The 57292-nt window shown below is 54.9% G+C and carries 52 protein-coding genes, 1 tRNA gene and 1 other annotated feature (1 of these 54 only partly in view); of the genes, 23 read left to right on the forward strand and 30 right to left on the reverse strand.

Going from position 1 to position 57292, the window contains the following annotated elements:
- The 3 genes from ACR8BF_RS07005 to gndA all read left to right on the forward strand — a co-directional run.
- Positions 1 to 815: the 3' end of a methyltransferase domain-containing protein gene (locus tag ACR8BF_RS07005; RefSeq protein ID WP_179895330.1), read on the forward strand. 1204 nt of this gene lie to the left of the window's left edge; only the last 815 of its 2019 coding nucleotides appear in the window; its start codon lies off the left edge, out of view; the stop codon is at positions 813 to 815.
- Positions 816 to 849: 34 nt separating this feature from the next.
- Positions 850 to 2997: a glycoside hydrolase family 99-like domain-containing protein gene (locus tag ACR8BF_RS07010; RefSeq protein WP_179895331.1), complete on the forward strand. Its 2148-nt coding sequence runs from the start codon at positions 850 to 852 to the stop codon at positions 2995 to 2997.
- 253 nt (positions 2998 to 3250) lie between these two features.
- Complete coding sequence (gene gndA / locus ACR8BF_RS07015) at positions 3251 to 4660, forward strand: NADP-dependent phosphogluconate dehydrogenase (RefSeq protein ID WP_039659816.1); 1410 nt, start codon at positions 3251 to 3253, stop codon at positions 4658 to 4660.
- 35 nt (positions 4661 to 4695) lie between these two features.
- Here the strand turns inward: gndA and ACR8BF_RS07020 are convergent, their stop codons facing one another.
- The 12 genes from ACR8BF_RS07020 to hisL form a co-directional block, all read right to left on the reverse strand.
- Positions 4696 to 5994 (reverse strand): succinylglutamate desuccinylase/aspartoacylase family protein, encoded by a 1299-nt coding sequence (locus ACR8BF_RS07020; protein ID WP_434745768.1) that lies wholly within the window; start codon positions 5992 to 5994, stop codon positions 4696 to 4698.
- 106 nt (positions 5995 to 6100) lie between these two features.
- Positions 6101 to 6892: an ABC transporter substrate-binding protein gene (locus ACR8BF_RS07025; protein ID WP_179895334.1), complete on the reverse strand. Its 792-nt coding sequence runs from the start codon at positions 6890 to 6892 to the stop codon at positions 6101 to 6103.
- Between the two features lie 66 nt (positions 6893 to 6958).
- Positions 6959 to 7435: a YbaK/prolyl-tRNA synthetase associated domain-containing protein gene (locus ACR8BF_RS07030; RefSeq protein WP_434745769.1), complete on the reverse strand. Its 477-nt coding sequence runs from the start codon at positions 7433 to 7435 to the stop codon at positions 6959 to 6961.
- Between the two features lie 114 nt (positions 7436 to 7549).
- Positions 7550 to 8161, reverse strand: a complete 612-nt coding sequence (gene hisIE / locus ACR8BF_RS07035) for a bifunctional phosphoribosyl-AMP cyclohydrolase/phosphoribosyl-ATP diphosphatase HisIE (protein WP_434745770.1) — start codon at positions 8159 to 8161, stop codon at positions 7550 to 7552.
- A complete protein-coding gene (gene hisF, locus ACR8BF_RS07040; protein ID WP_004571310.1) occupies positions 8155 to 8931 on the reverse strand; it encodes an imidazole glycerol phosphate synthase subunit HisF in 777 nt (258 codons plus the stop codon). Before hisF ends, hisIE begins: the two co-directional genes overlap by 7 nt.
- Positions 8913 to 9650 carry a 1-(5-phosphoribosyl)-5-[(5-phosphoribosylamino)methylideneamino]imidazole-4-carboxamide isomerase gene (gene hisA, locus ACR8BF_RS07045; RefSeq protein WP_434745771.1) on the reverse strand — a complete coding sequence of 246 codons (738 nt, stop codon included), beginning with the start codon at positions 9648 to 9650 and terminating at the stop codon, positions 8913 to 8915. The genes hisF and hisA overlap by 19 nt, the downstream gene beginning before the upstream one ends.
- Positions 9650 to 10240: an imidazole glycerol phosphate synthase subunit HisH gene (hisH, locus tag ACR8BF_RS07050; RefSeq protein WP_008926061.1), complete on the reverse strand. Its 591-nt coding sequence runs from the start codon at positions 10238 to 10240 to the stop codon at positions 9650 to 9652. Before hisH ends, hisA begins: the two co-directional genes overlap by 1 nt.
- Entirely contained in the window at positions 10240 to 11307 is a 1068-nt protein-coding gene (gene hisB / locus ACR8BF_RS07055; protein WP_434745772.1) for a bifunctional histidinol-phosphatase/imidazoleglycerol-phosphate dehydratase HisB, read from the reverse strand. Before hisB ends, hisH begins: the two co-directional genes overlap by 1 nt.
- On the reverse strand, positions 11304 to 12380 hold the full coding sequence (hisC, locus tag ACR8BF_RS07060) for a histidinol-phosphate transaminase (RefSeq protein WP_434745773.1): 1077 nt from the start codon (positions 12378 to 12380) through the stop codon (positions 11304 to 11306). The genes hisB and hisC overlap by 4 nt, the downstream gene beginning before the upstream one ends.
- Entirely contained in the window at positions 12377 to 13681 is a 1305-nt protein-coding gene (gene hisD, locus ACR8BF_RS07065) for a histidinol dehydrogenase (protein WP_434745774.1), read from the reverse strand. Before hisD ends, hisC begins: the two co-directional genes overlap by 4 nt.
- A gap of 3 nt (positions 13682 to 13684) precedes the next feature.
- Positions 13685 to 14584: an ATP phosphoribosyltransferase gene (gene hisG / locus ACR8BF_RS07070; protein WP_179895341.1), complete on the reverse strand. Its 900-nt coding sequence runs from the start codon at positions 14582 to 14584 to the stop codon at positions 13685 to 13687.
- 48 nt (positions 14585 to 14632) lie between these two features.
- Positions 14633 to 14753 (reverse strand) — a sequence feature (His leader region).
- Positions 14729 to 14776: a his operon leader peptide gene (hisL, locus tag ACR8BF_RS07075; protein WP_434745925.1), complete on the reverse strand. Its 48-nt coding sequence runs from the start codon at positions 14774 to 14776 to the stop codon at positions 14729 to 14731. (Overlaps the previous feature by 25 nt.)
- A 179-nt stretch (positions 14777 to 14955) precedes the next feature.
- On the opposite strand from hisL, the gene ACR8BF_RS07080 reads away from it, so the two are divergent.
- Positions 14956 to 15783: an SDR family oxidoreductase gene (locus ACR8BF_RS07080; RefSeq protein ID WP_179895342.1), complete on the forward strand. Its 828-nt coding sequence runs from the start codon at positions 14956 to 14958 to the stop codon at positions 15781 to 15783.
- A 168-nt stretch (positions 15784 to 15951) separates the two neighbouring features.
- Here the strand turns inward: ACR8BF_RS07080 and ACR8BF_RS07085 are convergent, their stop codons facing one another.
- Genes ACR8BF_RS07085 through puuD form a run of 3 tightly spaced genes read right to left on the reverse strand, consistent with a single transcriptional unit; the run spans position 15952 to position 18566 of the window.
- Positions 15952 to 17229: an NAD(P)/FAD-dependent oxidoreductase gene (locus ACR8BF_RS07085; RefSeq protein WP_434745775.1), complete on the reverse strand. Its 1278-nt coding sequence runs from the start codon at positions 17227 to 17229 to the stop codon at positions 15952 to 15954.
- 19 nt (positions 17230 to 17248) lie between these two features.
- Positions 17249 to 17806, reverse strand: a complete 558-nt coding sequence (gene puuR, locus ACR8BF_RS07090) for an HTH-type transcriptional regulator PuuR (protein WP_179895344.1) — start codon at positions 17804 to 17806, stop codon at positions 17249 to 17251.
- Positions 17799 to 18566 carry a gamma-glutamyl-gamma-aminobutyrate hydrolase gene (gene puuD / locus ACR8BF_RS07095; protein WP_179895345.1) on the reverse strand — a complete coding sequence of 256 codons (768 nt, stop codon included), beginning with the start codon at positions 18564 to 18566 and terminating at the stop codon, positions 17799 to 17801. Before puuD ends, puuR begins: the two co-directional genes overlap by 8 nt.
- A gap of 204 nt (positions 18567 to 18770) precedes the next feature.
- Between puuD and ACR8BF_RS07100 the strand changes: the two genes are divergently transcribed.
- Both ACR8BF_RS07100 and ACR8BF_RS07105 read left to right on the forward strand, forming a co-directional pair.
- Positions 18771 to 20186: a glutamine synthetase family protein gene (locus ACR8BF_RS07100; RefSeq protein ID WP_434745776.1), complete on the forward strand. Its 1416-nt coding sequence runs from the start codon at positions 18771 to 18773 to the stop codon at positions 20184 to 20186.
- Between the two features lie 402 nt (positions 20187 to 20588).
- A complete protein-coding gene (locus tag ACR8BF_RS07105; RefSeq protein ID WP_010248042.1) occupies positions 20589 to 21947 on the forward strand; it encodes an APC family permease in 1359 nt (452 codons plus the stop codon).
- A gap of 49 nt (positions 21948 to 21996) precedes the next feature.
- Here ACR8BF_RS07105 and ygbI read toward each other — a convergent pair whose 3' ends face one another.
- On the reverse strand, positions 21997 to 22758 hold the full coding sequence (gene ygbI, locus ACR8BF_RS07110; protein ID WP_434745777.1) for a DNA-binding transcriptional repressor YgbI: 762 nt from the start codon (positions 22756 to 22758) through the stop codon (positions 21997 to 21999).
- 267 nt (positions 22759 to 23025) lie between these two features.
- Between ygbI and ltnD the strand changes: the two genes are divergently transcribed.
- The 5 genes from ltnD to ACR8BF_RS07135 all read left to right on the forward strand — a co-directional run bounded on the left by ltnD (position 23026) and on the right by ACR8BF_RS07135 (position 28095).
- Entirely contained in the window at positions 23026 to 23931 is a 906-nt protein-coding gene (gene ltnD / locus ACR8BF_RS07115; protein WP_434745778.1) for an L-threonate dehydrogenase, read from the forward strand.
- The gene (gene otnK / locus ACR8BF_RS07120) at positions 23931 to 25193 is read left to right on the forward strand and encodes a 3-oxo-tetronate kinase (protein WP_434745779.1); all 1263 of its coding nucleotides are present in this window, start codon (positions 23931 to 23933) and stop codon (positions 25191 to 25193) included. The genes ltnD and otnK overlap by 1 nt, the downstream gene beginning before the upstream one ends.
- Complete coding sequence (locus tag ACR8BF_RS07125) at positions 25186 to 25830, forward strand: 3-oxo-tetronate 4-phosphate decarboxylase (protein ID WP_179895350.1); 645 nt, start codon at positions 25186 to 25188, stop codon at positions 25828 to 25830. Before otnK ends, ACR8BF_RS07125 begins: the two co-directional genes overlap by 8 nt.
- Positions 25830 to 26615 (forward strand): HPr family phosphocarrier protein, encoded by a 786-nt coding sequence (locus ACR8BF_RS07130; protein ID WP_434745780.1) that lies wholly within the window; start codon positions 25830 to 25832, stop codon positions 26613 to 26615. Before ACR8BF_RS07125 ends, ACR8BF_RS07130 begins: the two co-directional genes overlap by 1 nt.
- Before the next feature lie 124 nt (positions 26616 to 26739).
- Positions 26740 to 28095 (forward strand): GntP family transporter, encoded by a 1356-nt coding sequence (locus ACR8BF_RS07135; protein ID WP_292992200.1) that lies wholly within the window; start codon positions 26740 to 26742, stop codon positions 28093 to 28095.
- Between the two features lie 60 nt (positions 28096 to 28155).
- Here the strand turns inward: ACR8BF_RS07135 and sbcB are convergent, their stop codons facing one another.
- Positions 28156 to 29583 (reverse strand): exodeoxyribonuclease I, encoded by a 1428-nt coding sequence (sbcB, locus tag ACR8BF_RS07140; protein WP_179895353.1) that lies wholly within the window; start codon positions 29581 to 29583, stop codon positions 28156 to 28158.
- Between the two features lie 577 nt (positions 29584 to 30160).
- Here sbcB and dacD point away from each other — a divergent pair.
- From dacD to tmaR, 3 genes are all read left to right on the forward strand, one after another.
- Positions 30161 to 31324, forward strand: coding sequence for a serine-type D-Ala-D-Ala carboxypeptidase DacD (gene dacD / locus ACR8BF_RS07145; protein WP_313700530.1), 1164 nt, complete (start codon positions 30161 to 30163; stop codon positions 31322 to 31324).
- Positions 31325 to 31582: 258 nt separating this feature from the next.
- Positions 31583 to 32641 (forward strand): FUSC family protein, encoded by a 1059-nt coding sequence (locus ACR8BF_RS07150; protein ID WP_179895355.1) that lies wholly within the window; start codon positions 31583 to 31585, stop codon positions 32639 to 32641.
- A 160-nt stretch (positions 32642 to 32801) separates the two neighbouring features.
- Positions 32802 to 33125 carry a PTS system regulator TmaR gene (tmaR, locus tag ACR8BF_RS07155; RefSeq protein ID WP_179895356.1) on the forward strand — a complete coding sequence of 108 codons (324 nt, stop codon included), beginning with the start codon at positions 32802 to 32804 and terminating at the stop codon, positions 33123 to 33125.
- 88 nt (positions 33126 to 33213) lie between these two features.
- Here tmaR and ACR8BF_RS07160 read toward each other — a convergent pair whose 3' ends face one another.
- From ACR8BF_RS07160 to ACR8BF_RS07170, 3 genes are all read right to left on the reverse strand, one after another.
- Positions 33214 to 34275 (reverse strand): LacI family DNA-binding transcriptional regulator, encoded by a 1062-nt coding sequence (locus tag ACR8BF_RS07160; RefSeq protein ID WP_434745781.1) that lies wholly within the window; start codon positions 34273 to 34275, stop codon positions 33214 to 33216.
- Positions 34276 to 34402: 127 nt separating this feature from the next.
- Complete coding sequence (locus ACR8BF_RS07165) at positions 34403 to 35317, reverse strand: ketopantoate reductase family protein (RefSeq protein WP_434745782.1); 915 nt, start codon at positions 35315 to 35317, stop codon at positions 34403 to 34405.
- 126 nt (positions 35318 to 35443) lie between these two features.
- Positions 35444 to 36217 carry a phosphate/phosphite/phosphonate ABC transporter substrate-binding protein gene (locus ACR8BF_RS07170; RefSeq protein WP_434745783.1) on the reverse strand — a complete coding sequence of 258 codons (774 nt, stop codon included), beginning with the start codon at positions 36215 to 36217 and terminating at the stop codon, positions 35444 to 35446.
- A gap of 295 nt (positions 36218 to 36512) precedes the next feature.
- Here ACR8BF_RS07170 and ACR8BF_RS07175 point away from each other — a divergent pair, with 295 nt between their 5' ends.
- Together ACR8BF_RS07175 and katG are read left to right on the forward strand one after the other, a co-directional pair.
- On the forward strand, positions 36513 to 37535 hold the full coding sequence (locus tag ACR8BF_RS07175) for an LLM class flavin-dependent oxidoreductase (RefSeq protein WP_179895360.1): 1023 nt from the start codon (positions 36513 to 36515) through the stop codon (positions 37533 to 37535).
- A 473-nt stretch (positions 37536 to 38008) separates the two neighbouring features.
- Positions 38009 to 40228 carry a catalase/peroxidase HPI gene (katG, locus tag ACR8BF_RS07180; RefSeq protein WP_434745784.1) on the forward strand — a complete coding sequence of 740 codons (2220 nt, stop codon included), beginning with the start codon at positions 38009 to 38011 and terminating at the stop codon, positions 40226 to 40228.
- An 81-nt stretch (positions 40229 to 40309) separates the two neighbouring features.
- Here katG and ACR8BF_RS07185 read toward each other — a convergent pair whose 3' ends face one another.
- From ACR8BF_RS07185 to ACR8BF_RS07200, 4 genes are all read right to left on the reverse strand, one after another.
- Complete coding sequence (locus tag ACR8BF_RS07185; protein ID WP_434745785.1) at positions 40310 to 41332, reverse strand: type II toxin-antitoxin system HipA family toxin; 1023 nt, start codon at positions 41330 to 41332, stop codon at positions 40310 to 40312.
- Complete coding sequence (locus ACR8BF_RS07190) at positions 41329 to 41640, reverse strand: HipA N-terminal domain-containing protein (RefSeq protein WP_179895362.1); 312 nt, start codon at positions 41638 to 41640, stop codon at positions 41329 to 41331. The genes ACR8BF_RS07185 and ACR8BF_RS07190 overlap by 4 nt, the downstream gene beginning before the upstream one ends.
- A complete protein-coding gene (locus ACR8BF_RS07195; protein WP_179895363.1) occupies positions 41625 to 41969 on the reverse strand; it encodes an XRE family transcriptional regulator in 345 nt (114 codons plus the stop codon). The genes ACR8BF_RS07190 and ACR8BF_RS07195 overlap by 16 nt, the downstream gene beginning before the upstream one ends.
- Before the next feature lie 365 nt (positions 41970 to 42334).
- Positions 42335 to 42410: transfer RNA gene (locus ACR8BF_RS07200), tRNA-Asn, on the reverse strand.
- A gap of 333 nt (positions 42411 to 42743) precedes the next feature.
- Here ACR8BF_RS07200 and ACR8BF_RS07205 point away from each other — a divergent pair.
- Entirely contained in the window at positions 42744 to 43865 is a 1122-nt protein-coding gene (locus ACR8BF_RS07205) for a Gfo/Idh/MocA family protein (protein ID WP_434745786.1), read from the forward strand.
- Between the two features lie 87 nt (positions 43866 to 43952).
- On the opposite strand, the gene ACR8BF_RS07210 is transcribed toward ACR8BF_RS07205, so the two are convergent.
- The 3 genes from ACR8BF_RS07210 to ACR8BF_RS07220 form a co-directional block, all read right to left on the reverse strand.
- Positions 43953 to 44783 (reverse strand): glycosyltransferase family 8 protein, encoded by an 831-nt coding sequence (locus ACR8BF_RS07210; RefSeq protein WP_434745787.1) that lies wholly within the window; start codon positions 44781 to 44783, stop codon positions 43953 to 43955.
- Between the two features lie 12 nt (positions 44784 to 44795).
- Positions 44796 to 46178 carry a D-arabinono-1,4-lactone oxidase gene (locus tag ACR8BF_RS07215; protein ID WP_292992209.1) on the reverse strand — a complete coding sequence of 461 codons (1383 nt, stop codon included), beginning with the start codon at positions 46176 to 46178 and terminating at the stop codon, positions 44796 to 44798.
- Between the two features lie 83 nt (positions 46179 to 46261).
- Positions 46262 to 46894: a TetR family transcriptional regulator gene (locus tag ACR8BF_RS07220; RefSeq protein WP_292992210.1), complete on the reverse strand. Its 633-nt coding sequence runs from the start codon at positions 46892 to 46894 to the stop codon at positions 46262 to 46264.
- 151 nt (positions 46895 to 47045) lie between these two features.
- On the opposite strand from ACR8BF_RS07220, the gene ACR8BF_RS07225 reads away from it, so the two are divergent.
- Positions 47046 to 47585 (forward strand): DUF2058 domain-containing protein, encoded by a 540-nt coding sequence (locus ACR8BF_RS07225; RefSeq protein ID WP_179895368.1) that lies wholly within the window; start codon positions 47046 to 47048, stop codon positions 47583 to 47585.
- A 16-nt stretch (positions 47586 to 47601) separates the two neighbouring features.
- On the opposite strand, the gene ACR8BF_RS07230 is transcribed toward ACR8BF_RS07225, so the two are convergent.
- Both ACR8BF_RS07230 and ACR8BF_RS07235 read right to left on the reverse strand, forming a co-directional pair.
- Positions 47602 to 48300 (reverse strand): RluA family pseudouridine synthase, encoded by a 699-nt coding sequence (locus tag ACR8BF_RS07230; RefSeq protein ID WP_292992212.1) that lies wholly within the window; start codon positions 48298 to 48300, stop codon positions 47602 to 47604.
- A gap of 72 nt (positions 48301 to 48372) precedes the next feature.
- Entirely contained in the window at positions 48373 to 48507 is a 135-nt protein-coding gene (locus tag ACR8BF_RS07235; protein ID WP_313700552.1) for a hypothetical protein, read from the reverse strand.
- A gap of 199 nt (positions 48508 to 48706) precedes the next feature.
- Here ACR8BF_RS07235 and ACR8BF_RS07240 point away from each other — a divergent pair, with 199 nt between their 5' ends.
- From ACR8BF_RS07240 to ACR8BF_RS07250, 3 genes are all read left to right on the forward strand, one after another.
- The gene (locus tag ACR8BF_RS07240; protein WP_179895370.1) at positions 48707 to 48973 is read left to right on the forward strand and encodes a hypothetical protein; all 267 of its coding nucleotides are present in this window, start codon (positions 48707 to 48709) and stop codon (positions 48971 to 48973) included.
- Positions 48974 to 49589: 616 nt separating this feature from the next.
- Positions 49590 to 50705 carry an efflux RND transporter periplasmic adaptor subunit gene (locus ACR8BF_RS07245; RefSeq protein WP_434745788.1) on the forward strand — a complete coding sequence of 372 codons (1116 nt, stop codon included), beginning with the start codon at positions 49590 to 49592 and terminating at the stop codon, positions 50703 to 50705.
- Positions 50702 to 53800, forward strand: coding sequence for an efflux RND transporter permease subunit (locus tag ACR8BF_RS07250; protein WP_434745789.1), 3099 nt, complete (start codon positions 50702 to 50704; stop codon positions 53798 to 53800). Before ACR8BF_RS07245 ends, ACR8BF_RS07250 begins: the two co-directional genes overlap by 4 nt.
- A 125-nt stretch (positions 53801 to 53925) precedes the next feature.
- On the opposite strand, the gene ACR8BF_RS07255 is transcribed toward ACR8BF_RS07250, so the two are convergent.
- Positions 53926 to 55839: a methyl-accepting chemotaxis protein gene (locus ACR8BF_RS07255; RefSeq protein WP_434745790.1), complete on the reverse strand. Its 1914-nt coding sequence runs from the start codon at positions 55837 to 55839 to the stop codon at positions 53926 to 53928.
- Between the two features lie 477 nt (positions 55840 to 56316).
- Between ACR8BF_RS07255 and ACR8BF_RS07260 the strand changes: the two genes are divergently transcribed.
- Together ACR8BF_RS07260 and ACR8BF_RS07265 are read left to right on the forward strand one after the other, a co-directional pair.
- Positions 56317 to 56589 carry a hypothetical protein gene (locus ACR8BF_RS07260; protein ID WP_434745791.1) on the forward strand — a complete coding sequence of 91 codons (273 nt, stop codon included), beginning with the start codon at positions 56317 to 56319 and terminating at the stop codon, positions 56587 to 56589.
- Positions 56590 to 56698: 109 nt separating this feature from the next.
- Positions 56699 to 57100, forward strand: a complete 402-nt coding sequence (locus tag ACR8BF_RS07265) for a cell envelope integrity TolA C-terminal domain-containing protein (protein ID WP_434745792.1) — start codon at positions 56699 to 56701, stop codon at positions 57098 to 57100.
- The last annotated feature ends 192 nt before the right edge of the window (positions 57101 to 57292 follow it).

Consider the following 57292-nt stretch of genomic DNA (forward strand, 5'->3'; position numbering starts at 1 on the left):
TTGTTGAATGGGCCAAACTCTGGATTAGTAAAGCACTGATTACTGGAAATGATTCGGATTCCTGGACATGGAACACTGAGCTTCCTCCTGAATATCTGGACGCAACTCCGTTTAATATTATTAAAACGGAGCAAGGTTACAAAATATTTGATTTGGAATTAAGCTCTGATACGCCATTGATGCTTTCATATTTGGTTTTCAGAGGCGTGTTCAACTCATTATTACGAGTGACATCCATCGCTCCTACAAAAGATTTGTCAGATTCTAATGTATTTACCACCACAAAGTTTATAGTAACGCAAATTTTCCCAGAGCTAACCGAAGAGCATTTTAATGAATACTTAAAACAAGAGGTTGCTCTGGTTTCGAAAGTAGTAAACGTTGACAATAATGATCTTTTTGAGCGCTATAAAAATTCGTTTTTCGTTGTCCGTGATTTCTTGAATGATTATAAAAGCGAACTCGCCAGAGTCTATAATTCTAATCAGGATCTCTCATCAACTGTAACCAATGTTGAAAATCAAATTAAGGATGTCGAAAAGCAGATTAAGGAGAAAGGCGAAGAGATATTTGGTAAGAATACTTTATTGGATGTAAAAGAGAAAGAGTTGATAGATGCACAAGAATCCTGTTCGCGGTTGCAGGCGCAAATTGACAATCTTCTTAGCGTTGCCGCTGAGCAAAAATCCAGAGAAGAAAAACTTACGGAAGAGATTAAAGTAAAGACGGATAAATTACAGAAAATCACTTCATCAAGAGCATGGAAATTAGCTTCATTTTTCAGTCGGTCTGCTAAATCGCTGAATAAATATTAAACTGGCAATCTGAAATCAGATAAGGGTGTTGACGTTGAAAATCTATCGTTTTGCAAGAAAGATGTTATCCTCTGGAGATCGCGATCTTTTAAAATATCGTATTAAACTGGTCTCGAAGCTTTATAGGGAAGAAGGAGTTAAAGCTGTCTATAGCAGACTACAGTCAGCCTATAAGAATAATAACCCTGGCATTTATGCTTATAATCCTAATTCTGCAAATACCTTTGATGAAACGTCTATCAACGATAGGTCTTCGCTAATTGAGGCTTGGTTAAAAACTGATTTCAAAAAAGCTTCATTGAAAGTTAACGAACAAAGCCATTATGTACCTAAGGCGCTTGATAGTCTCGAAGGTATTGATTTACCCGTAAAGGTTATTGCCTACTATCTCCCGCAATTTCATCCATTCAAAGAAAATAACGAGTGGTGGGGTGAAGGTTTTACTGAATGGACAAATGTGACTAAAGCAAGGCCGCAATATCTTGGGCATCAGCAGCCACGCTTACCTGGCGAACTCGGATTTTATGATTTACGTCTACCCCAGGTCATGCGCCAGCAAATTGATCTTGCTAAGCAGTATGGGGTCAACGGTTTTTGCTTCCATCATTACTGGTTTGGTGGAAAGCGTCTGATGGAAACGCCTGTACAAAATTTTCTTAAGGATAAATCGCTCGATATTGATTTTTGTTTATGTTGGGCTAATGAGAACTGGACACGTCGTTGGGACGGCCTTGAAAATGATGTTTTGATTTCTCAAAATCATTCTCCAGAAGATGATATTGCCTTTTTAGATGATATCATGCCTGCACTTAAGGATGAGCGTTATATTAGAGTGGATGGTAAGCCGCTGCTTATTCTTTATCGTGCGAGCTCACTTCCTGATGCCAAGGAGACGGGTAAACGCTGGCGTGAGCATGCCATTAAAAATGGATTACCCGGTCTTTACCTGGTTGTCGTCAATGCCTTTGATGTCTCAAGTCCGCAACCTTATGACTTTGATGCTATTGTTGAATTCCCACCTCATCAAATTGGCGCAAAAGATATTACGGATAGCATCACGCCATTAAATAAGAACTTTTCTGGTCGGGTTTATGACTATGAAGAGTTGGCGTTGCGAGCAGGTAAGATTGATAATGAGAATTTCACCTGTTTCAAAGCAGTAATGCCATCATGGGATAATGAAGCCAGAAAGCCTACTCAAGGTTTCTCTTTCTATAATGCTAAACCTGAGCTCTATGCTAAGTGGCTTGATAGTGCTATTAAAACCACAATGAAACGCAAACCTGAAGAACGCCTTGTGTTTGTCAACGCCTGGAATGAATGGGCTGAAGGTGCACATCTTGAGCCTGATCGTCATAATGGCTATGCATATTTACATGCTACAGCAAATATTTTGCGTAATTCACTCTTGAAATATGATTGCGATAATCAACTTATTGCAGATATTAATCAGGAATTTAAACCCCGCTTCAAATCTGCTGTTATCCTGCATGCTTATTATGAAGATTTGGCTTGCGAATTGGTCGAAAAATATATTGCTCAGTATCAAGATAAGCTTGACCTCATTATTACCATGCGAAGTGATGTTAAATTAAGCACTCTTGAGAAAATAAAAGCATCATTTGCTAATGTGTTTTTTGTGATGGTGGATAATCGGGGACGCGATATTCGACCTTTCATAAAGGCGCTCAAGGTCGCTGATGGTTTCGGTTATAAATATATTTGTAAAGTTCATACTAAAAAATCACCTCATCGGGTTGATGGCCAGCAATGGCGTGAAAGTCTTTTCGCAGATCTTCTTGGATCTCGCGAACATGTCTCCAAAATCATCAACCATTTTGAGCTTCATGATGATATAGGAATAATTGCACCAAGAAATTCCATTACTGATCTTTCCATTCCTGAAATAAATTTGGGCAACAGATATTGGCTCGAAAAGCTCTTTACAAGAATGGATTCACCAGAATTGTTTAAAACATTTAAAACCAGCTTCCCGGCTGGTTCAATGTTCTGGTTCAGGAAAGATGCTCTCGATCCTTTAGCCAGCAATTTATTGGATGAAGAAGAGTTTGAACTTGAGGCGGGTCAGCTAGATGGCACTCTTGCTCACAGTGTCGAAAGGGTCACTGGTGCAGTAGCTAATGCACAAGGTTTTAAAGTGGTTGATATTACCTCACTTTAACTGTTCGTCAGGCATCAATGCTCATTAAGGTTGATGCCTGCTGGCTAACATTGTTTTTTAACTTTTTATGCCTTTTGAACTGATAAACCGCGTTTAGTATCACTAACCTATTAGGTTGATTTTTCTTAACATAATTTCATCACGCGACCGCACCATTCATTACCTTTAATCCGCTATCCTGAGTTAACATACTGATCACTTACAAAGTGGTGTTACGGGTAACACCATGCGAGACCACAGACAGGAGTATGTAATGTCCAAGCAACAGATCGGCGTTGTAGGTATGGCAGTGATGGGCCGTAATCTGGCTCTTAACATTGAGAGCCGCGGTTACACTGTTTCAATCTTCAACCGTTCACGCGAAAAGACTGATGAAGTCATCGCCGAGAACCAGGGCAAGAAGCTTGCTCCTTTCTATACCGTTGAAGAGTTTGTCGAATCGCTGGAAAAACCTCGTCGTATCCTGCTGATGGTTCAGGCGGGTGAAGCGACTGACAAGACTATCGCCTCGCTGACTCCACATCTGGATAAAGGCGATATCCTGATCGACGGCGGTAACACCTTCTATAAAGACACCATCCGTCGTAACAAAGAGCTGTCTGACCAGGGCTTTAACTTCATCGGCACCGGTGTTTCCGGTGGTGAAGAGGGCGCACTGAAAGGCCCATCCATCATGCCTGGCGGCCAGAAAGAAGCCTACGAGCTGGTTGCACCGATTCTGGATAAGATTGCAGCACGTGCAGAAGATGGCGAAGCCTGTGTGGCTTACATCGGTCCGGACGGCGCGGGTCACTACGTGAAGATGGTTCACAACGGCATCGAGTATGGCGACATGCAGCTGATCGCAGAAGCGTATGCTCTGCTGAAAGGCGCACTGGGCCTGAACAACGAAGAGCTGGCTGAAACCTTCACCGAGTGGAACAACGGCGAGCTGAGCAGCTACCTGATCGACATCACCAAAGATATCTTCACCAAGAAAGACGAAGAAGGTAAATACCTGGTTGATGTAATTCTGGATGAAGCCGCTAACAAAGGCACCGGTAAATGGACCAGCCAGAGCTCACTTGATCTTGGTGAACCTCTGTCACTGATTACTGAGTCCGTCTTTGCTCGTTATCTCTCCTCACTGAAAACGCAGCGTGTGGCAGCCTCTAAAGTACTGAGCGGGCCACAGGCTAAAGCGTTCACCGGTGACAAAGCAGAGTTCATCGAGAAAGTTCGTCGTGCACTTTACCTGGGTAAAATCGTCTCTTATGCGCAGGGCTTCTCACAGCTGCGCGCAGCGTCAGAAGAGAACAACTGGGATCTGCACTACGGTGAAATCGCTAAAATCTTCCGCGCTGGCTGCATCATCCGTGCCCAGTTCCTGCAGAAGATTACTGATGCTTATGAAGCAGATGCAGGCATCGCTAACCTGTTGCTGGCGCCATATTTCAAAGATATCGCGGATCAGTATCAGCAGGCGCTGCGTGATGTGGTTTCTTACGCGATTCAGAACGGCATCCCGACCCCAACCTTCTCTGCGGCGATTGCTTACTACGACAGCTACCGTTCAGAAGTGCTGCCTGCTAACCTGATTCAGGCGCAGCGTGACTACTTCGGTGCGCATACTTATAAGCGCATTGATAAAGACGGTGTGTTCCACACCGAGTGGTTAGATTAATCACTAAAAAGGGCTTCCCTCGGGAAGCCCTTTTTTTATCCTATCAGCAAATCCCCGCTCCGAATCTCCTTCTCACCCGCCAGCCGCACCACCAGCATGCCTGCCGTTGCAAACCTCACCCAGTGTCTCGCATAGAGAATACCGCCATATTCTGCCACCAGAGGCGTGATCTGGTCGGTCACCGGATCGACAATCTCAGCCACCACTTCTCCCGGACGAATCAGTGCGCCCAGTGGCTTACGATGCAGAATCAGACCTGATACCGGCGAATGAATGTATTCACAGCCCGCTAACGGCGTAGGTGGATTTTTCAGGGCAGGGGAAGCCGCCGCCGAGCCTTCGCTGTGACGCTCTTTGATTACGCCCGTTTCCCCGGGTGCTTCAGCCAGGTCGGGTACATTTAATCCAATCGGCCCGTCATTGATTGCCACGATATCGTCACCGCCCGCGCTCGCCGGGACCAGCTCATCACCGCCAATAACGGGTGCGGCCACTTCCACTGAAATCGACGGTTCGCTGTAGCCGATATAACCGCCTTCCTGCAGTGCTGAAATAATGGCCTCCGCATCTTTCTCCGCCTGTTCAGGCGAAACATCACGCACACCACGTAGCTCCAGCGTCACCGGCAGCAATCCACGCGGCATCGGGTAATCTTTGCCAAACCGCTCTGCCAGCGTCAGCCAGGGTTCACAGCAGGCCTCATCAAACGGCTCACCGCCAGAGATCTGCGCCAGCAGCTGGACTTCACTGCCCAGCCAGCGCGCCAGCGGCTCAATGTCCGGCCAGGCATGGGGCGTGGTGTAGAGATGCGGTACGGCTTCCCAGTCACAGTGCAGGTCAATCATCAGATCCGCCTGACTGGCCATCCGCATCAGCGTGTAGCGCTGCGCATCCAGCTCAGTTTTCGGCACCGTATCGCGGTAATGACGATCAATTGCCTCACGAATCAGGCTCTTATTCTGCGTCTCACTCTGCGTGAGACTCTCAGCCAGCCCAGCGGCCAGTGTGGTGCCCAGTGACGGGAAACGACGGTTAAAGTCCTGACCAGAGAGCGTATGGAAGCGACCCAGATGCGTGCCATGCCAGTGCTGTCCCAGCGCCAGAGGATTCGCAACCGGAACCAGCGTAAACGCGGCTTTGAGCTGTCCGGCGGACTCCAGTGCCTGCAGTCGCTGTTTCAGAAACCACGCCACCGCCATACCGGGCAGTTCGTCGCCATGCAACGCAGCCTGGATATACACCTGACGCTCGTTGTCCGGAGCAAAATGGAAACTGATGATTTCACGCTGGGTGCCTAAAGAGGCGCTTAACAGTGGATGATGTTGTTGATGCATACCGTGTTAATGTCCTTTAATCGGCAAAGGACGGCAGCGCGCCGTCCTGAAAAAGTTAAAGTATAGTGCTGGATCGCGTTGAGGACGAAAAAGGGCGATCGCGAGGTTACTGCTGGATAGAGATATCCGTAGCGAAGTAGCGCTTTTGAATCTGGTCAAACGTGCCGTTCTTTTTGATTTCGGTGAAGGCGTTATCCAGCGCGGTTTTCAGTTCAGCATCACCTTTGCGCAGGCCAATTGCCGTCCCGGGCCCAATAATCGGATCCTGAATAATCGGGCCAGCCAGTTCAAAATCTTTGCCCTGCGGATGCTTCAGGAAGCCAATGGCCGCCTGTGCCGCATCAGTGAAGACAGCATCCAGCCGGCCTGAAACCAGATCGCTTTCCACCTGTGCCTGATCGCCATAAGGCACAACGTTCACACCATGGGGCTGCCATTTCGCCAGTGCATAGCGCTCCTGTACCGTTCCCTGCTCCACGCCGACTGTTTTGCCTTTCAGGGACTCAACCGTTGGCAGTATGCCTGCGCCTTTACGGGCGATCAGCTGGGTGTGGGTGTCATAGAGCGGCACGGTAAAATCGATTTGCTTCAGGCGCTCTTCGGTAATGCCCATGTCGGACAGAATGGCATCAAATTTCCGCGCCTTCAGTGCCGGGATCATGCCGTCGAACTGGCTTTCGACCCAGACACATTTCGCCTGCATCTGGGTACAGAGCGCATTGCCCAGATCGATATCAAAACCCACCAGCTTACCCTGCGGCGTTTTCGATTCAAACGGCGGATAGGTTGGATCGACCGCAAAACGCACCTGCTCGATTTTCGCCTGCGCGCCAAAAGCGCAGCCTGTCATAACGGCCACAGCCAGCGTCTGACGCAGGCGTTGAGTGAAAATGTTCATGATTTTGCTCTTATTCTGTCGTGATGAGTGATGATGCAGAGTATCGCCGGCCTGCCGGGATGGCAATTACTGCGTTATCTTCACCACGTCAGCCGCGCAGAGCGAGCGGTAATCTTCGGTGTTCAGAATCACTGAGCGCTCCAGCAGACCCGCGTTAAACGCGATCTCCGGATAACGTTCAAACAGCGCGGGGTCAACCACCAGTCTGAGGTCGGGATGAAAGCTGAACGGCGGGATCGCCCCGAATACGCAGCCGGTCAGTAGATCGGTCTCCGCCGGACTGGCGAGTGAGGCGCGTCGTCCACCGACCGCTGCCGCGACTTTGCCCAGATCGGCCTGCTGATCGGCTGGTAAAACTGCCAGCACATGCTGTTTCACGCCATTGCCTTTCACATGACAGACCAGCGCTTTCGCACCCTGGCCGATTTCGGTGCCGCGTATTGCCGCAACGGCTTCACATTTACCGGTCGCCTCATGCTCCATCAGACGATAGCGAGCCTGGTACTGGTCGAGCAGGGCAATTAATTTTTCATGGGTGGTCACGGTTCTCTCCCTGAGGTTTGAGTCGCCGTTATTGTGCGGGATGGGGGTGAGGATTGAGAAGGATTCTGCTCAGAATCCGTATAAAAACGAAATTCTGAGCAGGTTATTGCACCGTTACTTATGGCGGGCGCGCAGGTTGTTGATCACGGCACTGAAGTCCAGATCCTGATCCTGCAACAACACCATCAGGTGATAAACCAGGTCTGACGCTTCATTGGTCAGCTCATCCCGATCGTTGACGGTAGCCGCCAGCGCGGTCTCAACGCCTTCTTCGCCCACTTTCTGCGCGATGCGCTTGGTGCCGCTGGCGTAAAGCCGTGCGGTGTAGGAGCTTTCAGGGTCGGCCGTTTTGCGCGACGCCAGCAGCTCTTCCAGCTGATAGAGGAAGGTCCATTCCGGTACGGCCGGTGAAAAGCAGCTGGTGGTGCCCAGATGGCAGGTCGGGCCAATCGGGTTCGCCAGCACCAGCAGCGTGTCGTTGTCGCAGTCAGGCGTAATGCTCACCACCTGCAAAAAGTTGCCCGAGGTCTCGCCTTTGGTCCACAGACGGTTTTTGGTGCGGGAGAAAAAGGTGACATTGCCTTCTGCCAGCGTTTTTTCCAGCGCCTCTGGGTTCATGTAGCCATGCATCAGCACTTCGCCTGAGACGCTGTGCTGAACGATGACCGGCATCATGCCCTGTATTTTGTCCCAATCGAGAAGAGCCTGTTGTTGTTCAGTTAGCACGCGCGAATCTCCACTCCGTTGTCGATCAGAAAGCTCTTCAGCTCACCAATATTAATAATCTGCTTATGGAATACTGAGGCGGCTAAAGCACCATCCACATTTGCCTCAGTAAACGCGTCAAGGAAGTGCTGCATCGTGCCTGCGCCGCCAGAGGCGATCAGCGGGACGTTGCAGACTTCACGCATTTTCTTCAGTTGCACCAGGTCATAGCCGTTACGCACGCCATCCTGATTCATCATGTTCAGTACGATCTCGCCGGCGCCCAGCTTCTGCACTTCCTGCACCCACTCCAGCGTTTCCCACTGTGTCACGCGGGTACGCGCTTCGTCACCGGTGTACTGATTCACCTGATACTTGCCGCTGGCTTCGTCAAACCAGGTATCGATGCCGACCACAATACACTGCACGCCAAAACGATCCGCGAGGCGGGTGATAAGTGAGGGATCGGCCAGCGCTGGTGAGTTAATCGAAATCTTATCCGCACCAAACTCCAGAATGCGCGCCGCGTCTTCCGGCGTTTTAATACCGCCTGCCACGCAGAACGGAATATCGATCACTTCCGCAACGCGTGACACCCAGCTTTTATCGACGACGCGGCCATCAGATGAGGCGGTAATGTCATAGAACACCAGTTCGTCAGCACCTTCGGCAGCATAGCGCTGCGCCAGCGGCACGATGTCGCCGATGATCTCGTGATTGCGAAACTGTACGCCTTTAACCACCTGGCCGTCACGTACGTCCAGGCAGGGAATTATCCGTTTTGCCAGCATGCGATCGCCTCCGAAACTGTGAATTTATCTTCCAGCAGCGCACGTCCGACAATTACGCCCTGAACGCCGCTGCCGCGCAGGGCGGCGATATCATTGAGATCGCCAATGCCCCCCGAGGACTGGAAAGCAATTGCCGGGAAGCGCGCCGTGACTTCCTGATAGAGTGAAACATTGGAGCCGCTGAGGGTGCCGTCGCGCGAAATGTCGGTGCACAGCACGTGCTTCAGACCCACCTGCTGAAAATCAGTAATCACTTCTTCCAGCGTTACGCCCGCCGCTTCCTGCCAGCCACTGATCGCTATTTCCTTGCGGTTGCTGGCATCAATGCGCACGTCCAGCGCGAGCACAATCGCCTCTGCGCCAAACTCCGCAAACCACTGCTTTACCTCTTCAGGCTGTTTCACCGCGGTGGAACCAACCATCACACGACTTGCGCCGGCTTCCAGCAGCGCGTGAACATCGTCCCGGCTGCGAATGCCACCACCGACCTGTACCGTGACATCAACGCCGTTGAGCAGGGTTTTCAGCAGCGCAATCTGGCGTTTCGCCGGATCTTTCGCGCCGGTTAAATCCACCAGATGCAGCACGGTCGCGCCCTGGCTTACATAATCCTGCAGACGGGGCAGCGGATCGCTGCCGTAATCGCGCTGCTGACCATAATCGCCCTGATGCAGACGAACAACTTTGCCGTCAATTAAATCTAACGCGGGGATAATCATTACATCTCCAGGAAGTTTTTCAGCAGCTGTGCGCCCGCTTTGCCCGAGCGTTCCGGATGGAACTGGACGCCGAAGAAGTTATCTTTCTGCACCGCTGCCGTGAAGGCTTCACCGTAGTGACACTGGGCGATGGTGCTGGCGTTGACCGGCATTGCGTAGCTGTGGACGAAGTAAAAGTAGCAACCTTCATCGATGCCACGGAACAGATGATTGCCCGCCTGCGCGGTAATCTGGTTCCAGCCCATGTGCGGCAGCGGCAGTCCGTGGGTGTCCATTAATGACACCGGCTCATCGATAATGCCCAGCGTCGGCACGCCACCGTTTTCATCGCTGCCGCGTCCCAGCAGCTGCATACCCAGGCAAATCCCCAGCACCGGCTGGGTGCAGGCTTTCACCAGATCGATCAGGTCACGCTCTTCCAGCTGATTCATTGCCGCCTGTGCGGTGCCCACGCCTGGCAGGAACAGTTTGTCGGCGCGCAGCACCACATCAGGATCGCGGCTCACTTCCGGGGTATAGCCCAGACGTTCAATCGCCCATTTCACCGAGGAGAGGTTGGCACAACCGGTATCCATGATCACCACGTTCATCACAGCACTCCCTTCGAGCTCGGCAGGGTATTGCCTTCAACGCGGATCGCCTGGCGTAGCGTACGACCAAAGGCTTTAAACAAACTTTCGACGCGGTGATGGTCGTTCTTGCCTTTGGTTTTCAGATGCAGGGTGCTCATCATGGCGTAAGAGAGCGAGCTGAAGAAGTGCTCGACCATCTCGGTGCTGAGGTCGCCCACGCGCTGATAGTTGAACTCCGCCTTAAACTCGATGTGCGGACGGCCGGAGATATCCAGCGCACAGCGCGCCAGACATTCATCCATCGGCAGCACAAAACCAAAACGGCCGATGCCGCGTTTGTCGCCCAGCGCTTTCAGCAGCGCTTCGCCCAGCGCCAGACCGGTATCTTCCACCGTGTGGTGATCGTCAATGTAGAGATCGCCTTTCACTTCGATATTCATGCGGAAGCCGCCGTGCACTGCAATCTGGTCCAGCATGTGGTCGAAGAAACCCACGCCGGTATTAATTTTGCTGCCGCCTTCGCGGTCCAGCCACAGTTCAACCCGCACCTGGGTTTCTTTGGTGTTGCGTTGCACCAGCGCATGGCGATCGCGCTGGGTCAGACGCTGCTGGATGGTCTGCCAGCTCTGGCCATCAGCGCCGTAGCGGATAGCCTGAATGCCCATGTTCTCCGCCAGCTGCACATCGGTCAGACGATCGCCAATCACATAGCTGCTGGCAGTATCCAGCGCACCTTCAGCCAGCCAGGCTTCCACCATTTTGGTTTTCGGCTTGCGGCAGTCGCAGTGATCATCCGGCATATGCGGGCAGATCAGCACATCATCAAACGCGATGCCCTGCGAGGTCAGAACCTGCATCATCAGATTGTGCGGGCCCTCGAAATCGGCCTGCGGGAAGCTGGGGGTGCCAAGACCATCCTGGTTAGTGATCATCACCAGACGATAACCGGCGGCCTGCAGCGCCAGCAGCGCCGGGATAACGTCTGGCTCAAAGGCCAGCTTATCCAGACGATCCACCTGAAAATTTTCAGGCGGCTCAGAGATTAATGTACCGTCACGGTCAATAAAAAGGGTCTTCTGGCTCATGCTTGCTCCACAGAAAAGGCTTGCAGCGCGGCGATCACTCGTTCGCACTCTTCACGCGTGCCGATGGAGATGCGCAGGCATCCCGACAGGCCCGGATTTTTGTTCTGATCACGCAGGATAATGCCCTGATCCCATAAGGTTTTGAAGACTTTTGGTGAATCGGTAAAGCGCGCCAGCACATAGTTGGTCTCGCTGGGGAAAACCTGCTCAACGCAGGCCAGCTGAGGCAGTTCGGACAGAAGCCAGCTGCGGTTTGCATTCAGCTCCGCAACATGTTCACGCATTAACGCAATACCCTGTTCACTCAGTGCCTGACCGGCCACATCGGCCACCGGCGTGGCCAGTGGGTAGGGCGCGATCACCTTCATCAGCAGGTCAATCACAGGTTTATTCGCCAGCGCAAAGCCGCAACGCAGGCCCGCCAGCGCAAAGGCTTTTGAAAGGGTACGCAGGATCACCAGATGCGGATAATCTTTCAGCCAGCCGGTCAGGGTCGCCTGCGGGCAGAACTCAATATAGGCCTCATCGGCCACCACCAGCGCTTTACCGGCGGTCATCGCCAGCAACTGACGAATATCATCCTGATTGATCAGATTGCCGGTCGGGTTGTTCGGGCTGCAGAGATAAACGACTTTGACGCCATCCAGCTGTTCCGCGATAGCGGGCAGGTTCAGCTGCCAGTCGCCCAGCGCAGGAACGGTACGGTATTCAATGCCGATGGTTTCGGCGCTGACGCTGTACATGCCATAGGTCGGTGGGCAGAACAGAATCGCATCCTGCCCCGGCTCACAAAAGGCGCGCATGATCAGTTCGATGGCTTCATCTGCGCCACGGCTGACCAGCACCTGCTCCGGCGTTAAACCTGCGTAAGCGGCATAGCGCTCAATCACTATTTTCGGCTGACATTCCGGATAGCGGTTCAGCGTCTGCTGCGACAGCTCAAACGGCACCGGCAGCGGAAACTCGTTGGCATTGAGCCAGACATCGCCGTTACCCCCCAGACGACGCGCCGACATATAGGGCGTCAGAGCGCGCACATTGGCGCGCGCCAGCTGCTCAATATTCTGACTCATGCTTGCTCCTTCAGTGCGGCAACGCGCAGGGTGACGGCATTTTTGTGGGCATCCAGCTGCTCGGCGGCGGCCAGTGTTTCAATCGTGGCGGCCAGATTCAGGAAGCCCTGCGGCGTCAGCTCCTGCACCGTCATGCGTTTCTGGAAATCGGCCAGGCCCAGGCTGGAACAGGTCGAGGTATAACCGTAGGTCGGTAACACGTGGTTGGTGCCCGAAGCGTAGTCGCCTGCGGACTCCGGCGACCAGTCGCCTAAGAATACCGAACCGGCGCTGGTGATTGACTCCACCAGTTCGCGCGGCTGGCGGGTCTGCAGAATCAGGTGTTCCGGGCCGTAAAGATTAGAGATGGCGACACACTGCTCAAGGTCGCGGGCCACAATCAGGCGGCTGCTCTCCAGCGCCTGACGCGCCGTGGCCGCACGCGGCAACTGCGCCAGCTGTTGCTCAACCGCCACCGCGACCGCGTCGGCCAGCTTTAACGACGGCGTCAGCAGAATCACCTGCGAGTCGGGGCCATGTTCGGCCTGTGAGAGCAGATCAGACGCGACAAACGCGGGTGTGGCACCTTCATCAGCAATCACCAGCACTTCTGACGGACCGGCGGGCATGTCAATCGCCGCGCCATCAAGACGCTGACTCACCTGACGTTTCGCTTCGGTCACCCAGGCATTGCCCGGACCAAAAATCTTGTCGACGCGCGGCACGGTTTCAGTGCCGAAGGCCAGCGCGGCGATAGCCTGCGCGCCACCCACCTGGAATACCTCTTCTACACCACACAGTTGGGCGGCATAGAGGATTTCATCGGCAATCGGCGGGGGTGAACAGAGCACGACACGGCCACAATCGGCGATGCGGGCAGGTGTCGCCAGCATCAGCACAGTAGAGAAGAGCGGAGCGGAGCCACCAGGAATATAGAGTCCGACTGATTTCACCGGGCGGGTGATCTGCTGGCAGCGTACGCCAGGCTGCGTTTCCACATCCACCGGCGGCAGAATCTGCGCATTGTGGAACGTTTCGATATTCCCCACCGCGACAGCCATCGCCTGCTTCAGCTCGTCACTCAGGCGAGCGCTGGCTTCTGCGATTAGCTGCGGCGTCACGCGCAGGTTTTCCACCTGCGCGTTGTCGAAGCGGGCGCTAAACTCGCGCAGGGCGTCATCACCGTTCAGCTTTACCTGCTCCAGCACATTCCGCACTGTCAGTGTGACGTTTTCAGACGCTGCGATGGCAGGACGTAACAGCAGCGCCTGCTGCTGTTCGGGGGTGCACTGCTGCCACTCAATCGGGGTAGAAAAGGCCATGGCTTACTCCATCATCTTCTCAATAGGCAGCACCAGAATTGAACTGGCACCCAGCGCTTTCAGTTTTTCCATGGTTTCCCAGAACAGAGTTTCGCTGCTGACCATGTGCATGGCCACGCGGCTGACATCGCCTGCCAGCGGCAGGACGGTCGGGCGCTCAGCGCCAGGCAGCAGGCTGATCACTTCCTCCAGGCGCTCACTCGGCGCGTGCAGCATGATGTACTTCGATTCACGCGCTTTAATCACGCCCTGAATACGCGTCATCATCTTGTCGATCAACTCCTGCTTGGCGGCAGGCATCTCGCCGTCACGCTGAATCAACACCGCTTTTGAACGGTAGATCACTTCTACTTCGCGCAGGCCATTGGCTTCCAGCGTGGCACCGGTGGAGACCAGATCGCAGATGGCGTCTGCCAGACCGGCGCGGGTCGCCACTTCTACAGAGCCGTTCAGTAAACAGGTTTTGAAGCTGACGTTTTTCTTGTCGAGGTACTGTTTGAGCAGGTGCGGATAAGAGGTGGCGATACGGGATTTATCGAGGCATTCCGGGCCGGTGTATTCGGCGTCTGTCGCCATCGCCAGCGACAGACGGCAGCCGCCGAAGTCCAGGCGGCGCAGCGTAAAGTAACGCGGATCGTCACCCTGGGCACGGCGCGAAAGCAGCTCTTCTTCCAGCACGTTCTCACCGATGATGCCTAAATCCACTACGCCATCCATCACAAGGCCAGGGATATCGTCATCACGCACACGCAGGATGTCGATCGGCATGTTCTCCGCAAACGCAATCAGGCGCTGTTGCTGAAGGTTGATTTTAACGCCGCAGCGCGCCAGCAGTTCGCGTGAATCATCACTTAAACGGCCGGATTTCTGCATAGCTATGCGTAAACGGGTGTTATCTAACATGGTTCCTGTCCTCTTAATCCTGTCCTGAATGTGTGGTTACGTCAGCCCATAAAAAAACCCCCGGAAGACGATCTTCCGGGGGTTCTCTTGCGTTCACACCACTGGAAGATCTTGAAAGTCTTCCAGCACCAACCGCCTGAAAGACTAGTCAGGATGATGGTGGTGATGATGGTTGAACTGAAGGCGTGTCATAATAATCTCGTCGATGAATGAGTATTCATTTGTGGGGTTTAACCTAGCGAAGATGGCTGCGCTTGGCAACACTTTTTTAAACAGGCGGTTCGGAAAGCGCTGAAACAGGTTGTTCTGGTTTGCAATCCGGGGGCAAACTACGGTGAAGTCAGGGTTGATGTTTCACGTCAGGAGTCAAAATGAAGAAGGTCGCGATTGTGGGACTGGGCTGGTTGGGTATGCCGCTGGCCACGGCGTTAACCGCGCGAGGCTGGCAGGTCACCGGCAGCAAAACCACGCCAGATGGTGTTGAAGCCGCACGCCGCTGCGGCATTGAGGCGTTCCAGCTGGAACTGACGCCGGAACTGCTGTGTGATGCCGCCGATATTGAGCCGCTGTTCGATGTAGATGCGCTGATCGTCACGCTGCCCGCCAGCCGGACCGCAGAAGGTGGCGAGGCCTATCTGCAGGCGGTGCAGAATGTGGTCGACACCGCGCTGGTGTATAAAGTGCCGCGCATCATCTTTACCAGCTCAACGTCAGTTTATGGCGGCAGCTCCGGCGTTAAGCGGGAAAACAGCCCGCTGATGGCAGAAACGGTGGCGGGAAAGACGCTGGTTAAACTGGAGAACTGGCTGCACGATCTGCCTGGGACCAGCGTAGATATTCTGCGTCTGTCCGGTCTGGTGGGGCCAAAACGCCATCCGGGCCGCTTCCTGGCGGGTAAGCAGGATGTGGCAAATGGCTCGCAGGGCGTGAATCTGGTGCATCTGGATGATGTGGTCGAGGCGATTACGCTGCTGCTGCAGTCGCCGAAAGGAGGGCGGGTTTACAACCTTAGTGCGCCAAAACACCCGACGCGTGACACCTTCTATCCTGCGGTTACGCGCCAGCTTGGCCTGCAACCGCCACAGTTCGCGCCAGAAGCCGTCAAAGACAGTGGCAAGCTGATTGATGGTTCGCGAATCTGTAGCGAACTCGGTTTTGAGTACCGCTATGACGATCCGGTGAAGATGCCGCTGGAATAACAAGCGGCAAGGATTGTTGCGGGGGCGGGGCGCCCCCGCTGGATTATCGCCGCCTTTAAATTGCCTTCGTAGTTACAACATACTTTAAAGCGTCATCTGCAGAGCAGAATGTGCCCCGCAGCCAGACCGGTATTCACCGGGCCAGACAGCAAAGTCTGGCCCTCAGTCTCACACCCCTAATCGATCCCTTAGCGCATACCACACTGCGCCCATCGCCGTCAGCGGCACTTTAAAGCGCCGTCCGCCAGGAAACGGCAGGTGAGGCAGGCGGGCGAAGGCATCAAACCGTTCGGCGTCGCCGCGTAACACTTCACTGATCAGCTTGCCGGAGAGATGCGTGCTGGTCACGCCGTGGCCGCTGTCGCCCTGCATAAAATAGACATTGTTCTCCAGCCGGCCAAACTGCGGCATACGCGACAAAGTCAGCAGGAAATTGCCGCTCCAGCTGAAGTCCAGCTTCACGTTCTGTAACTGCGGGAAAGTGCGGAGCAGCTTGGGTCGTATTAACGCTTCAATATCCGCTGGTTCGCGCGCGCCATAGACGACGCCACCGCCATAGAGCAGCCGGTTGTCGGCGGTCAGACGGAAGTAATCCAGCAGGTAGTTGCAATCCTCCACACAGTAGTTGTTCGGCATCAGCGACAACGCCTGGTCAGGCGTCAGCGGCTCGGTTGCCACAATCTGCGAACCGCACGGCATGCTTTTTCTGCTGAGGCGAGGCTCCAGTTGTGGTGACAGATAGGCGTTACCGGCGAAGATGACAAATTGCGCGCTGACCTCACCCTGGGCGGTTTTCACCCGGTTAGGCGTGCCATAAACCACCTCTGTCGCGGCGGACTGCTCATAGATGCGTCCACCATGACGCCGGATGGCCTCTGCTTCACCCAGTGCCAGGTTCAGCGGATGCAGATGACCGCCACGCCGATCCAGCAGTCCACCGACGTAGCGTTCGGTGGCGACTTCGCGGCGAATGCCGCGTTCGTCCAGCAATTCCAGATCGTAATTTCCATACTGTTGCCACAACGCTTTCTGTTTCTGCAGATGCGCCATCTGACGCGCATTCAGGGCTGCAAACACGCCGCCAGGCCGGTAGTCGCACTCAATCGCATACCGCTTAATGCGATCGCGGATAATCTCAGCGCCTTCAAACATCATGCCGCCCAGCATGCGGGCGCTCTCTTTGCCGTAGCGCTGCTCAATCACATCCACGTCGCGACTGTAGGAGTTCACCACCTGACCACCGTTACGACCGCTGGCACCAAAGCCAACGCGGGCCGCTTCAAGCACGACCACGTCGTAGCCGACCTCGGTCAGATGCAGCGCCGCTGAGAGACCGGTAAAACCGCCGCCAATAATACAGACGTCACACTGAATGCTGTCCTGTAAGGTCGGCCAGGGCGCATGCGGATTGGCAGTCGCTGCGTAATAACTCTCCACATAATTCATAACACTCTCCGGAATGCGCCTAAAAGTTGGCTGGCGTATGGGCACTGACAATGCGGCAGGGAATTTCAGCACGGTTGGTGAAGCTGTGCGGTAAGCCAGTATCAATTACATAGCTCTCTCCCGCAGAGAGATGAAACTGCTGTCCGTTAATGACCAGCGTAATTTCTCCTTCCAGCAAAGTACCGGTCTCCTCGCCGGGATGACGCAGCTTCTCGCCGGTGCTGGCGCCGGGTTGATAGGTTTCCAGCAGCATACCCAGCGTACGCTGCGGACGACCGTTGTCGACCAGCTTCAGTGAAACACCCTGGCTGCCAATCTCAAGCAGGTCGCTGGCACGGACAATCACCTTCGGCTCCGCATCCGCCTTAGGTTCCGAGAAGAATTCTGACAGCGACAGTCCATAAACTTTCAGCAGCTTCTGCAGCGTGCTGACCGCCGGGCTGACCTTATCCTGCTCAATGGTGCTGATGGCGCTGTGGGTCAGTCCAGCCAGTTCGGCAACCCGACGTTGCGACAGCCCCATCGTCTGCCGGATCTGCGCCAGCCGTCGTCCCGGTGCCAGCGTGGCATCACTCATCTGCTTTTCCCCTGTGATAGCGAATGGCGGCCTGAATAAAGCCGCTGAACAACGCCTGCGATCCCGCCGTGCTTTCCGGTTGCCACTCGGGATGCCACTGCACCGCCAGGGCAAAGGGATGATGGCGAAGACTCACCGCCTCAATCAGGCCATCCGGCGCGCGCGCTTCAACGCGCAGTTGCGGGCCTGGCTCACGTACGCCCTGATGATGCAGTGAATTGACCCTTAGCGGGCTATCGCTGTCGAGTAATGTCGCCAGCACGCCATCCGGTTCGATAGAGACCTGATGTGCCGGCGCATACTGCTGGTCCAGTGGCAGCGTCTCATCTTCATGATGACGCTGAAACGGCGGCTGCCCGCTGACCTCCCTCCACAGCGCACCCCCATTGGCCACCACCAGCTCCTGCATACCACGGCAAATCCCGAACATCGGCATTTTGTGGCTGGTGGCCCAGGTAACCAACTGAAAGGCAAGACGGTCCCGGCCGGGATCGGCATGCGGCTCCTCACCTGTTTCGCCATAATGCCAGGGTTCGATATTGCTGGGGCTTCCAGTCAGCAGCAGGCCATCCAGAACAGCCATAGCGTTTTCTAATAGATGAGGGGCATGCATCAGACTGTGGGGCAGGGCCAGCGGCACGCCACCCGCAAGGACAATCGCATCCATGTACTTGTTGTGGACCGTCTGGGTTAAGTGACCCCCCAGATCTTTCTGGCACATCACTACGCCAATCAACGGCTTGTCAAAAATAATGCCCATCTCACGTCCTCGCATCGCTGGTCGAAATATCTACCGAAAGGGCACGTCTGGCGGTTAAGTGTGCAATATTTTTTCAATCTAGCAATCCGGTGGTTGTTCTTCAAACAGATTTGTTACATTTGCACACTTTTTATGTTGGCGCTATGTTAGTGGTGTGGCTGTTATTTTGAGCATTACGCAAACCTAATAGGGGCGGGTGAGATCATGACTAACCTGGTAGAAGTAGAAGACTTTATGCTTCACAGTGAAGAGAAGCGAACCAGCGCGTTCCAGCATGAGGTGCAAACCTGGCTGGAGCGCCATCCTGAAACGCAGTACGTCGACATCCTGTTAAATGATTTAAATGGTGTATTCCGCGGCAAGCGCATTCCAATCTCTGCGCTGTCTAAGCTGGAAAAAGGGTGTTATTTCCCCGCCTCTGTGTTTGCCATGGATATCCTCGGCAACACGGTAGAAGAAGCGGGACTCGGCCAGTCACTGGGCGAACCCGATAATCTTTGCCTGCCCGTCTCCGGTACCTTAGTTCCCTCTGCTTCTGACCCTCAACACATTGCGCAATTGTTGTTAACCATGTGCAACCAAGATGGCACTCCCTTTGACGTTGAACCCCGGAATGTCCTTAACCGGCTGTGGCAACAGCTGCGTAACCGAGGTCTGTTCCCGGTGGTAGCGGTAGAGCTGGAGTTCTATCTGGTGGACAAAAAGCGCGATGCTGAGGGCTTTATTCAGCCACCGTGTTCGCCCGGCAGTGATGAACGCAATATGCAGAGCCAGGTTTATTCGGTGGATAACCTCGATCATTTCGCCGATGTGCTGCGTGATATCGACGATCTGGCGCGTCAGCAGGGCATCCCGGCCGATGGCGCGCTGGCGGAAGCCTCGCCCGGACAGTTTGAAATTAACCTGCATCATACCCGCGACGTGCTGCGTGCCTGCGACCACGCGGTGCAACTGAAGCGCCTGATTCGTCAGGTGGCGGAAAATCACGGTATGACCGCGACCTTTATGGCCAAGCCGTATGAGGAGTACGCGGGCAGCGGGATGCATGTGCATATCAGCATGCTGGATGCCGCCGACCACAACGCCTTCGCCTGTGACGACGGCAGCGATTCTCCGCTGATGAAACGGGCGCTGGCCGGCATGATCGACCTGATGCCGGCTTCGATGGCGCTGCTGGCACCCAATGTGAACGCCTATCGCCGCTTTGTCCCGGACGCCTATGTGCCGTTACAGGCTTCGTGGGGCCATAACAACCGGACTGTCGCGCTGCGCGTGCCCTGCGGTGATATCGACAATCACCGTATTGAGTATCGCGTGGCGGGTGCAGATGCTAACCCCTATCTGGTGATATCAGCTATCCTGGCCGGGATGCTGCATGGGCTGGATACCCAGTTGCCGCTACCGCATCCGGTCACCGGTAACGGTCACCATGCTGAGGGGCTGGCACTGCCCATCCGCCAGAGCGATGCACTGTATGAATTTGACAGTAGTTATCCGTTGCAGAAGTTACTGGGCGAACGTTTTGCCAGGGTCTGGCACAGTTGCAAGCATCATGAACTGATGCAGTTTGAGCGGCTGATTACGTCTACGGAAATCGACTGGATGTTGAAAAACGCCTGAAACGCCGGTTTTCGGGTATTTATGCGCGCTTTTTTTGCATAACATGCCCCAGCGGCTTGTATTCCTGCCACCGGTTAGGGCAGAATACGCGGCCTGCAAAATCAGATGATAACCGACGCTTCACGCGCCGGTTATTTTTTTGCATCCTGTTTTATAAAAGCGTTTTTGCTGACTTAACCGAGGCCGGGCACGCACCCGGATAGATAAACACTGAAAACACGCGTAAGCGTGAGATTGAGGATTAAAAGATGGGGATGTTTTTCACTCTGCCAGCCAACGCTGGTACGCGTTTTCGTGATGACTACGGCGCCGCGTTAACCGCTAACCTTACTCCCTGTCGCGTAATGCGCAGTTGCCCTGTGACCCAGCCCAGCCAGGTTGTCGTACAGGAGGGACTGAAGCATGTCGCTTAATACCTCCGCCGCACCGCAGCGTGCGCAGCTCAAAAAAACACTCACGTTACTTCCGGTCGTCATGATGGGCTTAGCCTACATGCAGCCTATGACCCTGTTCGATACCTTTGGCATCGTTTCCGGTCTGACCGAGGGTCACGTCGCCACCGCTTATGCTTTCGCGCTGATTGCGATTCTGTTCACTGCCGTGAGTTACGGTAAGCTGGTACGCCGCTTCCCCTCTGCGGGCTCCGCTTATACCTATGCTCAGAAGGCGATCAGTCCGCACGTCGGCTTTATGGTCGGCTGGTCATCTCTGCTGGACTACCTGTTCATGCCGATGATCAACATCCTGCTGGCTAAAAACTATTTCGAATCACTGGTGCCGGGCATTCCGTCGTGGATTTTCGTGGTGTTGCTGGTCGGATTTATGACGCTCTCTAACCTTAAAGGCATCAAAACTGTTGCGAACTTCAACAGTGTGATTGTGGTGCTGCAGGTGGTTGTCATGGTCGGGATTACCGCGATGGTGATCTACGGTGTGGCAAGCGGCGTCGGCTCCGGCACGCTGGTGAGCAGCCGTCCATTCTGGTCTGAGAATGCGCATGTGGTGCCGATGATTACCGGTGCGACGATACTCTGCTTCTCGTTCCTCGGCTTTGATGGCATCAGTTCGCTGTCGGAAGAGACCAAAGATGCAGAACGCACCATCCCGCGCGCCATTTTCCTGACTGCGCTGATTGGGGGGGTGATCTTTATCGCGGCGTCTTACTTCCTGCAGCTTTACTTCCCGGACATCACTCGCTTCCAGCATCCGGACTCCTCGCAGCCTGAAATCATGCTGTTCGTGGCTGGTAAAGCGTTGCAGGTCGGCATCCTGATCTTCTCGGTGGTCACGGTGCTGGCATCCGGTATGGCAGCGCACGCTGGCGTATCGCGTCTGATGTATGTGATGGGCCGTGATGGCGTCTTCCCGGAGCGTTTCTTCGGTTACATCCATCCAAAATGGCGTACCCCGTCGCTCAACGTGCTGCTGGTCGGTGCGATTGCGCTGATGGCAATTAACTTTGACCTGGTGACGGCAACCGCGCTGATTAACTTTGGTGCGCTGGTGGCGTTTACCTTCGTGAACCTGTCGGTGATCGCGCAGTTCTGGGTCCGTGAGAAGCGTAACCGTACGCTGAAAGATCACGTTCAGTATTTGCTCCTGCCGCTGCTGGGTGCACTGACGGTCGGTGCGCTGTGGGTAAACTTGGAAGAGAGTTCTATGGAGCTGGGCCTGATCTGGGCCGCCATCGGGATTATCTACCTGGCCTTTGTGACCCGCAGCTTCCGTAATCCGGTGCCGCAGTTCAGCGAAGAAGTTTAATCGCGCTAACGTTGCCGCCTTCCTGGTCTTCCGGAAAGGCGGCAACCGTTTAACTGGCCAGTATCAGCTCCCAGCTACCCGCACTCAGCCATTCCTGCCCTGCATCACTCAGCTTTTTGTCGGTCACAACCACATCAAACTTCTCCAGCGGTAATGCCAGAAACGTCGCAATCCTGTTGTACTTCGAACTGTCACTCAGCAACACGCGTTTGCTGCTCACCTCACTCACTGCCTGCTTCACCATGACTTTATCCTCATCCGGCGTAAACAAGCCTCGCGGCCCCCAGCAGGAGGCGGAAATAAAGGCAATATCGATGGCCAGATGACGCAGGCTGCGTGCCGCCGACTCGCCGACACACGAGCGGTTCTCCCGGCATACGGTGCCGCCAGTATGAATAACCCGGCACTGACTCGCCTCCATCAGCAGATTCGACACCATAAAATCATTGGTCACCACCAGCAAATCATCCCGATCCACCAGCTCTCTTGCCAGCGCTAACGTCGTGGTTCCGGCATCCAGATAGAGGCAGCTGTTACGCGGTATATGCCGCGCTGCGGTGCGACCAATTGCACGCTTTTCATCGTTGTAGAGCGCGCTTTTCGTCAGATGTGACGGTTCAGCCGCCAGCCGATCGGCAGAGCGCACACCGCCCGAAACCGATAACACCGCACCTTGCTCCTCCAGTTTCTGTACATCACGGCGTATGGTCATGTGTGACACCCCCAGCCGCTCTGTAAGTTCTGCAATACTCACCACGCCACGATCGGCAACCAGCGCCAGAATCTGCTGATGACGTTCAACCGGAATCATATCGGCTCCCTGATAATTATCATTTTTTCACATTATAAAGTATCTGCCAGTTAACCAGAACAAAAAATAACAGCTGAAATCACAGCAATGCCTGCTTTTTCAGGGGTTCAGTGCTGTCATGGCTGCGTATAGGATGATGTTAAAAATTGTTCGTGTTCACAAAGTTGATGCTTTTTTGTGAGGCCGGGCACATTTTTACCGACAGGAAGCTGGCAGGATTAACAGTAACAAACAAATAATCACTTAATTTAACAGTGGAGGCGTAACGTGCCAGCTGAAAACATCTGTGTTATCGGGTTAGGTTCTATGGGCATGGGTGCCGCGAAATCCTGTCTGCGTGCCGGTCTTAATACCTGGGGTGTCGATTTAAACCCGGAAGCACTTGAGCGTTTACGCCAGGCTGGCGCGCGCGATGCGCAGCCATCCGCCTCAGCCTTCGCTGACCAGCTCGATGCCATTTTATTGCTGGTAGTGAATGCGCAGCAGGTGAACGCCATTCTGTTCGGTGAAGCGGGACTGGCTGCAAAACTGCGTCCAGGCACGGTAGTGATGGTCTCTTCCACGCTGTCCGCTCTGGATGCGCAACAGATTGAAAAGCGGCTCGCCGAACACCAGCTGCTGATGCTGGATGCCCCGGTTTCTGGCGGCGCGGCCAAAGCGGCCAGCGGTGAGATGACCGTGATGGCCTCAGGCAGTGACGCGGCCTTTGCACAACTGCAACCGGTGCTGGATGCCGTCGCGGCCAAAGTGTATCGCGTGGGCAGTGAGATCGGCCTGGGTTCAACGGTCAAAATTATTCATCAGTTGCTGGCGGGAGTTCACATCGCGGTGGGCGCAGAAGCGATGGCGCTGGCGGCGCGTGCCGGCATCCCGCTGGAAACCATGTATGAAGTCGTCACCAATGCGGCGGGCAATTCATGGATGTTCGAAAACCGCATGCGACATGTGGTAGACGGCGACTACAGCCCAAAATCGGCGGTCGATATCTTTGTGAAAGACCTCAACCTGGTGGCCGATACCGCGAAGTCGCTGCACTTTCCGCTGCCGCTGGCCTCAACCGCACTCAATATGTTCACCGAAGCCAGTAACGCCGGTTATGGCCGTGAAGATGACAGTGCCGTGATTAAAATCTTCAGCGGCATCACGCTGCCGCAGGCCGGGGAGAAACACTGATGCGTCTTGGTGTCATAGCAGACGATTTTACCGGTGCCACGGACATCGCCAGTTTTCTGGTGCAGAACGGGCTGACCACCATTCAGTTTAACGGCATCCCCGTCAGTGAAGAAATCACCGAGCCACAGGCGATTGTGGTCAGTCTTAAGAGCCGTTCCTGCCCGGCAGAGCAGGCGGTTACCCAGTCGCTGGCTGCGCTGGCATGGCTGCAGAAGCAGGGCTGCGAGCGCTTTTATTTCAAATATTGCTCCACCTTCGACAGCACCACGCAGGGCAATATTGGGCCTGTGACTGACGCCCTGATGAAAGCACTGGGTGAAACGCAGACGATCATCTGTCCGGCGCTGCCAGTGAATGGGCGCACCGTCTACCAGGGCTATCTCTTTGTTGGCGACCAGCTACTGTCAGATTCCGGGATGCGGCATCATCCGGTCACGCCAATGCACGACAGCAACCTGCTGCGTCTGATGGCGTCGCAGGCGACAGGCAAAGCCGGGCTGCTCGCGGCGGCGCAGGTCGATCAGGGTGCAGAGTCAGTGCGTCAGGCGCTTGGCCAGCTGGCGGCGCAGGGGATCAACTATGTCGTGACTGACACTCTGCATCAGGCGCATTTGTTGACGCTGGGCGCGGCGCTGAGTGAGATGCGGCTGGTCACCGGCGGGTCCGGGCTGGCTATCGGTCTGGCACGTCAGTGGGCGACGGCGGAGACCGACGCTGAGGCGGAGCAGGCAGGCCGTCCGCAGGGCGATTGCACCGTGGTGCTTTCCGGTTCCTGCTCGCAGATGACCAATCTTCAGGTGGCCGTGTACCGCCAGCTGGCACCGGCCTGCGAAGTAGAGATTGAACACTGTCTGGAAGATGTCGGGGATTATGCCCGTCAGCTGTGCGACTGGGTGGAAGCAAACAGTCAGCAGACGCTGGCACCGATGCTTTTTGCCACCGCTGACGCGCACCAATTGCAGGTGATTCAGCAGCGCTATGGTGCGCAGCGCAGCAGCGAGGCCGTTGAGCAACTTTTCGCGGCGGTTACCCGCGAGCTGAAACAGCGCGGCTGGCAGCGCTTTATCGTGGCGGGCGGAGAAACCTCCGGCGTGGTCGCGCAGAGCCTGGGTGTTACGGCCTTTCACATCGGCCCGACGATTTCGCCCGGCGTGCCCTGGGTTCGCGACATTCATCAGCCGCTCTCTCTGGCGCTGAAATCGGGAAATTTTGGCGACGAAGATTTCTTCCGCCGCGCGCAAACGGAGTTCACTTATGACTGACACTTTTTCTTTAGCGGAGCAGCAGGCGCGTGACGAGATGGTGCGTCTTGGCGCCTCGTTCTTTCAGCGCGGCTATGCCACCGGCTCGGCGGGCAACCTCTCGATGCTGCTGGAGGATGGCAATCTGCTGGCGACACCCACTGGATCCTGCCTTGGTGAATTAAAGAGTGACCGGCTGTCGAAAGTGACGCCTGAGGGTGAATGGCTCTCCGGCGATAAACCCTCCAAAGAGATAGCGTTTCACCGCGCGCTCTACCTGAATAATCCTGAGTGCAGGGCGGTGGTGCATCTGCATAGTCACTACCTGACAGCACTCTCCTGTTTACAGGGGCTGGACCCGGACAACTGCATTCGCCCGTTTACCCCCTATGTGGTGATGCGGGTCGGTGACGTGCCGGTCGTGCCGTATTACAAGCCGGGTGATGGACGACTGGCTGAGGATCTGGCGGCGCTGGCCCCGCGCTACCGCGCTTTCCTGCTGGCGAATCACGGTCCGGTGGTGGTGGGCAAGTCATTACAGGAAGCGGCAGATAACACCGAAGAGCTGGAAGAGACCGCCCGATTGATCTTTACCCTGGGCGACCGCCCGATTCGTTATCTCGATGATGCCGAAGTGGCGGAATTAAGGAGCCGATAATGCCGAAGTTTGCTGCTAACCTCTCGACACAGTTCACAGAATTTCCGTTTGCTGAACGCTTCGCTGCAGCGGCTGAAGCCGGTTTCACGGCGGTCGAATTTCTGTTTCCTTATGACTATCCCGCTGCGCAGATAAAACAGTGGCTCGATGATAACCAGCTGCAACTGGTGCTGTTCAATACTGCCCCGGGCAACGTTGCGGCGGGCGAGTGGGGCGTCTCCGCCATCCCCGGACGGGAAGCAGAAGCAAAGGCGGATATCGATCGCGCCCTGAGCTATGCGCTTGCACTGAACTGTCCGCAGGTTCACATCATGGCTGCGACGGTGCCACCCGGTGCCGACCGCCAGCGCTATGTTGAGACCTTTATCAGCAACATGCGTTATGCGGCTGAGTGCTTTGCACCGCACGGCATCATCCTGCTGATTGAAGCGCTCAACCCGATAACGAAACCCAACTATCTCTATGCCAGTCAGTATCAGACACTGGAGATGGTCGGGCAGATCGACCGGCCCAATGTCTTCACTCAGCTCGACCTGTTCCATGCGCAGCGGGTGGACGGCAACCTCAGCCATCTGATTCGCCACTATGCCGGACGCTATCGCCACGTACAGATTGCGTCGGCACCGGATCGCCACGAGCCGGATGAGGGTGAAGTTAATTATCCCTGGCTCTTCTCACTGCTGGATGAGGTTGGCTATTCCGGTTGGGTGGGCTGCGAGTATATCCCGCGCGGCAACACGACCGAGGGCCTTGGCTGGTTTGCGCCCTGGAAGATAAAAGCCTGATTTAACGCGCTGTAAAAACCGGTGTTTCGGCACCGGTAGGAGGCGGCTTGCCTTTTTCTTGCCCTGCACCTGCTATTTCTCTACGCCGATAACCCAAAAAATATAACAATTTCTGAGGTTTACTATGTCCACCGCACTGCTGTTAGCCATAGCGACCGCCAGCATCGTGATTCTGCTGCTGCTGGTCATCAAAGCCAAAGTTCATCCGTTTGTCGCCCTGTTAATTGTCAGCCTGCTGGTGGCTATCGCAACCGGCATTCCGGCTGAAAAAATCATGGAAACGATTATCACCGGGATGGGCGGGCTGCTCGGTCACATCACCATCATCATCGTGCTGGGTGCCATGCTCGGCGCAATAATTGAAGCCTCGGGTGGGGCTGAATCGCTGGCGCAACGCTTCAGTAAAACGCTGGGGCTGAAGCGAACCGTTGCGGCATTGACCATGGCGGCCTTTATTCTGGGTATTCCGGTGTTTTTCGAAGTGGGCTTTATCATCGTCATCCCGCTGATTTATGGCTTCACCAAAGTGGCGCGTGTCTCACCGCTTAAGTTTGGCCTGCCAATGGCGGGCGTAATGCTGACGGTGCATGTGGCGCTGCCGACCCATCCGGGCGCAGCGGCTGCGGCCGGGATCCTGCACACCGACATGGGATGGCTGATGATACTGGGTATCGCGATTTCAGTGCCGGTCGGGATCATCGGTTACTACGTGGCGAAGGTCATGAACCGTCGCCATTATCATCTGTCGGTCGACGTGCTGGAACAGTTGCAGATGGCGAAACCTGAGGGACAGGAAAAGAAAAATGAGCCAGCACCGCCCGGCGCACTGACCATCAGCGGTCTGATTGTGGTGCCGATTGTGTTGATTGTACTGGGAACGCTATCCCATACGCTGCTGGCTGAGGGGAGTCTGCTGCGTAACGTCATGACCGTGATCGGTACGCCACCGATTGCTCTGCTGATTGCGTTAGGTCTGGCAGCCTGGCTGCTGGGCGTACGGCGTGGCTGGAGCAAAGATAAGCTGGAAGATCTGACTGGCCGGGCCATTCCCACCTCCGCCAGCGTGATTCTGGTGGCCGGTGCGGGTGGAGCATTCGGCAAAGTGCTGGTGGAGTCGGGCGTGGGTAAAGCGCTGGCGGTCACACTTGAAACGCTGCACCTGCCGCTGGTGCCGGCTGCGTTTATCCTGTCGCTGGCGCTACGCGCGTCACAGGGTTCAGCCACAGTAGCCATCCTGACCACCAGCGGTTTGCTGACGCAGGCGGTAACCGGCGTGACGGATATGCAACGGGTTCTGGTCACGCTGGCGGCCTGTTTCGGCGGCCTGGGACTGTCGCATGTCAATGATGCGGGTTTCTGGGTGGTGACCCGTTATCTTGGATTATCCGTCGCCGATGGTTTACGCACCTGGACGGTGCTGACGACAATAATGGGATTAAGCGGTTTTGCGCTGACCTGGCTGGCGTGGGCCGTGCTCTGATTAATTGACATCAGACAATCTGACCCGGCAGGGGATGCCAGGTCAGATTGCTTTCGTGATTCAGGAAACCAGCTCCTGCGCATACAGATAAAGCGCTTTCAGCTGCCCCACCTTTTCTGCATCTGCTTCATGCAGATTGGCCAGTCCCTCCAGCTCCTGCATAAACGCCTGCACCCGCTCAGCGTTCAGCACTTCACGGCGATGCTGCAACCAGCGTTGCTGCTCGGCATCATCCAGCGTGCCGGGGAAGTTACGTGCCCGGTAACGGAACAGCAGTTTCGCCACGCGCTCACTTTCAAAGCTCAGATCCAGCGCAGGCAGATTCGCCGGCGCGGTCTGGCGGATAATATTCATCCCCGCGCGGTCGGCATCACTGAAGAAGCCATCATAGAGTTGCGTGTCCACGTCGTCTGACGGCGTAAATGGCTCCGCTTCGGCAAACAGCGTGACCAGTTTTTCCCGTACATCCGGCTGCTGACGCAGCAGCGCCAGATTCGCCAGACAGTGCTGACGATCAATGCCCAGCCGGGCCGCATCTTCCGGGCGCAGCGTACTGGCAGGGGCCAGCACCGGACACTTATTGATATGCACCAGTTTAACCGGCACAGGGGGCAGATCGCCGAGATCGTTTTTCGGCGTATAAAGACGCTCACGCAGCGTGTCGGCATCCAGTTGCAGCAGCGGCGACATGTCGCCCGCCAGATCCACCACGATCAGCGCATTTCGATTATCGGGATGCCAGGCCAGCGGCACAATCCAGCTGGTGTTACCGCGTGCGGCACCGAACATGCCTGAGACATGAACCAGCGGCTTCATCTGCGGGATGTCGATCAGGTTCATCAGCTTGTTTTTGTTACGGTGGGTAAACAAAAACTCAAACAGTTTGGGCTGCTTCTCTTTGACCAGTTTCGCCATCGCCAGCGTGGCGTACACATCGGACATCGCATCATGCGCATTTTCATGGGATACGCCGTTCGCTTTGGTCAGATGCTCCAGCCGGAAGCTGGGAAAGCCTTCTTCATTTTCCGGCCAGTTGATCCCTTCGGGACGTAACGCATAACAGGCGCGCATCACGTCCAGCAGGTCCCAGCGTGAGTTGCCGTTTTGCCAGGCCCAGCCATAGGGATCGTAAAAGTTGCGATAGAAGATATTACGCGTCACTTCATCATCGAAACGCACATTGTTGTAGCCCACCACACAGGTTTGCTCCGTGGTGAACAGCCCGTGGATGCGTTCAGCGAACGCTGCTTCGATCACGCCCCGACTCATCGCTATCTGTGGGGTAATGCCGGTAATCATCACGGCTTCAGGCTGGGGCAGATAGTCATCAGGGGGGCGGCAGTAAAACACTTCAGGCTCGCCAACCGGATTAAACTCACTGTCGGTGCGCAGGCCGGCAAACTGGGCTGGCCGGTCACGAGACGGGCTGGTGCCGAAGGTCTCATAATCGTGGAAGAGGAAAGTGGGCTGTACGCGGTCGTTATTCAAATTTCATATCCGTTCATTGCGTTCACTGACTTTATGAACAGAAAGCGAGTCACCGGCTTTCTGTTCGCTCTGAATCTCTCTGCGCGCAGCAGGGTGCGTTATGATCGTTCTGTCTGATGTGCGCTGACCGGGGTTCAGCCATACAGTGTCATTATAGCGGCCCATGGCTGCGCCTGACGCCATCCCTGTATGGTAAACCATATTCCGGCACGCCTGAAGTTAAGGGTTTAGCCAGCCTGACATCTGTTTTTGCCGCCAGGCAGCAACAATCGCCGCTTCAGACGCATAAACCCCTATTGCTGAAGACTGGGGCCATTCGGAAACCGGAAGCCGTTTCGCATTTTTTCAATGCCTGGGCTGACTACGCCCAGGCTATTTCACACGACTACACCTGCATCTTCTCTTTCCTGACGCCAGCTGACTGCCGTAAGCTGACAAACCAAACGCATCTGACACCAGCCCGGTTCATACTTTTTTTCAATTTATTCAAACCTTCACAACGCTTTTGCCGTAAAACGTGCGGCTGTTTCCGTTTCGTTTTAGAAATTTTCTCTCCCGTGCAATTAAGGATGAAGTGTTGAAAAGGCGTCTGCTGTTCACCGTTACCGTTACTGTTTTCTGGGCCTCGCTGGCACAGGCTGATGCGATCCCCTTTCCTGTGACGCCTCCGGCGATTGATGCCGCTTCCTGGGTGCTGATGGATGCCACCACCGGACAGGTCCTGACAGCGGGCAATCCCGATGAACGACGCAACCCCGCCAGTCTGACCAAGCTGATGACCGGTTACGTGGTCGATCGCGCCATCGACCAGAAAAAAATCAGTCGCGATGACATGGTCACGGTCGGAAAAGATGCCTGGGGGGCGGGTAATCCGGTGTTCAAAGGCTCCTCGCTGATGTTTCTGAAGCCTGGCGATAAGCTGAGCGTCCGCGATCTCAGCCGTGGTGTGATCATCGATTCCGGTAACGACGCCTGCGTTGCGCTGGCTGATTACGTGGCGGGTAGCGAAGCGAACTTCGTCGGCATGATGAATCACTACGTTGAGAAACTCGGTCTTCAGAACACCCATTTTGAAACCGTACATGGTCTGGATGCGCCGGGCCAGTTCTCCAGCGCGCTGGATATGGCGAAGCTGTCACGCGCCATTATTGATGGTGAGCCTGACTTTTATGCCATGTACAGTGAGAAGACACTGACCTGGAACGGCATCACCCAGAACAACCGTAATGGGCTGCTGTGGGACAATAATCTGCACGTGGATGGCCTGAAAACGGGTCACACTGAGACCGCAGGCTTTAACATTATCGCCTCGAATGTAGTGGGCAGGCATCGCCTGATCGCCGTCGTTATGGGCGGTAAAAGCGCGAAAGGCCGGGAAGAGCAGGCGCGTAAACTGCTGGTCTGGGGCCAGAACACCTTTGATACCGTTCAGCTGTTCCATGCCGGTAAGAAGATTGGCACCGAAAACGTCTGGTATGGCAATCCTCATCAGGTTGATGTCGGCACCGCAGACGATATTTATCTGTCGCTGCCGCGCAGTGAAGTGCAGAACGTGAAGGCGAAGTACGTTATCGATCGCAAGGATCTGGAAGCGCCGTTGAAAGCCAACGAAGTGATCGGTGAAATTCAGGTGATGGATAAAGATCAGCAGATTGCGCACTATCCGCTGGTGGCGCTGAGTGCGGTTGAACCTGCAGGTGTTATTACCCGCCTGACGGATTATCTCAGGCAGAAGTTCTGATTATCTGATTTGCAGCACTAAAACGGGTAGCCTGTGGGCTGCCCGTTTTCACATGGATTCGCCATGCAGGTGACTGAGTGCCGATAAAAGTTACAAAGCCGTAGCCAGTTGTTCTTAACTTGCGGGCGGTTATGTGAGAGGGATGTTGATAATTGTAAGCGAACGTCAAAACTGTTTGAAATATCCCGCCTGCACTAAGCCTGAGCCTCGTTCAGGGTTAAGATAGCCGCAATATGTTACCGCAACCGGAAAGTCACTTTGCGTCCTGATAAGCCTATATCAAAACTGGAGTTCTGGTTTTATCGCCATTACCGCTCCGTTCACGGCGTGCGCATCGCCATCGCCTTTATACTCTGCTTTATTTTTGTCCGGGCGACCCATATCCCTGAAGGCACCTGGCCACTGATTACGCTGGTGGTAGTGATGGGGCCGATTTCCACCTGGGGAAATGTCTTTCCACGCGCGCTGCAACGCATCAGCGGCACGGTGGCGGGGTCCATTTCGGGTCTGATTGCCCTGAAGCTGGAGCTGATCTCAATGCCGATGATGCTGGCCTGGTGCGGCATCATCATGGTGATCAGCGGCTACCTGACGCTGGGCAAACACCCCTATATGGCACTCTTGATCGGGATTACGCTGAGCGTGGTCGTGGGGGCGCCAACCGGCGATTTCACAATGGCACTGTGGCGCGGCGGGGATGTGATACTGGGATCGCTGATGGCGCTACTGTTTACCGCAATCTGGGCGCAGCGGGCCTATATCCACTGGCGTATTCAGCTCTCTGACGCGCTGGCAGAAATGGCGAAGATTTATCACGCCGGTTTTTCGCCCAACCTGGTTGAAAAGCCGCGTCTCAACAAGCCGCTGGGTAAATTGCTGACCAGCGTGATCAAAATGCGGGCGCTGCTGGAGCCGTCAAGCAAAGAGACCCGCATCCCGAAGTCGGTGCTTGAAGCCATCCAGACCATAAACCGTAATATGGTTAACACCATTGAGATGCAGATTAATGCCTGGTGGGCATCACGCGAGAGTCATCTGATTATGCTTAACGCACCTGCGTTACGCCGCACCCAGCAGATGACCGAAAACACACTGCGGGCGCTGTCAGTGATGGCGATAGAGGGGGAAACGGAAGAGGTGATCGCCAACAGCCATGAACTGAACGAAATCAGCGGCGAACTGCGGCGGCTGATCGCCGAGGCGGGCAGCGACGGCCTCGAAGAAACGCCGATCTACGGCTACGTCTGGCTGACGCTGGAACTGGCGAAACAGCTGGAACGTATGACCGATCTGATGCGGATGGCGCTGCGCAAATAATCACCTCAGACAATGACTTAATGTGAAACCGGGTTTCTTTGCGCTAAGATAAGAGCCAGTCTGAATTTAGCTGTGAAAATTGCTTACCTGGCGGGCTAGCCGCTAAGCTGATCGTTTTGACTCTCTCCCTGCGTCAGCAGGCTCAAAGAAAGGTGCCATCATGGAAAATGCCAAGCAGTCATTTCAGGACGTACTGGAGTTCGTGCGTATGTTCCGCCGCAAAAATAAACTGCAGCGTGAAATTGTCGACAATGAGAAGAAAATCCGCGACAACCAGAAGCGCGTACTGCTGCTCGACAACCTGAGCGAATATATCAAACCGGGCATGAGCGTTGAGGCTATTCAGGAAATCATCGCCAGCATGCGTGTGGATTATGAAGATCGCGTGGATGAGTACATCATCAAAAACGCTGACCTGTCTAAAGAGCGTCGCGAGTTGTCTAAAAAGATCAAGGCGATGGGCGGCGAACACCCGAAAGCCTGATTGTGAGGCGCTTGCGCGCCTGACGTCCGCTGCGAACCCGTATCCACGCTGGTGGAGCGGGTTTTTTATTGCCCGCATAACCGCAGATTTATTTGCCTGCCAGCCTGCGCGCAATCCCCTGTAACTGCTGTGACAGCGCCACTAAATCGACCTGCTTATCAGCGGGCGGGGCGGTGGTCTCGCGGATCACCAGCGTGGTTTCCAGCGCGATATCTGACGCCTCCTCACTCTGAAGCCGGGCCAGCATCCGCTCGACACTTTGCGCGCCAAGAAAGTGCAAATCCTGCCGTACTGTCGTCAGCGGCGGCTGATACCACGCACTCTCGGCGGTATCGTCATAACCAATGACTGAGATATCGCCCGGTATCGCCACGCCATGCTGATGCAATGCCCGCATAGCACCCAGCGCCATCTGATCGTTCGCGACCAGCAGCGCCTGCGGCAGGTCGTCGGGCAGCGTTGCCAGCAGCGCCTGATAGCCTGACTGCGCGCTCCAGTCACCGCGCAGGGAACAGTGGGGCGTTAACTGATGATCGGCCAGCACCTGACGCCATGCGTTTTCACGCTGACGGGCTGAAACAGAGCGCAGCGGTCCGTTTAACAGACCAATCTCACGATGGCCCAGCGCGACCAGATGCTCAACAGCAGCACGCGCACCAGATTCATTCGGGTACTGACACTGCGCGACCGCCGCCTGAGGGTCGACATCCAGAAACAGCACCGGCTTGCTGCCACACAGTAACTGGATCTGCTGAGCCTCATCCGCCTCCAGCGGCAGGTTAATCAGCAACCCGTCGACCCGCTGTGCCAGCAATTCATTCACCGTGGCGGCCGCATCGTTACCGCTGTCCATGGCGATCACCAGATGATAGCCCGCTTCGGCGGCCCGTTGCTGAATCGCCGAGGCGATCTGCGCAGGTGCCATCAGGGCCAGATCGCTGGTGGCGAGACCTAACGTGCGCGTGGCTTTACCTGCCAGCTGCTGCGCCACCCGATTGGGCACATAATTGAGCTGCTGCATTGCCGCCTCAACCCTTTCCCGCGTACCGGCAGACACCTGTTCAGAACGATTTAAAACACGTGAAACGGTTTGATATGAGACGCCGGCCAGTTGAGCGACATCATCGAGGGTCACGGAGCGGGAAGTCATGGAACTCTCCAAAAGATGAAGCGACGAGTGTAGCAAATTTTCCTGCTGCGCTGCTGCTGTCGGGGACACTTTTACCGCCACGTGGTCGGGGCCATTACAGCACCCGATCAGCGCAGGCTGCCGTTATTTAACGCTGTTGCAGATAAACCTGCAGATTCACATCCACCGCATTAAGCAGGGGGGTGGCAAGGCCATTTCTTTTCGCCCGCAGCAACAAATCGCCTATCACCTGATCGGCTTCGATATCAAAACCCTGGGTGAGATCGCGGTACATGGAGGAGGTCATTGGTGTGGAAGGGTTATTTAACAGCTCATAAATACGGGCGGTAACCGCCGGACGTGGCTGATAACCTTCGGCAGTGATGACAGACAGAATCTCCGCGAAAATCCCCTGCAACAGCGCTTCGCCACCGCGCGAGGTGAGGATCTGCTGCGTGTTGCCGCGCGCCAGGCAGCAGACTGCGCCGAGCGTGCTCAGCAGCAGCCACTTTTCCCACAGCTCATCCATGATGTTTTCACTGAACAGGGTATCCACCTGGCTGACGCGCAGCGCCGCATCAACCCGCTGCAGCCGCGCATCGTTGTTGCCATCCAGCGCGCCGTATAAGAGCTGATGCAGCGGCGTCATCTGGACCACTTCGCCCTTGTCGCCCAGCGTGGCGTTGATTTTGCACAGTCCGCCTATCACCTTATCGTCACCGAAACGCTGTTGCAGCGTCGCGATGTGCCGGATGCCGTTGAGAATCGGCATGATCAGCGTGTCCGGGCCGACTGCTGGTGCAATGTCATCCATCAGCGGATCAAGCGCAAAGCTCTTTACCGTCACGATGATCAGATCATAGTGTCCCGTCAGCGTGCTCGCCTGGGCCAGCTGTGGCTGTAACGTTTCCGTGCCCGCTGGCGTCTGCAACACCAGACCATTGGCCTGAAGCTGCTGATAACGCCGTGCGCGTACCAGAAAGGTCACATCCTGGCCCGCCTGAGCCAGTCGGGCACCAAAATATCCACCGGTCGCGCCGGCACCTGCCATCAGAATGCGCATCTCACTTTCCCTCTGCTGAAAACCTCTACCTTAAAACGCCGTGACCAGGCTTACCAGCCTTAGCAGGGCATTGATGATGTTAAGAAATAAGATTTCCCGTTCAGGTGAGCGAAATAGCGCCGGGCATTACAGACGGGTGACGCCCAGCGTAGCGGCCTGCTGCTCCCACGCCAGCACGCCCTGATAATCGTCCCGCAGTACCGGGCTGAATCCACCGATCAGGTTATCGTCGCAGACGTCACGCCAGGCAGGATCGCTCACCAGCTGACGCAGCGCCGTGCGTAACGTCGCAAGCCAGGCCACTGACGTCGAAACTGCCGTAATCAGCGGTAATCCGGGTGCGGCTGGCGTCTCACCGATGATATGCAGGCCGCGCAGTTCATCCGGCGCATAGCGCGCCAGCAGCGCCCAGCTGACGCAGTCGATAGCCGCGATATCCGCCTGTGAATCACGCAGTGCCGCCAGCGACTGACGATGCCCGCCGCTCAGCAACAGTTGTGAAAACGCCACGCCCTGAAGCGCGGCCATCAGACGCAGCGCGTTATAGCCAGAGTGCGAGTCCATGCTGTTAGCCACGGCCCGCTGTCCGTCAAAATCGGCCAGTGTCGCCTGTTTATCCCGCGCCACCAGCCAGCTGCGATAGTCACGACCGATGCAGCCGGGTGCGTGATAGTGAAATGCGCCGACCAGCTGCACTTCAGGCAACTGACTGACCAGCGGATAGCCGCAGGTCTGGCTCAGCAACAACCGGTCATCCTGCCAGTGTGTCAGCAGATCGTCAGGCCAGACTGGCTTCGCGGCGATGCCGTGTTGCGCCAGCAGGGTAACCATGGCCTGCATCAGAGCCTGCGTAGCAGGTGGATGAATCGCATACATTGGCAACGCGAGCAAATTAGTCATGCGTTTTCTCCGCTGTGTTTCCCGGAAAGTCGTGATGCAGTGAAGGGTAGTTCAGATTCAGCAGCCACTGGCGCCCCGGCAATATGTGGGCGCGCCAGTGCCTGACAGCGGAAACCCAGAGAGTGACAGTAAAGTTGGTCAAAAACAGCGTGGATAAGCTGCAGGCTATGTCGAAAATCCTGAACATAGCGCTGAAAGATATTGACTATCAGTGGCCGCGCGGAGGGCGTAACCTTTCCCTATCAAAAATCGCCTTATGTCCACGGGCGTTTATCGCCTGTCAGGAGAATTAAAGATGAAAAATATTGGCTTCTTATCCTTTGGTCACTGGACGCCTTCGTCTCAGTCTGCCACCCGCACAGCGCAGGATGTATTACTGCAATCGATCGACTTAGCGGTCGCCGCCGAAGAGCTGGGCGCTGATGGCGCTTACTTCCGCGTCCACCATTTTGCCCGCCAGCTCAGCTCACCATTTCCGCTGCTGGCTGCCGTTGCAGCGCGTACCAAAAAGATTGAGATCGGTACAGGCGTTATCGACATGCGCTACGAAAACCCGCTCTACATGGTGGAAGATGCCAGCGCGGCAGATCTGATCTCCAACGGTCGTCTGCAACTGGGACTGAGCCGGGGTTCACCTGAACAGGTGATCGATGGCTGGCGTTACTTTGGCTTTGAACCGAAAGCGGGTGAAAGCGATGCGGATATGGGCCGTCGTCACACCGAAGAGTTTCTGGAAGTACTGCGTGGCGAAGGTTTTGCGAAGCCGAATCCACAGCCGATGTTTCCGAATCCACCGGGACTGCTGCGCCCTGAGCCGCTCTCTGAAGGTCTGCGTGACCGTATCTGGTGGGGCTCCGGCTCTAACGCCACCGCTGAATGGGCAGCAAAAATGGGCATGAACCTGCAAAGTTCAACCCTGAAAGATGATGAAACCGGCGAGCCTTTCCACATCCAGCAGGCGAAACAGATTCGCGCCTACCGTGAGGCCTGGAAAGCCGCAGGGCATCAGCATGCGCCACGCGTCTCCGTCAGTCGCAGCATCTTTGCGCTGGTGAATGACATGGACCGCGCGTACTTTGGCCGCAGCGGTAACGACCAGGATTCCGTCGGTTTCCTCGACGAGAAAACCCGCGCCATCTTTGGTCGCAGCTATGCCGCAGAGCCAGAGGCGTTAATTAAGCAACTGGCGCAGGATGAGGCCATTGCCGAAGCGGACACGCTGCTGCTCACCGTGCCTAACCAGCTTGGTGTCGCCTACAACGCCCATGTGATTGAGGCGATTCTGAAGTATGTCGCCCCGGAGCTCGGCTGGCGTTAACCGATGACACAGCGCCCTTAAACGGGCGCTGTAGCATTGACAGCATCCCGCCACGTCGTTAAGCCGTGGCCGTTTCATCTCTGTGGCTTTCACGCGTTCTTCTGCACTGCCTTCTCTGATCAGATCTGATTACTCCGTTCCTTACCGCCGTCAGGCGAACCCGTTCGGCTCTCCCGCATGTCCGCATTAGTGCCACCTGATTCAGCATGCAGCTGGTTTGCCTGCGGCGTCACATTCTGCCCACTGGAGAGCGACAAGCTGATTGTGCATCCGGCGCCGTGGGAATAATCTGATGGCGGTCTGTGCCGCTTCGCTGTGGATTACGCAGGGAATTGCCGGTTAGGCCATCGCTGGAAGCTGTTAAAATATTTTTATTCAAAGGCATAAGCTATCGAACATATAGGAGCAGACAGGTGTGCGATCCTGAAAATCCTCTATAGAGTAGCGATGAAAATACACAAAGAGGTGTGACCATGAGCAATTCCATTGATGAAGATGCAAAAGATGCAAAGCCTATTGTCGAAGCCGATCGCGAAGCGCCTGAAAGCAAATGCCCTTTTCATGCGGGCAAGCCAGCGCAGCCAAATCAGGCGCCGGGTGGCGGAACAACTAACCGCGACTGGTGGCCTAATCAACTTCGGGTTGACCTGCTGAACCAGCACTCATCCCGTTCGAACCCGCTTGATGAATCCTTCGATTACCGTAAAGAATTCGCCAAATTAGATTACTCTGCACTGAAAGCTGACATCAAAGGGTTGCTCACCGAATCACAAGCCTGGTGGCCCGCTGACTGGGGCAGCTATATCGGCTTGTTCATCCGCATGGCCTGGCACAGTGCCGGAACCTATCGCTCCGTGGACGGACGCGGTGGTTCGGGCCGTGGTCAGCAACGTTTCGCCCCCTTAAACTCCTGGCCAGACAACGTCAGTCTGGATAAAGCGCGCCGCTTACTGTGGCCGATTAAACAGAAATATGGTCAGAAGATCTCCTGGGCCGACCTCTACATTCTGGCGGGGAACGTTGCGCTGGAAAACTCAGGCTTCCGCACCTTCGGCTTTGGTGCCGGACGTGATGATGTCTGGGAACCGGACATGGATGTGAACTGGGGCGAAGAAGCGGCCTGGCTGGAGCACCGTCATCCGGAATCCCTGGCACAGTCGCCACTGGGTGCCACTGAAATGGGCCTGATCTACGTGAACCCGGAAGGTCCGGAACACAGCGGCGATCCGGCTTCTGCGGCCCCGGCTATTCGCGCCACCTTTGGCAACATGGGCATGAACGACGAAGAGATCGTGGCATTAATCGCGGGTGGCCATACCCTGGGTAAAACCCACGGTGCCGCACCAGCCAGCCACGTCGGCGTCGATCCTGAAACCGCACCGATTGAAGCGCAGGGCCTGGGCTGGGTCAACAACCACGGCACAGGCGTTGGCGCGGATGCCATTACCTCCGGCCTGGAAGTGATCTGGTCGCAGACACCGACCCAGTGGAGCAACTACTTCTTCGAGAACCTGTTCAAATATGAGTGGGTCCAGACACGCAGCCCGGCGGGTGCCATCCAGTTCGTGGCAGCTGATGCACCGGACATTATCCCGGATGCGTTTGATTCCACTAAGAAACACAAACCGACCATGCTGGTAACCGATCTGACGCTGCGTTTCGACCCGGAGTTTGAAAAAATTTCGCGTCGATTCCACAACGATCCTCAGGCGTTCAACGAAGCCTTTGCCCGTGCCTGGTTTAAGCTGACTCACCGTGATATGGGGCCAAAAGCGCGTTACATTGGTCCTGAAGTGCCGCAGGAAGATCTGATCTGGCAGGATCCGCTGCCTGCACCGGTTTATCATCCAACGGTGGCAGATATCGCCCAGCTGAAAGAGAAGATTGCAGCATCCGGCCTCAGCGTCAGTGAGCTGGTTTCCGTTGCCTGGGCGTCGGCATCGACCTTCCGTGGCGGCGACAAACGGGGTGGAGCCAACGGTGCCCGACTGGCGTTGCTGCCGCAGCGTGAGTGGGACGTTAATGCCGTTGCAGCACGCGTACTGCCAGCGCTGGAAGCCATTCAACGCGAAGCCCACAAGGCTTCACTGGCGGATGTCATTGTGCTGGCGGGTGTGGTCGGTGTTGAGCAGGCGGCGAAAGCGGCTGGCATTTCAATCGACGTGCCATTCACGCCGGGCCGTGTCGATGCGCGTCAGGATCAGACCGACATTGAGTCGTTCGATCTGCTGAAACCGCGTGCGGATGGTTTCCGCAACTACGGCACCGGCTTCGGCAAAACCACCACCGAAAGCCTGCTGATCGACAAAGCGCAGCAGCTGACCCTGACCGTGCCGGAGTTAACGGTGCTGGTGGGCGGGCTGCGTGCGCTGGGTGCCAACTTTGATGGCAGCCAGCACGGTGTCTTCACGCACCATGTAGGTTCGCTGAACACGGACTTCTTCGTGAATCTGCTGGATATGCGCACCGAGTGGAAAGCCACCGATTCAACCAATGAGAAATTCATTGGGCGCGATCGCGTTAGCGGCGAAACCCGTTTCACTGCCACGCGTGCTGACCTGGTGTTTGGTTCCAATGCGGTGTTACGCGCCTCGGCGGAAGTCTACGCCAGCAGCGACGCCCGTGAAAAATTCGTCAAAGACTTTGTTACCGCCTGGACCAAAGTGATGAATCTGGATCGGTTCGACCTCTGATTGCTGTTGACGTGCTCAAATCTGAAACCCGCTGATGCCAGCGGGTTTTTTTTTTGGCTGATTAACGGTTCTGCGTCACGTTTAAATTTCGGTCACAGCCAGTAACGTCATTCTTCGGGCAATATAATCAAGCACGACTACCCGCTGTGATTCAGGCATATGGCTTTCGGTATAGGTGTCGATGATAAGCTGATGATGAGTCACCACCCCGGAAAGCCATTTTCGCGCCAGAGCCGGATTAATATCCATGCCCTGCGCAAGCAGAATAAAGTCAGCGCCCAGATATTCCCCATATTCTGAATTCATTCCCGGCGCGTTTCCTGCATCCTTTTCTTCCCGTTCAAGCAGGGGCAAAGCTAAACACTCACCAAATGCTGCAGGGTAGGGCACCACGCTGATAAAGTCATAAATCGGGGCCAGAAAGGGAGAATTCTTTTCAGGCAGGATGATCCCGATATTGCGCAGATGAAAATCATTGTTGCCCAGCACATACGCATAAACGATGCGCAAAAAGAGGTCTCGCTTACTCTTTAAACTATTGCTCACTCTGGCATTCAGAAATTTAGCGGCTTTCTCGTAACTGATAGTTTTATTATTATCAACCCTGCCATATTTATCGCCGAGATCCATCGCGCCATCCAGCTGTTCCTGATGTAATCTCGTTTTACCTGATTCTGTACGGTCATATCTTTTGATAACGAACGCCAGTTCATCTGGCCGATTTTCATCATGTCTGAATGCCATAAGCCCGAACGGGGGAACATCAAATTTCAGACGCTGCATAACACACATAGTGGCATGCTCGTTTTCTGCAAGATGTGGATATTCTTCCGGAGAGGGTTTCAGAATATAGGTGCCGTCATTGCTGACGACCACCAGCTCGCCTTTTTCCAGGCGAAGGGACAGCTTAGGCTGATAGCCTGAAATGCTCATCCCTTTCTGACGTTCGGGGAGTTCCTGAATAAACTGACTGCGCGTGAAAGGCAGCTTAAGAGCCACGTTAAGGCTGCCCAGCAGATGCCGGATGCCTTTTGAAGAGTAGCCGGTTTTCAACTCCGATTCTTTAAGCAGGTTCAACGTGATCAGGCAGCGCTGTGTATTCATGATGTTATCTCTTTGAAGACGACGGCCCCAAGCATATCGTTACCATTTTTCATCAGTAAACCGAAGAAATCGTTATCATCAATTTTTTGAATTTCAGAATAGCGTTTTCGCAGCCAACCCTCCGGCGCTAAACCTTTAAAGAAGGGATGTAGCTCTTCACTTAAATAGGGCTCTGACCTTACCGGCATGCTGAGGGATATCGCACAGCCGGTATAGGCTGGCAGGTAGCAGAAAGTATAACCATTTTGTTCTTCACTCAACGTACCTGCCAGTTTGTTGTAAAGCCATACTTCTATTTTTCGAGCCATACTTTTATACCCATTTCTTTAAGCAAAGCATGAAGATTGATTGCTTTTGCAGAAGATGGCTTAGCGATCAGTCGTTTAAATGTTGAGAGTGATACACCGATCTGAATCGCCATCTCTTCATAGGTGATGTTTTGTCGTTTGAGTTCACTGCTCAGTAGTTCTGGCAGTGTCTGAAAAGTCAGAGCACTCAAAACAGATCGGGTGTCCGGTTCGACCGTTTTTATCGCCCCTCTTGCGGCCTCCTCACTGAACGCTAACCCAGCCAGTATCTCTCTCCGCTCTGACTCAGAAAGGCTTATCAGCGAAGATTTAATTTCATTAAGGTTCATTTTTGACCTTTTCTGTGTTTTCAGCATGATTTTGATACGGGATAATCCGACTATAGAGCGGAATGGGTCATTTTTGAACCGTTGGCTTATCTGATTCTAAAAATGTACAGCTGCAGGATAAATTGCGCTAATAAAAGGTCATTTATGACCTTTTAAGCGATTATTGGTTCTTTTGATTAAAGGAGTAAGAGGCTAAGTGTCAGAAATGACCCTTTCAGTCATGGCTGAATTGAACAGTTGAAGAGCAGTTAATAACGAAAGGACCGTTAATTTTAGGGATAAAAGTCTTCACAAGACACAGGCTTTTTATCAGGAGAAGAAAAAGCAAAAAGCCCGCTTAGTTTCCTAAGCAGGCTTTTTTAATTTGGCTCCTCTGACTGGACTCGAACCAGTGACATACGGATTAACAGTCCGCCGTTCTACCGACTGAACTACAGAGGAATCGTTTGAACGGGGCGCATAGTAACGGCCACGCCGGGCCATGTCAAAGCTCTTTTTCATAAATTAGCGTGACTGCTGAAATAGTCGCCACAATGGTGTGTTAAGCCTCGAAAGCACGGCTCGCAGGACGTGTGGGAGCGGCAATAAACGTCAGCCAAAACTGAGGTGTTTATGAGGTGTTCTGGTGAGCCATAGCCCTTGTCAGACGGCAGTGCGCGTGATTTAACCGGATAGTTTTTTATGGCCGTCACAAAGTCCCGATTCTGGCTTTGTCAGCAACCAGAACGAAACGTAGATTTCATTTCAACCCTGAACAGAATCTCTGGAGTTGAAATGAACAAAGTCAGAATCGGCATGATCGGCAGCGGTTATATCGGGCGCTGCCACGCGATTGCTTATGCCCAGGCGCCCACCGTGTTTGCGCTGAAAGGCGAAATCGTAAGGGAGATGCTGGCTGAAGTGAATCCTGAACTGGCGGCCCGTCAGGCGGCGACCTTTGGTTTTGCGCGTTCCACCGGCGACTGGCACGCGCTGGTGAGCGATCCGGCCATTGATGTGGTGGATATCTGCGCACCTAACTTCCTGCATAAAGAGATGGCGCTGGAGGCGATACGCCACGGCAAACACGTCTATTCAGAAAAGCCGCTGTCGCTGAGCGTGGCGGATGCGCAGGAGATGGTGGCGGCCGCCGAAGCGGCAGGGGTGAAAACCCTGGTCGGCTTCAACTATATGAAAAACCCTACCAGCCAACTGGCGAAAGAGATCATTGCAGGCGGCGAGATTGGTGATGTGGTGCATTTTTACGGCACCCATAACGAGGACTATCTCGCCAGACCGGAAACGCCGCTCGACTGGCACTGCCAGAAAGCGCTGGCCGGTCTTGGTGCATTGGGCGATTTGGCAGCGCACATCGTCAATATGGCGCACTACCTGGTGGGGGACATTGCAGAGGTCAGCGGCGATATGATGACGGTCATCACTTCACGGCCCGACCCGAAAGAGCCTTCGCGACAGTTACCTGTAGAGAACGAAGATCAGGCCAGCGCGCTGCTACGCTTCTCGAATGGCGCGCATGGCGTCATTGAAACCTCTCGCATCGCCTGTGGTGCAAAGATGGGGCTGACCTACGTCGTCACCGGCACCAAAGGTACGCTGCGCTACACCCAGGAGCGCATGGCGGAGCTGGCGCTTTATCAGCATGACGATCCCTCCGGACGGCAGGGGTTCAAAACAATCCTGACCGGACCGGCCCATCCGGACTACGCGAACTTCTGTGTTTCTGCCGGACACGGCATCGGGTTTAACGATCAGAAAACCGTAGAGATCCGTGACCTGATTAATGGCATCGCGGCAGGCGACCGCATGTGGCCCGATTTCGCAGAGGGATTACAGGTGCAGAAGGTGCTGGAAGCGATTGCCCACTCAGCAGAGCAGCGACGCTGGATTGAGGTGTAATGCAGAAGCAAAGGCAGAGACTATAGCTGCTCTCTTGATTAACACAGGCGGGCAGGGCGGGAACACGGGTTTCCCGCCCGGACCGAATCAGATCAGGCCGCTTTTTTCCCACCACAACTTGTCCAGCGCATAGAAGCGATCGCGCTGGCTCTCGGGCTGGTTGAGATCGCGCTTCCACGGTTTCGCCAGAATGTAGTGCAGGTTCTTGACCTCCTCATCCTGCCAGAGTCCACGGTGCTGGAAGGGCAGCGTTTTTAACGCATTGTAGATATAAGAGAGCGGTTTCCAGCGTTCCGCGAACACTTCATTCAGCAGATCCTGTTCAGAGAAAGGATAAGCGCTGAGATCATCAATCGCGGCAATACGCTTTTCCAGTGCGTCGAACGTGGCATTGTCAGGCTTCAGCACCAGAAAACCGCCGTTCAGATAATAGTCGACGCTCTCCGGAGCCTGCTCACCCCGTGCCTGCCAGGTGTAGTGACACTGCTCAGGCTGCCATTCTGGCGGATAAGAAGCAATCTGGTTGGGGTTACAGCGGCAGGCGTGACAGGCAGCCAGCGGGTTATCACCCAGATCCAGGATAAACAGCTCGTCCATGTTCTGCAGCACCAGCATATCGGCATCCAGAAACACCACGCGCTGATAATCGGTAAGCTGCCAGGCGCGCAGCTTGGTCCAGACTTCACCGAACTGCGCCGAGGCGTAATGCTGATCCAGATCGTCGCGCGGATAGAGGGGGTCGACCGGTTTAATCACACAGCCTTCATTCTGCAGAATCTGACAATCAGCGTCTGAAATCGCCGAGGTGGTCATCACCACCAGCGGCCACTGGCTCTGGCTCTCTTTCAGCGAACGGTGCAGCGCTTTCACGCCCACCAGATAATCGGGTTGTGTTAACAGCGTTACCCAGGCAAACATAGTTTTCCTCAATCAGTCAAAAAGTGGCGTGATGTAGTCGTTACCCAGTCGGCCCTTCGGGTCGAGCTGGCTGCGCAGGGCGCGGAAGGCATCCCACTGCGGATAGATTTCACGCCAGTTGTAGCGTTGTTCGTCGTAATACTTGCCCCAGTGCGGGCGTCCACCCTCTTCGGCCAGCAGTTTTTCCACTTCGGTCAGGAAGTGCAGTCCATCCTGTGACAGAGAACCATCGTCGGCGTAATAGACCACAAAGCCGAAAAAGCAGGTTGGCTGCCCGGCAGCCGGACTGAGCCAGGCCGACGAGGCGCCGGTGCAGCGCAGGATAATCGGATAGTGCATATGCGGACGGCTTTCGGCATACCATTGCTTGATGCGGCGAATGATGGCCGGGGTTTTTGCCAGCGGCACGCCGATTTCCACATTGATCTGCGGCACCGCAATGCCGCGACAGAAGAGCTGGTAAATGTCACCGGTAACATCGGTGAAGTCGCGAAAGCGGGTAACCGTACGAAATTGTTTTCCACCTTTGCCCTGGATCTGGGTGTCGCGGTGCATATGCGCCAGCGTCTGGTCGATGGTATCATTAAGACTTTCATCAACGTCGCCGTCATGTTCGACCACCTGGCGACCCTCTGCTTCATAGCGCTGACGCTCTTCGTCACTCGCCTCATGAGCGTTCCAGACGTGCATCAGATTATCGTCAACAAACCACCAGGCTTTGCTCAGCGGATAGTCGTTGTTCCAGCGCAGAAGATCGTCTTCCAGCGTATCGGCTGACACGGCATTTTTGTGGCAGGTGAAGATCTGAAACGGCTGGGTACGCAGGGTGACCGCGGTCACAATACCCAGTGCCCCCAGTGAAACCTGCGCCGCCGGGAAGTCAGCGTCGCCACGGACAAACTCGCGCACGCTGCCGTCGGCCAGCACCATTCTGATTGCCAGCGCTTCATCAGCAATCGAACTCTGCTGTAAACCCTGGCCGTGCGTGCCCGTCGCCATCGCGCCCGCCAGCGTCTGAATGGCAATCACGCCTGGCGATGAAGCCAGCATGCGGTTCATTTCGGTCAGGCTGCGATAAACCTGCTCAAGCGGGGTCGCGCCACCAAAGGTCACACTCTCTTCATCACTGGCGAGCTGGCCACTCAGAGCGCTGAGATCGAGCAGCACATCGTCATCCGCGACATGCAGCATCCGGCCTGGCGACAGCTTGCTGCCGATCACCCGTATCTGGCCGTGTGACTCCCGGATAAGTCTCTGTAATTCCGCTTCACTGGCAGGACGCTGAACCTGCTGTCGACGGCCGATCTGCGCGTTCTGCGCCCAGTTCCACAGCGCATCATCATCGGGTTTTATATGTGTCTGGCGAAGCGGATAGAGGCGTGCATCTCTGCTCACAACAGCATTCCTTATTATTGCATTTAAAAGACAAGTATCACTAAGCGTAGACTATGGAAAAGCGGAGCCCGGCTGGCGGGCATTTATTTGCGGATATAGCGTAACGTTGCGGTGACAGCCAGCTGACGATTGCGGCGGATACTCTCTTCTTCGCTGTTGTCAGGGCTGAACAGGGCATTGAAGGTGTAGCGGTTTGAGACGTGATGAACACAGATACTGCTGATCAGGCGATGGACATCGATGGTCTGCACATCAGCAGTGAATACACCCTGCTGCTGACCGCGTGCCAGAATGTCATCCAGCAGATCCAGCGCACTGCGGTTAAGCGCTTTAATCTGCGGCGACTGCGATATATAACGACCGCGCAGGAGGTTCTCACTGCAGACCAGCCGCATAAAATCGGGATGGGCAACGTGATAGTCAAAGCTGGCTTCCACCAGGCGCGTCATCGCCAGTTCCGGCGCCATCGCCGCCAGATTCAGGCCGGTTTCATGCTGACGAATCTGCTGATAAACCTGCTCCAGCACCTCGATGTAAAGCTGCTCTTTGCTGCCAAAGTGATAGACGACCATGCGTTTCGTGGTTTGCGCATGTTCCGCAATCTGCTCCAGTCTGGCGCCCTGCATGCCAAACTCAGCAAAGGCTTTCAGCGCCCCTGCAATAATGCGTTTCTTCAGCCCTTCGGGGTCATTTTTACGTTTTGTTAGTTCTGACATGGTACTCAATAAGGTGATTCTGACCGGGGAATGTTAGCACAGTGTTGGGAGGCTGCCCGCAACCGCGAGCGCAGCAAATGTGGCAACCTGGCACACGCCGGACGATTGCAGGTATAATCCCGGACAATATTTAACGGGTTCAGAGACGACAATGACAAAACTCACCTTGCAAGAGCAGATGCTGAAAGCGGGATTAGTATCCAGCAAAAAAATGGACAAGGTTCAGCGGACAGCAAAGAAATCCAGGGTTCAGGCGCGCGAAGCCAGAGCGGCGGTGGAAGATAACAAGAAAGCGCAGCTTGAGCGGGATAAGCAGCTGAACGAACAGCAGAAGCTGGCTGTGCTGTCGAAAGAGTACAAAGCGCAGGTCAGGCAGCTGATTGAAATGAACAAAATGGTCGTGGAGAGAGGCAACATCAGCTTCAATTTCACCGACAATAACCTGATTAAAAAGATCATGGTGGATAAGCCGACGCAGACTCAGTTAATCAATGGCCGTCTCGCGATTGCCCGCCTGGCGGCTGACGCGAAAGGTGAGCACCAGTACGCTATCATCCCGGCCAGCGTGGCGGATAAAATTGCCCAGCGTGATGCCAGCGCCATCGTATTAAACAGCGCGTTAAGCGAAGAAGCCCAGGACGAAGATGATCCTTATGCGGATTTCAAAGTGCCTGATGATTTGATGTGGTAATGACGCGTTAACGCATTCAAAACGGGCTGTCGGCAGAGAGATGCATTACCTCGCCGCTGACAGGATGAACAAACGTCAGCGCACTGGCGTGCAGCATCAGTCTCTCCGCCTGCTCAGCGCCAGGCATTAACAGCCCGCCGTAAAGATCACAGCCCAGAATCGGGTGCCCCAGCTGCTGACAGTGAATGCGCAGCTGGTGGGTGCGTCCGGTTTCTGGCGTCAGTTCAACCCGTGTAACCGGCAACGCCTCTCCCTTTTTTCCCTGATAATCACTGCGCTCAATGACCCTGTAGCGTGATCGCGCAGGTTTACCCTGGATCGCGCATATCACCATCCGGGGAAACTGCGCCGGATCTTTGGCTATCGCGGCATCAATCATCCCTTCGTCAGCGGCAAGGTGTCCGCACAGCAGTGCCTGATAGGTTTTGCTCACGCTGCGCTGGCTGAACTGCTGGCACAGAGCAGCGTTAATCGCCTTGTTGCGTGCGACGACCATCAGCCCGGAGGTGCCAAAATCGAGCCGATGAACCAGCGTGCAGCCGGGAAAAAGCGTCACCAGCCGATGATGCACTGAATCGAGGTTTTGTGGGTTTTTGCCGGACAGGCTCAGCAGCCCGCTGGGTTTGTTGATGACCAGCAGATGCGCGTCCTGAAAAAGAAGTGTGATTTCATCAAAGCAGGGTGGGGCGATAAACGTATCGATAATGGCAGACATCGGGTATCCGGCAGGTAAAGGGCACAGGATCATAACCGATTGCCCGGTTACTGACGACGCCGGGCCACGCGATCACTCTTCCGTAATGGTTTCGCCGCTTTGCGTGGAGAGCCACTGGCTGGCCTGATGCGTTGCGAATCCGCCATTGGCAGCAAATACCGAACATACCGTCGCGGCTAACAACGTGAGAAGAACAGAGAGTTTCATGGTGGCATCCAGGGTTGATAAGACCCGCCAGTCTGGCAGGAAGGACGGCAGAGACAAACAGAACAATCCGGAAAAAAACATTAAGTACATTTGATCAGTAACTTGCATGATTTTCAGTGATTAATTCGGGCAGTTCTCACTTTTACGACTACAGTCTCTGGTGAGGTTGTCATCAATTCGTACTAATGGAGGATTTTCTGTGTTATTTCAAAACAACGAGAAAGGCCACGTCATTATTGGCGAAGCGGCACTCAGCCTTGCCCTGGGTGAGAAAGAAATCAGTATCGCAACACTCTTTACTCAGCTGGGTTGTATGGCGAAATCCGAAAGCAACGCGAAGCGACTGGCGCAAATCACCGAGGCCAGAAACTGGCTGACGAGCTTTGAGTCACCGACAGCTGCGCTGAAACAGGTGCCGTACCTGCAGACGCTTGCAGGCCTGAACGAAGAGTTGAACTACCAGTAAGAGAACTGATGCCAGTGGACGTAGTCCGGCTCCGGCCGGAAAACGACGAAGCGGATGACCTCAACGGTTGCGCGAAAGCGTATACCGGCCGGAGAAAATGTCAGGGACGACACTTCCTCCTGTCCACCCATCCGCTAAGCTGGCCGGTGGCTTTCATACCCCTCCCTTTGATTTCTCAGCGCCGGCATACCCGCCGTATTTAACCTGCTCCCAATTCACAAACCTTATTCGTTTCAACGTGGCCTGGGGTCAGCCCTGTTCCGCGAAGAAAGAGGGCATCTGGCAGGTGGTGATCCATGCACCAGTGCGTAAAGATGACGTCGGCAGTTCCTGAGAAAAATGCGCATGACTAAATTATACTTTGGTCACTCACTTTCCATCATCCTGCAACACCATTACCCGTAAAACCCCTGGCATTTTGCTTAGCCACTCCGTCGTAACCTGACACTTTACGGGATCATCACGCCAATAGAGTGCATAGCAACGGTTTCATCGGTTGATCCTGTCTGGTTGAGAACGTACTCAGAAGTGGATTCACCAGAATGGTGACTGTTGACATTATTGGTCACTAGTCTGAGAATGCGCTGACTCTCTTCATGAATGCGAAAGGTAAACCATGCTCAGGCTCAAACCTTCCTTCCTTGCTGTTAGCTTATTGCCGCTGGCTCTGGTGGCCTGTAATGACTCCTCGGGTACGCAGGATCCGCGTAATCAACCGCCGTTGGTCAGGACGGCAACGGTGATAAGTGCCGGGCCGGAGAGTCGCTCAAAGGCCTATACCGGGGTCGTGGTCGCACGGACTCAAAGCGATTTAGGATTCAGGGTTCAGGGAAAAATTCTTGAACGTCTGGTGGATACCGGCCAGAGCGTGAAACGTGGTCAGCCGCTGATGCGTCTGGATCCGGTCGATCTGGGCCTGCAGGCACAGGCGCAACAACAGAATGTCGCCGCAGCGCGGGCTCGCGCCAGACAGGCGAATAATGATGAAGCACGCTACCGCGAGCTGGTTGCTACGGGTGCAGTTTCCGCGTCGGCGTATGACCAGATTAAAGCAGCGGCAGAGACGGCCCGTGCAGAGCTCAGCGCGGCCCAGGCCCAGGCAAGCGTAGCGCAGAATGCTACCGGCTATGCGGTGTTGCTGGCAGATGCAGATGGGGTGGTTGTGGATACGCTGGCAGAACCTGGCCAGGTTGTTGCGGCGGGTCAGGCGGTCGTGCGTTTAGCCAGGGCAGGGCAGCGTGAGGCGATCGTGCAACTGCCGGAAACGCTGCGCCCTGCGCCCGGCAGTGCAGCGCTGGCCACCCTGTATGGCACCGGACAACCACCGGTTGCCGCGACACTGCGGCTGCTTTCTGACGCTGCTGATCCGGTAACGCGCACCTTTGAAGCGCGCTATGTGCTGGCCGGCACGCTGGCCAATGCCCCTTTAGGGTCCACCGTCACGCTTCGTATTGCCGAAGAGAAGGATGTCCATCCGGTGATGCAGGTTCCATTAGCGGCCCTCTATGATGCAGGTAAAGGCCCCGGTGTCTGGCGCATTTCCGATCAGCCCGCTAAGGTCTCGTGGCTCCCGGTTCAGGTACTCAGTCTGGGAGATGATGCGGCACAGGTGACCGGCAACCTTAAATCGGGTGAACAGGTGGTCGCACTGGGGGCACATCTGCTGCATGAGGCTGAAGTTGTCCGGACTGCCCGGCAGGGTGACGGCAGCATTGCAGGAGGCCAGCCATGAGCCACGGACGCTTCAATCTTTCCGCGCTGGCGGTTCGCGAGCGCTCGATCACCCTGTTTCTTATCATCCTGATCACCGTCGCCGGTATCCTCTCCTTCTTTGGGCTGGGACGGGCAGAAGATCCCCCTTTCACCGTCAAACAGATGACGGTGATCACCGCCTGGCCGGGTGCCACCGCGCAGGAGATGCAGGATCAGGTAGCGGAGCCACTTGAGAAGCGAATGCAGGAGCTGAAGTGGTATGACCGCAGCGAAACTTTTACCCGTCCGGGTCTGGCTATTACCCTGCTCTCGCTGCAGGACAGTACACCTCCGTCAGACGTGCAGGAGGAGTTTTACCAGGCGCGTAAGAAGCTCAATGATGCCACGACAAGCCTGCCAGCCGGTGTTATTGGTCCCATGGTCAATGACGAATTCTCTGATGTGACCTTTGCGCTGTTTGCGCTCAAAGCGAAAGGCGAGCCGCAGCGCTTGCTGGTGCGCGATGCAGAATCCCTGCGCCAGCGCCTGCTACACGTGCCCGGGGTCAAAAAGGTCAATCTGATTGGGGAACAGTCAGAGCGCATCTTTGTCTCTTTCTCTCACGATCGCCTGGCGACGCTGGGCATCACGCCTCAGGATATTTTTTCAGCGCTTAACAGCCAGAATGCGCTGACCCCAGCCGGGTCGATAGAGGCAAAAGGCCCGCAGATCGCTATCCGTCTGGATGGTGCCTTCAACAAGCTGGAGAAAATCCGTGAAACGCCCATTGTGGCACAGGGCAGAACGCTGAAACTTTCTGACGTGGCGAGCGTTGAGCGGGGCTATGAGGATCCGGCCACCTTCCTGGTGCGTAATCAGGGAGAGCCAGCGCTGCTGCTGGGCATCATCATGCGTGAAGGCCGGAACGGGCTGGATCTCGGCAAAGCGCTGGATGCTGAAACCGCCCGTATCAATGAGAGTATGCCGCTGGGCATGTCACTGACCAAAGTCACCGATCAGGCGGTCAATATCAGCGCTTCGGTTGATGAATTCATGATCAAGTTCTTTGTGGCATTGCTGGTGGTGATGGTGGTCTGCTTCGTCAGCATGGGCTGGCGCGTCGGCGTGGTTGTTGCTGCCGCCGTGCCCTTAACCCTGGCGATTGTCTTTGTGATTATGGAGGCAACCGGAAAAAACTTTGACCGGATTACGCTGGGCTCACTGATCCTGGCGCTGGGACTGCTGGTCGATGATGCCATTATCGCCATTGAAATGATGGTGGTAAAAATGGAGGAGGGGTATGACCGCATTAAAGCCTCTGCCTATGCCTGGAGCCACACGGCCGCCCCGATGCTGGCGGGAACCCTGGTCACGGCGGTGGGCTTTATGCCGAATGGTTTTGCCCCCTCGACGGCTGGTGAATACACCAGCAACATGTTCTGGATTGTGGGCATCGCCCTCATCGCCTCCTGGATCGTTGCCGTGGTCTTTACGCCCTATCTGGGCGTGAAAATGCTGCCGGCCATCAGGGCTGTTGAGGGTGGCCATGCGGCTATCTATAACACCCGTCACTACAACCGTTTCCGTGGCGTACTGTCACGCATCATTGCCCGGAAGTGGTGGGTAGCCGGAAGCGTTATTGTTCTTTTTACGCTGGCGATTGTCGGAATGGGCGCGGTGAAAAAACAGTTCTTCCCGGCCTCAGATCGTCCTGAAGTGTTAATCGAAGTGCAGATGCCTTATGGCACGGCGATTGAACAGACCAGTGCTGCCGCAGCCAAAGTAGAAAACTGGCTGAAAAACCAGAAAGAAGCAAAAATCGTCACTACCTATGTCGGCCAGGGCTCACCCCGTTTCTATCTGGCAATGGCGCCTGAGCTGCCCGATCCCTCTTTCGCGAAAATTGTGGTACTGACTGACAGTCAGGATGCGCGTGATGCGTTGAAAGTGCGACTGCGTCAGGCGGCGGCAGAGGGGCTGGCACCTGAAGCGCGTATTCGTGCAACGCAGCTGGTGTTTGGGCCTTATTCACCTTATCCGGTTGCTTACCGGGTGATGGGGCCAGATCCTGCTGTGTTGCGCGACATCGCCAGCAAGGTCGAAAGCATTATGCTTGCCAGCCCGATGATGCGGACAGTTAACACTGACTGGGGTCCGCGCGTGCCCGTGTTGCACTTCACACTGAATCAGGATCGCCTGCAGGCGGTGGGGCTGACATCCAGAACGGTCGCACAGCAACTGCAGTTCCTGCTATCAGGCGTGCCGATCACCGCGGTGCGGGAAGATATCCGTTCGGTGCAGGTCATGGGACGTGCCGCGGGAGATATCCGGCGCGATCCCGCCAGAATCGCGGACTTTACGCTGGTTGGCTCAGCGGGGCAGCGCATTCCGCTGTCGCAGATTGGCAACGTAAAGGTAGAGATGGAAGATCCGCTGCTGCGCCGCCGCGATCGTACGCCGACCATTACGGTGCGCGGTGATATCGCCGATCATCTTCAGCCACCGGATGTCTCCACCGCCATCCTGAAACAGCTTCAGCCGGTCATCGATGCGCTGCCTCCGGGCTACCGGATTGAGCAGGCGGGTTCGATTGAAGAGTCAGGTAAAGCAACCAAAGCGATGGTGCCGCTGTTCCCGATTATGATTGCGCTGACGCTGCTGATCATCATCCTGCAGGTGCGTTCGATGTCAGCGATGATCATGGTGTTCCTGACCTCACCACTGGGGTTGATAGGCGTGGTGCCGACGCTGTTATTGTTTAATCAGCCGTTTGGAATTAATGCACTGGTGGGGTTAATTGCACTGTCAGGCATTCTGATGCGCAACACCCTGATTCTGATTGGGCAGATCCATCACAACGAGCAGGAGGGGCTGGACCCGTTTCATGCCGTGGTTGAGGCGACAGTGCAGCGTGCCAGACCGGTTCTTCTCACTGCACTGGCGGCCATTCTGGCCTTTATCCCGCTGACCCATTCTGTGTTCTGGGGCACGCTGGCTTACACGCTGATTGGCGGCACATTAGTCGGCACGCTCATTACGCTGGTGTTCCTGCCTGCCATGTATGCCATCTGGTTCAGAATCCGTCCGGGCGCACAGCAGGAGCATGACTCGCAGCGGCAGATCACTAATCGCTAAAGAGGCAAAGGCTATCCGGCAAAACTGAAATGACTGCGCCGGGCATGGACCAGCAGACCAGGCAGCCAGCCTTATTGACACCAGGCTGGCTGCTCGCCGCATCTTTACGGCAGGATTAAAGACGGTTAAAAGCTTTCCCAGCTGGCATCTGCGGATGCCGTCACGGGCAATGCAGGCACTAAACGAGGTGCCTGGGCAGGAGCGACCCGATTTTGCCCTGGAGAGAGACGGAACACGGCTACCGTTTTTTCCAGTTCGTCTGCCTGAGACTCCAGTGAGCTGGCAGCAGCGGAAGACTCTTCAACCAGCGCCGCGTTCTGCTGCGTGGTGGTATCCATCTCGGCCATTGCGGTGGCGATCTGGGAAATGCCGCGATTTTGCTCGTCGGATGCGGCAGCAATTTCACCCATAATGTCTTTGACCTGACTGACAGAGCGGACGATGTCATCCATCGTGGTTCCTGCGCGCTCCACAAACTCCGAACCGTCATGAACCCGGTCCAGTGATTCGCGTATCAGCGTTTCAATCTCTTTGGCGGCCAGTGAACTGCGCTGGGCCAGATTCCTGACTTCACCAGCCACTACCGCAAACCCGCGACCCTGTTCACCGGCTCGTGCTGCTTCAACGGCGGCGTTAAGCGCCAGGATATTTGTCTGGAAAGAGATGCTGTTGATGACGTTAATGATTTCGCCGATTTTGCCTGAACTCTGGCTGATGCTGTTCATGGTGACGATAACGTCACGGATAATCTCTCCACCGCGTCCGGCATTTACCGACGCATCTGTCGCCAGCTGACTTGCATGATGGGCATTCTCCGCATTCTGTTTCACCGTCGAGGAGAGCTCTTCCATACTGGCAGCCGTCTGAACCACGGCAGCAGATTGCTGTTCAGTGCGGGATGACAGGTCGGTGTTGCCCGCTGCGATTTCTGCCGAAGCACGCGCCACGCTACTGACACCATCGCGCACGTTGGCAATGATGTTTTGCAGGCTGAGGTTCATGGCATCCACTGCCTGCATCAACTGACCAAACTCATCGCCACGCGTGGTTTTCAGCGAGGTTGTTAAATCACCGCTGGCAATACGTTGCGCAGCGCTCAGCGTTTCTTTAAGAGGTAGCGTTATGCTGCGGGTAATCCGCCAGGCAATCAGCAGGCTCAGAACGACACCAATCAGCGCAGCAAACGCAATGCGCCACTCTGCCTGTTTGATAAATTCGGCCGAGAGCTGGGACTGGAAGGCAAAGGTCTCAGTGACCGCCGCATTGAGCCGTTCTGCAGAAGCCGTCAGGCCTGCAGACTCACCCTTTTCTTTTTCCGAAGCATCAACATAGCGTGTTAAAGCCTGGCGTTGCTGCGCAAGCGTGTTGATCACATTGCGCGTGGCGTCATTGAGACCGGGCTGGGCAAAACTGTCCAGTTTCTCACTCAGGGTGTTGAGTGCCGTATATTCCTCAATGACGGCATCTCTGCTGGCTTGCGTGGGTTTATCGAGAAACGCTTTTTCAACATTAGTCGCATCAAACAGCGCGGCAGCCATGTGCATCACCGGTAGCGCCGCATCGGGTGCCAGAGTCATATCAAGCGATTCAAACTGATGCGCAAGCGTGAACAGGGCACCCGGTTTAATGGCACTAAGGGCGGCGGATGTTGCTTCCGCTGAAGTCACGAACTTCTGACGCTGGTTCTGATAATCGGTGAGCAACTGTCCCATCAGCGTGACTTTCTGCTGACCAATCTCATCCCACTTGAATTTATCCAGTCGTTTATAAAGGACATCTAACGCCTGCAGGGCCTGAGCGTTCAGCGAAGCAAATTTCGGGTCTTTGGTGTACTGGTAGAGGGTGCGATTAAGGCGTGCCTTGCTTAATGTATTCACCATCTCCACCGTAATTGTGCGGCGGGCAGAGTTGTCTTTAATACTGCGGAAACAATCGAAAGCAATAAAGGTAATGGCAAGCGAGGCAGCAATGACGACGATAAAACCGACGCCCAGTTTCTTCCCTATCTTAATATTGGAGATGTGTTGAGCAAGACCCATGAGGTTCACCTTTAATGAGGTTTCAGAAATAGAAAAAAGGAAATTAACTAATCTAAGATGATCTTCTTATCGACCCGGTGGGATGAAGCTTTAATTTTATTTATGATTGTATGGGGCGCTAATTAATTCACCAGAAACTATTCTGGTAAGCAATCATTGGGTTTCAAAGTAAGAAGTTTGATGCTTAATTTTTTGAAAAAAAACTTTTTTTTCGGGTTCGTTTTTTTTTTGAAATTATATGAATATTTATTGATCCTGATCAAATCTAAAAGTTCGTGGCTCGTAGTGACGCTTATTGTTGAAATAAATGGTTTTTCAGGGGTAACTATTTAATAGTGCTAAACCAACCAAAAGCATTGCACAGGCATGAATGTCAGAACCCAATATCGTGACTGACTCTGTTGCATAATCACTGCTACCGATTACGGGTCCTATCCGATAGAGTAGAAATCCGACTATTAAGTGAGAGCATAGCCAATGCCAGATTACTGTTTCTATACGCAGGGAAAACAGACCGTTGCCCTGGCACGATCAGACGTGAACCGTGCCACTGAACTGCTGGCGCAGGGATATAAGAAAGAAGATGAGGAAGTGCATGCTGCCAATGAAAAGCAGGCCGCTGCACGGTTTGCAGATATCAGAAAAGAGAATGCCATTGATCGACATAACTTTCTGGCAGGTGCAGGTACGATGCCGTTGATTGGGGTGCTCACCGCGCTGGCTGCCTTTCTCTTCTGGCGTAAAAAATAACCCTGATTGCAGGCAGATTTTCAGAAAATAATCGACTGACGATCTACTCCAGCCGGGCACCACATCAACACAGGACGTCTTGCCCGGTCATGACCTTAAAAGGACTTATATGAAAACGATCACCCTGATACTGCTCTCTGTTGCTTTGGCAGGCTGCACGCCTCTTGCTCCCCGCGAATGTGATAAAAAGACCGCGCTCGAAAGCTGCAGCTATCAACGATCGGGTAAAGTGGGGGATAAGGATAGTTATGGTCAGCAGGCGTCGGGCATCAAGAAAGCACTGGATGCCGCGCTGTCAAAGCCACATGCCTGGAATGGAAAACGCTGTAATGCGCATCTGGATTTCAACATTGATGGCACCCTGGATAATTTCATCGTGAAAGGGGGCGACAAAGATTACTGTCAGGCACTGACAGAGGCCGCAAAACGTGCCCGGTTCCCGGCGTTCACCGACCAGCATGTTTTCGATGTGATGGGATCGGCTCGCTGGAATATGGAAGGGCAACCCTGAGCCTGTAGAGGTCGTTTTCACCATCAGAACGTTAATTATCGTCGCGGGCCGTTCATGCCTCGCCGATAATTAAACCACATTGATGTCCTCTCTCATCAAACGGATCCCCTTTAAGCGACAGCACCGCGATAACACACTCACCTTGCGCTACGTCGTTGCGATGGAGGCTACGCGGCGGCGGCGCTGCCGGAC

Source organism: Candidatus Pantoea rara, assembly GCF_051136265.1.
Lineage (GTDB): Bacteria > Pseudomonadota > Gammaproteobacteria > Enterobacterales > Enterobacteriaceae > Pantoea > Pantoea rara.

Excerpts from the sequence above, each read along its gene's own strand:
- gndA (WP_039659816.1), top strand. The coding sequence starts at position 3,251 with ATGTCCAAGCAACAGATCGGCGTTGTAGGTATGGCAGTGATGGGCCGT.
- ACR8BF_RS07020 (WP_434745768.1), bottom strand. The coding sequence starts at position 5,994 with ATGCATCAACAACATCATCCACTGTTAAGCGCCTCTTTAGGCACCCAG.
- ACR8BF_RS07025 (WP_179895334.1), bottom strand. The coding sequence starts at position 6,892 with ATGAACATTTTCACTCAACGCCTGCGTCAGACGCTGGCTGTGGCCGTT.
- hisF (WP_004571310.1), bottom strand. The coding sequence starts at position 8,931 with ATGCTGGCAAAACGGATAATTCCCTGCCTGGACGTACGTGACGGCCAG.
- hisA (WP_434745771.1), bottom strand. The coding sequence starts at position 9,650 with ATGATTATCCCCGCGTTAGATTTAATTGACGGCAAAGTTGTTCGTCTG.
- hisH (WP_008926061.1), bottom strand. The coding sequence starts at position 10,240 with ATGAACGTGGTGATCATGGATACCGGTTGTGCCAACCTCTCCTCGGTG.
- hisB (WP_434745772.1), bottom strand. The coding sequence starts at position 11,307 with ATGAGCCAGAAGACCCTTTTTATTGACCGTGACGGTACATTAATCTCT.
- hisC (WP_434745773.1), bottom strand. The coding sequence starts at position 12,380 with ATGAGTCAGAATATTGAGCAGCTGGCGCGCGCCAATGTGCGCGCTCTG.
- hisD (WP_434745774.1), bottom strand. The coding sequence starts at position 13,681 with ATGGCCTTTTCTACCCCGATTGAGTGGCAGCAGTGCACCCCCGAACAG.
- hisG (WP_179895341.1), bottom strand. The coding sequence starts at position 14,584 with ATGTTAGATAACACCCGTTTACGCATAGCTATGCAGAAATCCGGCCGT.
- ACR8BF_RS07080 (WP_179895342.1), top strand. The coding sequence starts at position 14,956 with ATGAAGAAGGTCGCGATTGTGGGACTGGGCTGGTTGGGTATGCCGCTG.
- ACR8BF_RS07085 (WP_434745775.1), bottom strand. The coding sequence starts at position 17,229 with ATGAATTATGTGGAGAGTTATTACGCAGCGACTGCCAATCCGCATGCG.
- puuR (WP_179895344.1), bottom strand. The coding sequence starts at position 17,806 with ATGAGTGATGCCACGCTGGCACCGGGACGACGGCTGGCGCAGATCCGG.
- puuD (WP_179895345.1), bottom strand. The coding sequence starts at position 18,566 with ATGGGCATTATTTTTGACAAGCCGTTGATTGGCGTAGTGATGTGCCAG.
- ACR8BF_RS07100 (WP_434745776.1), top strand. The coding sequence starts at position 18,771 with ATGACTAACCTGGTAGAAGTAGAAGACTTTATGCTTCACAGTGAAGAG.
- ACR8BF_RS07105 (WP_010248042.1), top strand. The coding sequence starts at position 20,589 with ATGTCGCTTAATACCTCCGCCGCACCGCAGCGTGCGCAGCTCAAAAAA.
- ygbI (WP_434745777.1), bottom strand. The coding sequence starts at position 22,758 with ATGATTCCGGTTGAACGTCATCAGCAGATTCTGGCGCTGGTTGCCGAT.
- otnK (WP_434745779.1), top strand. The coding sequence starts at position 23,931 with ATGCGTCTTGGTGTCATAGCAGACGATTTTACCGGTGCCACGGACATC.
- ACR8BF_RS07125 (WP_179895350.1), top strand. The coding sequence starts at position 25,186 with ATGACTGACACTTTTTCTTTAGCGGAGCAGCAGGCGCGTGACGAGATG.
- ACR8BF_RS07130 (WP_434745780.1), top strand. The coding sequence starts at position 25,830 with ATGCCGAAGTTTGCTGCTAACCTCTCGACACAGTTCACAGAATTTCCG.
- ACR8BF_RS07135 (WP_292992200.1), top strand. The coding sequence starts at position 26,740 with ATGTCCACCGCACTGCTGTTAGCCATAGCGACCGCCAGCATCGTGATT.
- tmaR (WP_179895356.1), top strand. The coding sequence starts at position 32,802 with ATGGAAAATGCCAAGCAGTCATTTCAGGACGTACTGGAGTTCGTGCGT.
- ACR8BF_RS07160 (WP_434745781.1), bottom strand. The coding sequence starts at position 34,275 with ATGACTTCCCGCTCCGTGACCCTCGATGATGTCGCTCAACTGGCCGGC.
- ACR8BF_RS07165 (WP_434745782.1), bottom strand. The coding sequence starts at position 35,317 with ATGCGCATTCTGATGGCAGGTGCCGGCGCGACCGGTGGATATTTTGGT.
- ACR8BF_RS07170 (WP_434745783.1), bottom strand. The coding sequence starts at position 36,217 with ATGACTAATTTGCTCGCGTTGCCAATGTATGCGATTCATCCACCTGCT.
- ACR8BF_RS07175 (WP_179895360.1), top strand. The coding sequence starts at position 36,513 with ATGAAAAATATTGGCTTCTTATCCTTTGGTCACTGGACGCCTTCGTCT.
- katG (WP_434745784.1), top strand. The coding sequence starts at position 38,009 with ATGAGCAATTCCATTGATGAAGATGCAAAAGATGCAAAGCCTATTGTC.
- ACR8BF_RS07185 (WP_434745785.1), bottom strand. The coding sequence starts at position 41,332 with ATGAATACACAGCGCTGCCTGATCACGTTGAACCTGCTTAAAGAATCG.
- ACR8BF_RS07190 (WP_179895362.1), bottom strand. The coding sequence starts at position 41,640 with ATGGCTCGAAAAATAGAAGTATGGCTTTACAACAAACTGGCAGGTACG.
- ACR8BF_RS07195 (WP_179895363.1), bottom strand. The coding sequence starts at position 41,969 with ATGAACCTTAATGAAATTAAATCTTCGCTGATAAGCCTTTCTGAGTCA.
- ACR8BF_RS07205 (WP_434745786.1), top strand. The coding sequence starts at position 42,744 with ATGAACAAAGTCAGAATCGGCATGATCGGCAGCGGTTATATCGGGCGC.
- ACR8BF_RS07210 (WP_434745787.1), bottom strand. The coding sequence starts at position 44,783 with ATGTTTGCCTGGGTAACGCTGTTAACACAACCCGATTATCTGGTGGGC.
- ACR8BF_RS07220 (WP_292992210.1), bottom strand. The coding sequence starts at position 46,894 with ATGTCAGAACTAACAAAACGTAAAAATGACCCCGAAGGGCTGAAGAAA.
- ACR8BF_RS07225 (WP_179895368.1), top strand. The coding sequence starts at position 47,046 with ATGACAAAACTCACCTTGCAAGAGCAGATGCTGAAAGCGGGATTAGTA.
- ACR8BF_RS07230 (WP_292992212.1), bottom strand. The coding sequence starts at position 48,300 with ATGTCTGCCATTATCGATACGTTTATCGCCCCACCCTGCTTTGATGAA.
- ACR8BF_RS07235 (WP_313700552.1), bottom strand. The coding sequence starts at position 48,507 with ATGAAACTCTCTGTTCTTCTCACGTTGTTAGCCGCGACGGTATGTTCG.
- ACR8BF_RS07245 (WP_434745788.1), top strand. The coding sequence starts at position 49,590 with ATGCTCAGGCTCAAACCTTCCTTCCTTGCTGTTAGCTTATTGCCGCTG.
- ACR8BF_RS07250 (WP_434745789.1), top strand. The coding sequence starts at position 50,702 with ATGAGCCACGGACGCTTCAATCTTTCCGCGCTGGCGGTTCGCGAGCGC.
- ACR8BF_RS07255 (WP_434745790.1), bottom strand. The coding sequence starts at position 55,839 with ATGGGTCTTGCTCAACACATCTCCAATATTAAGATAGGGAAGAAACTG.
- ACR8BF_RS07260 (WP_434745791.1), top strand. The coding sequence starts at position 56,317 with ATGCCAGATTACTGTTTCTATACGCAGGGAAAACAGACCGTTGCCCTG.
- ACR8BF_RS07265 (WP_434745792.1), top strand. The coding sequence starts at position 56,699 with ATGAAAACGATCACCCTGATACTGCTCTCTGTTGCTTTGGCAGGCTGC.